Raw genomic sequence first — 49,766 nt, forward strand, 5'->3', positions numbered from 1 at the left:
GCCTGCTCGACCCGTCTCTCGGGGAATGCGCACGGATGCTCTCCGCTGCAATTCTGGACGCCTACCGGCCGGTAACAGGCCTTGCCCACCGGGCGCGTGACCTGATGCGTATGCCGCTTTCGGTGCTCAGAACCCTGCTGGAAAACTCCAGCGTCACGATCGCATACCACGACATCGAACTCCTCTTTTCGGTTGACAGGGAGACGGACGAAAGAGAGATGTTTGAAAAAGCGCTCTGGCTCGGGGAGCAGCTTGCGCATGCCACACAGACAAAATGCGTGCTGATGTTGGACGAGTTTCCCGCCATCATGGACCTGAAAACCGGAGGAAGCCGTATCGGGGAGCAGGTGCTCAAAACCATACGCACCATTCAGGAGCGGTGGGAACATACCGTTCTCTGCATCACCGGATCGGTGCGGAGCACGATGGATATGACCGTGCTCTCCGCCACGTCGCCGTTTTACCGGCAGCTGATCGTACGTGAGGTGGGTCCGCTCTCCAGGGAGGAGACCGCCGCGCTCCTCAGGAGGGACCTTCCCGTATCTGACGGCGACATCTCCCGGGTATTTGAATTTTCAGGCGGCATTCCCTTCTATATCCAGTTTATAGGCAGAATGATCGGCAGGTCGGGGCGGACCGAACGGGATAGTGTCGGGAAGGCGGAAGAGGCTTTTCTTCGCGAAGAAGGGGCGCTTCTATTCCGGGCCGAACTCACTGCGCTCGGACCGAAGGAGCGGGTGATCGTCGCGGGTATTGCAGCGGGGCAGACGACGCCGGGAGCGCTCGCAGCAGGCTGCGGGGAACGGATATCCAATATCAGCAGGTTCCTCGGGTACCTGCGCGAAAAAGGTGTGGTCGAACGAAAGTCACGGGGTGTGTACGCACTTGCCGACCCGGTGTTTGCCCGCTGGGTGCGGGAGCGGGACTGATACACTTTCACCCCCCCCACGGCAAACGCCCTTATGCCGTTTCCGCCGTGTAAACGTATATGCTGGAAACTTTCATACATCTCGCCGAACGTGCGGCCGAACACCCGCAGGTCATCCGCCGCCCCCAGCTCTGCAAGAGTGGCTTTATCGCAACCGCCGGCCCCGAACGCGCTCCCCCGGCACGGCGCTGGATCCGTGTGCCCGGCCCCCGTGTCCGTGTCCCCGCTCCCCGTGAGTGGTGATACCCGTCAGGCGCCCGTCGACATGAGCCAGGCATAGGTTCCGGGCCGATCGTGCACATGGGTGACGATGTAATTGAATATCAGGACCTGCCGGTTGTAGGAATCAATCGAAGGCTGCATTGTACCGATATCCTCGTTATATGCGGCCGCCTTTGAATTGTAAACCGGCACGAGGGCGTTGTACTCCTCATTCCGTCCGGCATGCCGGAGCGCCTCCATCCTCGCTGCCAGTGCCTCAAGATCCGCGAGAGAGCCGTCCATCTCCGCATCCATGGCGGCCACGTCTGCCTCATAAGCGACAATCGCCGCTTTGGCACGCATGCGTGCATCGTCGATAACCCGTGTTTCATCGCACCGGCCGTACCCGGCCGTACCGCTGCCGACCGGGATGATAACGGGCTCGGACGTGAGGACAACACCTCCTGTCAGCTCATCGGGGGGGATGCCAATATAGCTCACATTGGTCGCTTCGATGTAGGCATACCCTGAATTCCCGTAGCTGAAACCGGATGCGGTGACCCCTACGGCCATATGCTGCTCGGGTTCAAAATACAGGAGAGCCACCGCATACCCCTCGCGAGCGAGGAGCGCTGCGAGAAGGAGGCTTTTATCGTCGCAGTCTCCTTTCCCATCCGCAATAGTCTCGATTGCAAACTTCGGTGCGACAAGCATCGCATCGGTCTCGTACGGAATGGACTGCACAAACGTAGAGATCAGCTCGAGATATGCGTCGTTATCCAGCGATTTTGCCTTCCGGACAGCGTCGAAACGCTCCCCGAGCGCATCGTACAGGGGAAGCAGGTCAGGATCCGAAATAAAGGAAAGATAATATCCGGGAAGCCATTCCTCCTCGGAAAGATCGCCGTAAATATGGGCGCTCTTCTCCGCCTGCCGGGCACCCGCGAGAAGCGCGCTGTCCACGGGTACCGCGAAGGATATGGTTTGGTCCTGAAACGGGAAAACGTACACGGCATCAGGGAGAGGTGGGACGCCCGAAACAGGCGTGATTCCGGGATAGACAATCTCATTCGGGATCAGGCCGGCAAGGCAGCCCGCAGTGCCCGCTGCCATCAGGGCAAGCAGAGTTCCGGCGATCACTGCGAGAGTACGATCGTGTCTTTCCGCCATGTGCTGTACATGTATTCGACCGGGAATATGAAAAATACCCGGCATGGGGCATCACCGCTGCCTTCCGGTCACTTTCACCCCCCACGCCCGCCTCTTTACCTGCTGCGCCCTGAAAACCACGTGAACATAATGGCAGTGCAGCCTCTTTTCGAGAGCGCCGCGAACCGCTGGCGGCGGCAGATCGCGGATCGCCGGGAATACAGCATCGTACGGGACGGAAACGTTTTCGCAGCGGGCCTTGCCGCGACTCCGGTCTTTCGATCGGAGTATGAGACGAGCCTCCTGCTGCGTGACCGTCTTCTCGCCCGTTACCGGGGCTCGGAAATCGGGGATACCTTCTCCGGACACGAGGAAGAGACCGCCGCGGGCCCCTGCTTCGTGATAACAAGCACTGCCCCGGTCGAGGCCCCCGCACCGGACCCGGAGGCCGCGGCCCGATCGCTTTGTTCCGACCTCCGGCTCATCCCGGGCATCGGTCCCTGTACCGAGGCCGTGCTGCACAGCCGGGGGTATTATTCAATCGGCGACCTGTGCCGCCACCCTCGTTTTCACGGGCATGCACGCGATTTTTGTGCGATTCTAAACTCGCGCGACACGGGTGCGCTTCTCCGCCATATTGCCTGCCGCCATACAGCTTCTCATCCTCGTGCCCTCGCAACATCAGGTTTTTTCCGTAACGAAGAACTGGTCTTTCTCGACATCGAGACACTCGGCTTGTGCTCCCGGCCGGTCATCCTCGTCGGTATCGGGCGCCTCGGGACGCACGGGCTCTCCGTCAGCCAGTATCTCCTGCGGGACATCGGAGAGGAGGAGGCGGCACTCTGTGCAGTCTGTTCCCACTTCACGGACGGACAGCCCGCCCTTGTCACGTTCAACGGAAAATCGTTCGATATGCCGTACCTATCGGGACGTATCGCGTATTACGGGCATCCGCCCGTACCGACCCTCCCCCATTACGACGTGCTCCACTTCTCACGCCGCCGGTGGAAAGGCATGCTCCCGGACTTCCGTCTCGGAACGCTGGAGACCCGCTTTTGTTCGACCGTCCGCACGGACGATGTCCCGAGCGCCATGGTCCCGGAATTCTACGAGGCATACATGCGCACCGGCAATCCCGGGCCGCTCGTGCCTATCGTGGAGCACAACCGCCTTGACGTCATCTCGCTTGCCCGCCTGTTCCTGCTGCTCCGGGAGGACAATCATGCAGGTGTTTGAAAGCGGTTCGCACCCTCTCATCACCCACCATGAATGTATCCCGGGGCGTGACGGGTCCTACGGAAGGCTTGGAAAGCCGCTCCCGGATCTGCTCGAGGCATACCTCACGGCACGCGGCATCCGGCTCTATACCCACCAGTGCACCGCGATCGATGCTGTCAGGGAAGGACGGGACGTCATCCTCACCACACCGACTGCGTCAGGAAAAAGCCTCGCGTTTCTGCTTCCGATCTTTGAAAGCCTCTGTTCCGGTGAGCAGACAACCGCCCTCTGCCTGTACCCCGCGAAAGCACTTGCCCACGACCAGCTCTCGGGCTTTCGCGCACTCGAGGAATTCACCGGTTTTCCGGCAGGGAGTGCCGTGTACGACGGCGATACACCTGCACACCTCCGTCCCCGCATCCGTGAGAGATCGCGCATCGTGCTCTCAAATCCGCACGAAATCCACCATTTGCTGGCGTGGCACCCCAAATGGGCAGGGTTTTTCGAACAGCTCAGGTACGTGGTCATCGATGAGGCGCACAGGTACAGGGGTGTCTTCGGAACGCATGCGGCGTTCCTGCTCCGGAGGCTGCTCCGGATCGCCGAAAAGTACGGGAGCCGCCCTCAATTCATCCTCTCCACCGCCACAATCGCAAACCCCGGAGAATTTGCCGCGCTGCTGACCGGCAGGGCCTCGGTCGTCGTCGACGCCGACGGATCGCCCCGGGGGGTGCGGCACTTCCTGCTTGCGAATCCTGCCGCGATCCGGGGAGGGGGTGTCTCCCTCTCCCGGGCCGTGCATGATCTCCTGCTGGCATCTGTTGAAGACGGGTTGCAGACGCTCTGTTTCACACCCTCGCGCACAATGGCCGAAGCGATCACCCGGCATGCCCGGAGCACCCTCGTCCAAAACGGGGGGAGAGCGGAGTCCGTGGCCCCCTACCGGGCCGGATACCTCCCGGGAGAACGACGGGAAATCGAAAAAAAACTCAGAGATGGCAGTCTTTCCGCGGTGGTCTCCACAAATGCCCTCGAACTGGGAATCGACGTGGGCTCTCTCGATGCGGTGATAATGGCAGGATTCCCGGGGAGCATGATGGCTGCGTGGCAGCAGGCAGGACGGGCGGGACGAAGGAGTTACACATCGTGGTCGGTGCTCGTCGCATCCGACAACGCGCTGGACCAGTATTTCGCTCGCCATCCCGGTTCTTTCTTCGAAAAGCCCTGTGAACACGCCATTCTCGATCCTGCAAACCCGTACATCCTCGCAGGACACCTGCTCTGTGCTGCGGCGGAGGCGCCGCTCGCACCCGACGGTGAGGCGCGCTTCTTCGGTCCGGATGCCGGAGATGCGGTCAGGGCACTCGCCGATGCCGGAATCCTTGCCGGAACCCGGAAGGGGTGGGCCTATGCGGGACGCGGCCGTGCATCGGAGGCGTGCCCTCTCGGAACGGCCTCCGGTGAATCGTTCAGGGTCTCGTGCAGCGGACAGGTCCTCGAGACTATGGACAGGAACCAGGCATTTCGGGAGGCCCATCCGGGTGCGATCCACCTTCATCAGGGGGAGACTTATCTCGTTACCGGCTTCGACCTCGACGCCCGCTCGATCACCCTCCGCCCGGAAGAGACGGACTGCCACACGCGGGCCCTCAGGTCCGTGGAAATCTCGATCATCGGGACGCGAACCTCCCGCACAGGGGACGGGGGGACGCTCTGTTTCGGGGATGTGAGAATCACCGAGCAGTACCGGCAGTACCAGCTCCGCCGCTATGACACGCTCCTTGAAACCCACCCCCTTTCCCTCCCGCCGACCGTCTTCACCACCCGGGCGCTGTGGGTCACGCTCCCTGAAGCGGAGGTTGAACGCCTTTCCGAAGACGACATGGACCCTGCCGGGGCACTGCACGGCGCTGAGCACGAACTCATCGCGATGATGCCGGTCCACGTGCTCTGCGATCGCCGGGATATCGGCGGATTTTCAACTCCGTGGCATCCCGATACGGCTGCAGCGACGATCCTCATCTATGACGGATATGAAGGGGGGATCGGGCTTGCAGAAAAGGCGTATTCCCTCTTTCCCTCCCTTGCCGGGACCGCCCGCGACGTCGTCAGGGACTGTCCCTGCACCTCGGGATGCCCTTCATGCATCCATTCGCCGAAGTGCGGAAACGACAACCGACCGCTCGACAAGGCGGGAGCGGAGCGGATTCTCACCCTGCTGGCAGAAGGATGGCAAGCATTATCCCCTGACCGTGAGAGGATTCCCGTATGACGGAAATTGTTCATTTAGGTGTCTTTTCGGTTGCAAAGGTGAGTGCCGCAATCATGATGGTCATCGGGCTGATCCTGGGCATCATATTTCTCCTCCTGATGATTCTCGGCGGTGCAGTGGCCGGCTCGTTCGGTATCCCCGGCATGGCCGCGACGACGGCAGGCATCATCGCAATCTTCGCCGGAACGATCGGCGCCGCTGTCGGCGGGTTTGTCTATGGCGCGATAGCCGCCTTTCTCTTCAACGTCGCCACAGGGTGGTTCGGCGGTGTCGAAGTGGAATTCAGGGAATAATCGGAGATTCCGATGCGCCCTGCCGCACTCCTGATCACTGGGCCGCCGGGCTCGGGCAAAACGACCGCAGTCCTGCGCATCATCGAATCTCTCCGTGACGCCCGGCCGGCCGGTTTTTACACTGCCGAGGTCCGCGAGCGGGGAGTGCGCACCGGGTTTGACCTCGTCTCCCTGTCGGGGCGGCGGCAGATACTCGCCCGGACGGGCATGAAAGGCCCGCGAGTCGGGAAATACGGCGTCGATGTGGCGGGGCTCGAGGCATTTCTCGGGGATCCCGAAGCGCTGCCTGAGGGGGCAGGCGTCATAATAGTGGACGAAATCGGGAAGATGGAATGCCTCTCACCGCGTTTCAGGACATATCTCATGCATATCCTCGACAGCGGGGTGTTCGTCATCGCCACCATTGCACTGCGGGGAGACACGTTTATCGAAAGCATCAAAAAACGCCCCGGCATCGTGCTCCGAACCCTCACACGGGAGAACCGTGATCTGCTGGTACCGGAGCTTGTCCTTGAGTCGCGGCGGCTCGCGGGAGCGGGGGATCTCCGGAGGATATCATAAAAAAGGGCGTTGCGGTTCCCCTTTCACTTATTCTTCCCGTTTGAGCAGGTAAAAGACGTACCCGGAGATGTCAGCATAGCGCTCAAAGAACGCGATTTTTCAGCCCCCTTTCCTGTCACGAAAAAGGGCTGCCGTCCGGAGGTGCGCAACACGCCCGGAGCGGGGTATCCCAGTCGTCCCGCCATGCCGGGGCGGAAAGAGCATGCCTCACCGCTCCCGTGACGGAAGAAAAAGGGAGAGCTTAGTATGCTTCGTACAGGAGTTCCGCAATCCGCCCGAGGTCGTTTCCCACCGCGATGGCATCAGGGATGCCGGTAATGCGGACATCATTGACAAAGACTGCAAAGACGAGTTCACGACCGCTCTTCGCCGTCAAGTACCCGGCCATCGCCCTTGCGTTTAAAAAAATCCCGCTCATGTCTCCGGAGACCACCGTTCCGGTCTTCGCCTGCACCATTCCCCGTGCAGGGCTCCCGGGAGGAACGGACTCCGCAAGTGTCCCGTCCACACCCAGGACGGGCAGGGCGTCCCGGTAGTAGTGGGTATATGGTCGGTGTGCCATAAACCGGAGAAGCGCGGTCATCGCTTCCGGGCTGATCCGGTTTCCCCCGGAACCCTCTCCGTCGATGAGAGTCAGCGATGCGGGATCGATTTCTGCCAGGGCAAGCAGGCTCCATTCCTGGGCAAGGCCTTCCTGCACGGTCCGGTAACCGCGCTGCGCCGCCATGATCCCGAGCAGTGTGTTGGCGTGCAGGTTCTGGCTCACCTTGAGAATCAGCTTTGCGTTTTCCGAAAACGGCGGAGAAACCAGTTCTGCGACACGTTCCATATCGGAGGCCGCGGGTTTTGGGAGGAGGAAAGCGGGATTTACGCCGTCCGGAGGTGCGTCGACGGCGACACCCGCCCGCTCCAGCGCCCCGATAAAGAGCGACCGGGCAAAGGAGGCGGCATCGGGCGGGCGGAACGTCCGCACTTCCGTCCCGCCATCCGCCGGAACGGTCCCCGCCACTGAAATCGTCCCGTCATCCCCGTAAATCACAATCCCCGGCTCTCCTCCGGGTGCTCCGGTGCCGACGTCCGCATCCAGCGTCCAGACCGTAGTTTCCGGTCGCATGGCAACCATAGCCGGCGATCCCTCCGCCGCCGGAGTGATGATGATATCGATGAGGTTGTCGTTGATGATGATGGGCGTAACGGGATTTTCATCGGCGAGCTGTGCCGTTTCAAAGAGCCGGTCGTCGATGACCACGTCTTTTACACGGGTAATCCCGACATTCCGGACCTGAAGCGCGAGATCGTCAAGGCCTGCGAGCGGATCGGTCGGGGTGAGGAGGGCGCCGCCGAGAGCATTCGCGTCACCATGATCCGCGTTGGTAAAGGCGATTGTCCCGTTCGCAAGGGTGCGCCCCCCCATCGTGGGATCGCCCGATGCGACAAGGATCAGGATGCCGTCGAGGACCCCGCCCGGAGCGATGGTGCCGCGAGCGAAGACCGGTGTTGTAAAACGGTATCCGGGGCCGAGCATCTCCAGTGCTGCCGCTACCGTGAAGCATTTCGTCGTCGATCCTGCCGTGAAGAGATTACCCGGGTTCTCGGCGTAGAGGACCTCCCCGGTGGCGGGATCGACCACGGAGATTCCCCATGTGGCGTACGCATACCGGGACTGGCCTGTAACATTTCCGAGCCAGGAAACCGGTGATGCCGGACCTCCCTCCGGGGGAGGCCCCGCTCCCGTACACCCGGCACTCCAGAGTATGCACACAGCGGCAAGGATCAGCAGTACCAGAAAAATACCGGGGATTTTCATACAGGAGTGAATCGGCGGGCATTTTGATAAACCATTCCCGACTGCTCTCCGGGAGAGATGGAATCAAGAAGGAGTATGGTAATACTGACTCGTGTACTCCTCCCTGCGTGCGTGGATCGATCTGACCCGGTTCCACTTCGCCTGGGCATGGCCGCTGCTCTTCTGTTCGGGGCTCGCGCTTGCATACCGGGAATACGGCGGATTTGCATGGACGACGACCGTGACGGTGGCGCTCATCGGCCTGTTCGGCTTCGAGGGAGGCATGGTGCTCAACGACATCGTCGACCGGGAGCGCGATACCCGTGACATCGATCCCTCGATGACGCGGTACTGGCGGCTTTTCGGCACCCGCCCGCTGCCCCTCGGCCTGATCACTCCCGGCCGCGCTGCAGCCCTTGTTCTCGGGTTTCTGTTTGTCACGACGGCGCTGATCTTCACCCTTCCCCCGCCGCATTCGCAGCTCGTGTTCGTAATCATGGTGTTTGCATACTGCGCCGAGATATTCTACCAGCTGAAAAAAAGGCAGCAGGCATGGCCGATCGCACAGCTCGTCGGGCGCACCGACTTCGCCCTCTTTCCGGTCGCGGGGTACCTCGCCGCAGGCCAGCCCGACACAACCGCACTCCTCTACTTCCTCTTCTTCTACCCGTTTGCCGAGGCGCACCTTGCCGTGAACGATCTTGCCGATATCGCAAACGACCGGGCACGGGAGATGGCGTCGGTGACGGTGCTGCACGGCGAACACGGGACGGCGGTGTGGATCCTTCTCGCGACCATCATTCACGCCGGCTTCGCCCTACTCTTCGCCGCACGGCTCGGATGGATCGCCCGCGGGGGGTTCCTGCTCGGCCTGCTTCTTCTCACTATGGCAAATGTCCGAATTTTTCAGGTCGAAAGCCCAAAAACGGCGCTTGCGCAGCTCCCTTACTTCCACGTCGCGATGGCAGTCTATGCGGTTTCCATCATCGCGGATACCGTTCTCTGACAGGGCTGACGGCCCGGGCTCAGAAAAACCTATTTATCCTGCCGTGGTTATGGAACCACACGGGGACGAAAGGCAGGGCCCCCCGATCATGTACAGGAGGAACGCACGAATGGCCGAAGATGAATTCATCCGGGCAAAACTGCTTTATGATTCGGCGAAGATGCTTGAAGGTACCGGAACGGCGAATGATATCCTCGCCCTCCTCGACCAAGCGCTTCGCCTCGACCCGGAGATAACCGGGGCGTGGATTCTCCGGGGCGATATCTGTGCCTCGACCGGAATGATCCGGGAAGCGGTCCAGTGCTATCACCAAGCAATCCTGCTCGATCCCTCCTTAGCACGCGTTCTGAAGGACAAGGTCACGGGCGAATGCGACTACTTCGAGATCAGTGACGCCGAAGCGTGCTTTTCCCGGGCACTTGAAGCAGGCATCCGGTTCGGGCGTAAGGCGGAAGAAGCCGATGAGAAGGTGGCGGAGTCGGTTGTGAAGAACTATTCCGCTGATGAATAGGGGGGCGAAGAAAATCCGGGGGGTAGCCACGGAGAAGACGCTGTTCACCGTTTCGCTCACAGGGCACGTATGATTGAATGGATTCTCGTTATCGCCCTTATATTCGCTCTTTTCATCCTGTTCTGGAAATATGCGCAGCTCAAAGGGAAGAGTGGGCAATCCGCACGGACGATAGTTAACGAATGGAGGGCCGGGGAGCTGGACACCAGCGACCGGTAAAAGGAGAACGAACTTCAGGGCAGGGCGAAGAAATCGCGAAAAATGCCTTTCAGGAATGGAAACGAGCCGGGAAAAGGCACTGCATTCGGGACAAATGCGTATCCTATGAGATACTGCGGAGCGGGCAGAACAGATAACATCCCGTTCTTAGGGGCAAACGGCTGGTAAAATAACATTCAGACCCGAAAATCCGGATTTTGTCATTGTTACGACATGCGCCGGTGAGAGGAGCGGGGTGAACCGGCCGGTTCAACATATGAACCGCCCCCATTTTTTCCATATATATACTCCCGCTCCCGACAGTGTATTCAGCGGATACGGGGGCGAGACCCCCCCACCGCATAACCACCGGAAACGGAAGAGAGACTATGACTCACACCACAGACACATCCCGAATCACCGGACAGCACACGACCACCCCCCGCCGCGGAATCAGGGCGGCACTCGCCGGCCTCGCAGTCCTTGTCTGCGCCGCAGCAGTATTTGCGGTGCCGGTCGCCGCAGCCCCGTATCCTGACCCCTCACCTGCAGACGTCTGGAACGAATACGTCGGGCACATGGTCGAAAAGGCGCCGCTCGCACTCCAGCGCGGATATGCGATTATCAACCGCCTCGAATGCGAAGGCTACGACGTATCACTGCTCAAGTCGACGTACGCCCACGCAAAGCAGCACTTCATCGAGGGTAAGTTTGCGTTTGAAAACGGAATCACAACTCCCGCAGACAACCCGATCTTCCAGTGCAAGGCGGACTGCGTCTCCCTGACCGGCAGAATTGCCGACTGTGTCGGCGGCAGCCACGCTTATACAAAGGGCATGATCCGTGCCTGCCAGTACGTCTTCCCGTCGTACGCGGAATTCGCTGCAGGGCTCTGATACCTGCCTTTCCGGAACACCACCTTTTTTCCGCCTGTCCGAATCAGGGCGGGAGGCATCGTCCATCCCCTGTTCGGAGCGATCAGGCACCCGCCGGAGATGCATCAGGTTCAAGACTCCCCGGCCCCCATGTCCTTTATGGAGCTTCCTCCCTCACAGGCGGATCGTGCCGTCGAGCGGTTTCAGAGCGGATATAACTGCTCGCAGGCGGTATTCTCGGTTTTTGCGGAAGAATACGGGGTGTCACCCGGGGATGCAAGGGCGATCAGCCGCGGATTCGGGGGCGGCATCGGGCAGAGCGGGGCCGTCTGCGGCGCGGTGACAGGAGCTGTCATGGCGCTCGGCATTGCCACGGAACGGAGGACGGACAACCGGGAGGCGAAGAGAGTCGTGTACGGAAACGTGCGGGAGTTCCTCCGCAGGTTCGAGGAACAATGCGGAACCGTGGTATGCCGCGACCTCATCGGCGTGGACCTCTCGACGCCCGAGGGGAGCGTGGCGGCACGGGAGCGCGGCCTTTTCTCCTCGGTCTGCCCGGTGTTTGTGCGGGAAGCAGTGGATATCGTCCACGAAATCATTCGTAACGAAAAAGATACGGCCTGAATGCTGTGACGGAATCTCGGGAGGGTCACCGATGCCGAACACTGGCGATCAGGGCGCAAAACCCCGGAGAAACCTGTCCGGAAGAACCCTCCGGCGGAACCCATGCCATGTAGTTCTCACGCTGGCAGTGCTGCGTTTCAAATCCCCGGCTGATGATGGGGCAGATCTGTTTTGCCATACGGTAGAGTGGAAGAATCACCTGATAATGTAATCGACGGCGATCCCTGCTAATCATCCTCGTCCGGGAGAGTGCTGCAGCATCCCCGCCACAATCCGGCGGGGATAGATATTTCAAACCGGGCACCCGCCCCTTCCTCACCGGTCTCGCGGATCGACATATTATTGATCTGAAGAATCTGACGGGTCAGAAAAAGACCGAAACCGGAATTTGTACCGAAACCGCGTTGAAAAATCTTTGATTTCTGGTCAGGAGGAATCCCGACCCCGTTGTCTTCGAATGTCAGGATACCCGCTGCCGTTCCGGTAAACGAGGCTTTTATACTCGTTACGTTTTGACCGTGCAGGGAGGCATTGACGAGAATGTTCAGGATAACGCGCTCGATCATCGGATCCGCAAAGACCTCAACGGTGCCGGTATCGATGTGGTGCGTAATCGAGTTCAGCGGCACCGACCGGGCGGCACCTTCGATTACTTCATCAAGGCGCAGCCATACGGGCGGATGAATCCCGATCTCCTGGTATTCGCGGGTGAATGAGATCTGGTCCTGTATCGTCTTCGCAAGTTTCTCGATGGAATCGACAAACCGCTGCTGGTCACCGGGGGTGATATCCTGCAGCAGCGATATATAGCCGAGAATAGCCGTCACCTGATTGAGGATATCGTGGCGCGTGACATCGGAAAGCAGGATGAGTTTTCTGTTTGCCTCCTCCAGCTGATCCTGAAATTTCCGTTTCTCGGTCACGTCCTGAAGGATACCGGTGATCCTGAGAGGCCTTCCCTCGTGATCGCGGTCAGATATCCGCGCGACGCTGTAGACCCACTTCCTGCTGCCGTCCCGGCACCGCACCCAAAACTCCGCTTCAATCGAGGGGATTTTCCCTTCACAATGTTCTCTGGCAAGGAGTCTGAGACGGGGCAGATCTTCCGGATCGACGATCCTCTCCCACTGTTTCAGCGTGCTGAACCGTTCCTCCCCGACATATCCGGTCATCTCGTTAAACTTTCGGTTCGTAAACGTTTCATCCGTACGGAGATCGAGATCCCACACTCCGATACCCGCGACACCGGTGGCAAAGGAAAAACGCTCTTCGCTCTCCTGGAGGGCGGCCTCCTGTTCCGCAAGCCGGGTGCAGTGGGTGGCAATCTCTTCGGTATACTTCCTGAGCTGCTCTTCATTCCGTTTCCGCTTGAGGATCTGCCACATCCCCCCCATCAGCAGGGAGAGCTGGAGCACATCGGTGTCGTCATACGCCTGCACCTTGTTCCCGACTCCGGCCACCACAACAATCCGGTCACCATCGAAGACGGGTACATTCATGTGACGGATCAGGGCGACGTGTCCTCCGGGATACCCTTTCTTCAGCGGGTTGTCAGCCGAATAGTCATTGGTGACGATCGGACGGCGCTGGCGGACTGCCTCACCCCAGAGGCCGGTTTTCTCGAGCGGGAAGATCTTTGGTTTGTCCGCGATGCGACACTCCCGGAGCACCGAGGTTGACCACGCATACATCTCCAGTTCGGTTTCATCCTCGTTGACAAACGCAATATAGCCGATGCGGCTGCCCGTGAGGCGGATCCCCTCCTCAAGGACGTAATGCATCATAGCCGAGAGCGGTGCATCCGTCATCTGGTACAGCATGAAGAGCGCTTCGAGTCGCATCTCGTCAAGACGAAGTTCCTCGAGCGCCTTTCGCCGCTCGACCGACGTTTTTATCTTGTGGATAAGCTCCGCAAACTGTGCCTCCGGCGAGCCGCCCTTCTGCACGTAAAAATCGGCGCCGCTGTTGATCGCCTCGACCACAATCTCCTCGCGCCCCCGGCCTGTGAAGATGATAAAGGGGATGTCAGCCTTTTTTTGCCGGACTTCCCTGAGAAATGCGATCCCGTCCATGCCGGGCATCTCGTAATCGGCGACGACGGCATCGAAAAAAAGGAGATCCGGTCGGCGAAGAGCCGCCTCCGAAGATACTTCCGTCTCCACCGCCATATCCCCTGTTCGTTCGAGAAAACTCTTTCCCAGCTCAAGGAGGACGGGTTCGTCATCCACAAGAAGTACGGTTAACATGCTTCATCCGCGCCTTTCTGCAACAGACCGCACGGTCAGGAATACGGGCCCCCGCACATCCGCCTTCTTGTTGTTGTCGGTTATGTACCGCATCACGTAACCGGGAATTTTTAAGTTGATCTCGCTCGGGAGTTTCACCATCTTCACCTGCACTGTCGTACCGGTGCCGCAGCGGGCCGCTTCCTCGATCCGGGCAGCAGCAAGGTGTGCAGCAGCTTCGAGGTACGTTATGCCGGTCGGGGCGCCTTTTTCACGGACATCCCTGAACTTCTCCGAATCCGGAACGCCCAGCACCGATCCCCCGTATACGAAAATCTCGTTGAATGTCGCAGGACCGCAAAGCTTTGAACCGGTTTCCGGCTCTTCAACGAAGACATGCACGCCCGTTCCTTCAATCGTCCCTTCCCACGCCGCGAAGGAGCAGGGGCCGGGTTCGGTGGCGTGTGCAGCCGCGGTACCGGCGATGGCCGTTGCGCACCGACGCCCCTCCGGCGTGGCGGGTTCGTCACGGAGCGCGACGGCGGCGGCAATCTCGCGATCGGAGAGCTGCCGGGGAAAGAACTGGGGCATGGTGAGTTTCCGGATGTCATCGGCGCCATACCGGATCATCGCGAGGCGCTCCACTCCGAGGCCCAGATTCATCACCGGGACACCGATGCCGTACTCGCCAAGCGCGGAAGGCGAGTACATCCCGAACGTGGCGACTTCCACCCATTCATGTACCGGGTGGCGTGCGTATACCTCCGTCTGGGTGTCGGGAATATAGTATTTGGAGCGCTTCTCATCGGGCCGGAACTGGAAATCAATGAACCCGAAGGCGGAGAGGAGGGCTTCGGAAACCGCTTTTCCGTCCTCAACCGTCACATCCTCACCGGCAACGATGCACGATGCCGAATGGTAGGACATGAGCCGCGTCGGCCCCTCCTCCTGTTCGCGGCGAAAGCACCGGTCGACGGAGAAGAGGCGGAGGGGGAGGGGCACGTGCTCCCAGAGCGAGGCAAGGGAGATGAACCATCCGCTCGTCATGTGGCTCCGGAGTGTGGTGCGGGAGGATTCGGGCGTGAGGTTTTTGAATTCCGGGAACGTTTCATCGAGCAGGCGAACCACGAGACCGTCATCGCAGGACAGTACTCCCGCCAGCTCAGCGGTGAGCTCGTCCCCGTCGATCACCGATTTTTTGTATGCATGAAGCGTCTCGCGGAGCCCGTTTTCCTCATTCTCCGAGAGCGGGCGTCCGATAATCGCACCTATCGCGTCAAGCTCCGCCCGTGCAATCCCGACATTCGGTCGCGGGAGCCCTCCGAGGTAGAAGACACGATCGAGAACCGCACTCGCCTCCGGGCCGAACTGGCGGTACACATCCTGTTCCTCGATCATGAGAGGGACGCGTGCCTCATCAAATCCCAGTGCCAGGTAAACCTGCCGCAGCGCCTCGATCGTCTCCGCAATCGGGTGGGGGGAGGCACGCCGGCAGGCGTATCGCGGATAGGTGCCCCCGATTCCCGCCGGTGTGATAATGCCGGAACCCTCATGCCATGCCGCATCAAAATCCTTCCGTGCCTTCTGTTTCCATGCTTCGGGATCAAACCTCATATATCTCGCCGCTCCATACACACCACCCGGGATACCGGGCTTTCATCAATAATTTCATAGTCACAGTATTTAGCGATTGACTGTGCGAACAGGGCGACCTCCGTATGCTCGGGCATGCATGAACGCTCCAGGCGGCGGCAGCTGTATCCGAGGTGCATGTACCCCTTCACCTCGACAAAGCGTGTTCCCGAATCCTGGATCATGCGGGCATAGGCCTCGGGACTGAAATCATTCCAGCCCCTGACCAGTGTCACACGGATGGCGGAGCGGCGTGAGGAGAGAAGGGAGAGGCTCTCCTGCACCTGCTCCCAGTAGTCCCCCTTCGGGCGGCAGAGCCGCAGGTACGTCTCCTCGTCCGGCGCGTCGAGTGAGATGTAGAGCTGAAACGGGCGGCAGCGGTCAAGCACCCACGGGCGGGTGCCGTTCGAGACAAGGAATGTCGTATACTCCGTGGATAAGAGGTCGACAAGCTCCGGCAGGCGCGAGTAGCAGGTCGGCTCCCCGGAAAGCGAGATGGCGACCATGGTGGGGGACATCGCTTCCTCCCACGCCCCCGGTGTCACCAGCGGGGAGACCTTGTGGCCCGAAAGGCCCTTCTTCTGCAGTTTATGAAGCTTTTTCAGGATCAGGGCCGGCTCGATCTCTTCTTCGTTCGTGATCTCATGCTCCATCGAACGCCAGCAGAAGAGGCAGCGCTGGTTGCAGCGGAGCGTCGGCGTCATCTGGACGCACCGGTGACTTTCGATGCCGTAAAAACGGTTTTTATAGCATTTTTCCCCGCCCCGGAGTGCCCGCACGTTCCACATGCAGGGTTTGAGAGCAGCGGACGACGTAGCGGAAAAAAACTGGTAGCCCTGTTTTCTCAAAGACTTACATGCTTCCGAGTGCATCGATACCAAGTGTCTCCAGTGCTTCCTTCAGCGTATTTTGCGCGGCCCGCACGAGTGTTAAGCGACTGTTCCTCGTTTTCCCTTCGCTTTTCAACACCGGATCGTACCGGTAAAAAGTATTGAAGAGATCCGCCAGTTCCCGTGCGTAGACCGAGAGCAGGTGCGGACGCCGTTCGGTGACGACGAGCTCAATGACACGGGGGAACCGGGCAATCTGTTTTGCCAGGCGGATCTCGTGCTCGGTAGCGAACGAAAACGCCTCCTCGTAACTACCCGCTTTTTCCAGAATACTGCTCGCCCGGGCATGGGCATACTGGATATAGGGGGCGCTCTGCCGTTCGAAGTTCAGGGCCTCCTTCCAATCGAAGACAGTGCTCTTCTCCGGAGAGACCCTGATAATATCGTACCTGATTGCGCCGACGGCAACGGAACGGGCGATTTCACGCCGTTGTTCCTCGGGGAGTTCGGGACGCCGTACGGTCACCTCGTCAAATGCCCGCACCGTCACTTCATCGATCAGCTCGTCTGCCGAGACGAATGTACCTGCACGGGTGCTCATCGATCCTTCGGGGAGGGAGACGAACTCAAAGTGAACGATCTCTGGCGGCAGGACACCGAGCAGGCGGAGTGTCGCCTGAAGCTGGGCGCCAATCAGCTTGTGGTCCGCACCGAGGACATCGATGACCACGTCAAAATTGTGCGCCTTCCACTCATGGTAGGCAAGATCGCGGGCAGCGTATACCGACGTCCCGTCGCTCCTGCGGATCACGTACTCCTTCTCGAACCCGAACGCCGAGAGATCAAGCGAGAGCGTTCCTTCGTTCCGTGCTTCCGGCAGGAGTCTGAGGCGATTGATTACACCCAGCATATGGTGATTGCGGACAAAGTCGTTCTCCCGCACAAACCGGTCGTGGCTCACATTGAGGCGTGCGAGGGTTTCCCTGATGCCGCCCACACAGAGATCCACCGCCTTTCGAAACGCGACAACCGTCTCCGGGTCGCCCCTCTCGATGAGTGCCATCCGGCGTTCGATCTCCTCCTTGATCGATGGATCCGCTTCAATTGCCCGGTTTGCGGCGATATAGACGCGTGCAACGTAATGGTCCGCCTTCTCATTCTCCCGGCGGTCGAGACCGAGATGCGAAAAACCCCAGGAGACGATCGCGATCTGACGCCCCATGTCGTTGATATAATACTCCACTTCCAGCGGATACCCCGCTTTCCGAAACGCCCGTGCAAGGGAATCGCCGATAATGGAGTTCCTGATATGGCCCACGTGGAGCGGACCGTTCGGGTTTGCGCTCGTGTGCTCAATGCAGATGCGCTCTTTTTTTACCGGCATCGCTCCGAATCCGGGTAAGAGGGCTGCCTTTACCGCGCCCTGCACATAAGACATGCCGAACCGGAAATTGAGGTAGGGACCCGTCGCTTCGACGGCAATGTCCCGCGGTTCGAGGATCGGGCGAAGCTCCTCCGCAAGCTCCGCGGCAATACGGGCCGGCGCCATTTTCCGCACTTTTGCGAGGCGGAAAGCGACCGTTGAGGCAAGATCGGCGTGCTCCCCGCCGTCGGTCAGGTCAGCCTCCCCGCAACCCGTTTGTGCGGCCAGCGCCTCGCGTATCTCATTGTAGACCGTAAAATACATCACATTCCCGTCCTGTATCTCAGTATCGCGGCAATGCCGCCGAATGCGTTATAGAGCATCGATCCCTCCTCGAAATCATCCGAGATGATCTCGACGGCCGTATTGCTCTGATCCGCAAGATCCGTCAGTTCATCGATGATATCCGTCTCATCCTCAAGGAAGCGGGGAGCGCTGCATTTTTCACAGTTGCCGAACACCATATCCTTCGCGCTCTTCCCCGGCTCCATCTGGACCGTCTGCTCCTCTTCAGCCCCGCAGTTCTGGCACCTGATGCGCAGCCGCGACCTCCTGAGATTTCCGGAGAGAAGGAGGATATCGACCGCCCCGAGTTCGAGATTCTTGCGGATGCTCTCCTCCCCGTACGCGGCGAGGCCGTTTTCCTTCACGAGTTCCTTGAAGAAACGGTCCATCACGCGCTTTTCCTTCATCACCTCGACACCCCGGAGCGCCTCTTCCGCCGCATCAACGAGCTCTGCAAGCCCGCTTTCGTTTGTATAGCTCACATCAAAGAGGCCGATAACCCGTTTCTGGATTTCGTGATGCAGAAACGCACCATCATTAAACTCCTCCTTTGTCGGCGTCGGCCCTCCGATCAGCACGCCCTTGAACCGCTCGAAAAAGTCCTTTTCGGCGAGGAATGCCTCAGAAGCACGGTCGCCGACCTTCTTGTAGAACTCGTTGATTGCGATCAGCCTCAGGCGTTGAAACCGCATCGCGGACTGACCGCCTTTACGCTGTTTGCCGGGAACCGTCGAGGTGACGCCCGATACGGGCTCGATGCGGTTGCCGCGGAGAAACCCGATATACGCCTCGCGCCGGTCGATCACGATCAGGCCATAGACCTCCTTTTCATGGAGCATCTGCCGCAGGGGTTCGAGCTCGAAGTTCGAGCTGCACCGGTACATGTAGAGGCCGAGGGGTTCGGGAGGTTCGACAATGGTGCATTCCAGATCGGTACGGTCGCCGCCGAGCTTGATCGTGCCGCAGAATACAGCCATACCGTTTTCCGGCGGACGGTTATAGTATTTCAGGCGGGAAAGAACGGAAGAAATTGCGCTCTGGACATTCGTCCGTGTCTGTTTGCTTTTGATATTGGCGCACTGGCCGAACTCGTCGCGCAGCTGGCCGGTAACGTCGTGAATCTGCTTGTCGGGGGGGATGTAGATCGTGATGAGTTCGGTTCCGCTCCCCTCTTTTGCCGCGAGTTTCTCGAGCGTCTTTTTGAATTCGTACCGTTTCCGGGCATCATCCATCTCTGCTGTTCCTGCCATTCACCAGTGTCCCCATTATCCAAGAATTATATATTATTCGGGCCTCGTCAATTAAAAGGTGAGCACATCGGCCATAACCATCGCATCCACCTCGGCATTGATACCGTGCGTGCCGTTGAAGGCAACGAAGTCCTTCGGTTCACGGGCATGGTTAAAGAGCGCCATGCCGGAGGAATAAGGGATCACCGTGTCGTCCACGGCATGGTAGACGCGAACGGGCCGCGGCGTGATGTACCCGACTGCGATATCAGGGTCGATACTTGCGATAAACAGGCGCGAATCGCCTTCGAACTGCTCTGAAGCCCCGCCGTAGCCGGAGGTCGAGATCCCGTACCATCCGGCGAAGTCCCGATCCGCCGCAACCGCGAGCACGGTATAGCACCCGCCATTACTCGATCCCATGGCATATACGGGAACACCGTACCGCTCGCCGAGCATTTCCCGCGCAATGATACAATCGGTCACCACCCGGTAGACCTGCGGCCATTTTCCCTCCCTGTACAGCGCAAAGTCGCGCTGGAGGTCAAACGAATACCCCGGCGTTTCATCGCCGTTCCCGCGGGGGTCGATCACGCAGAACGCAATCCCCGACGCGGCATACGTCTCCGCCCGTTCGAGATGGGCGGCCGCCTTCACGCCCGCTCCCGGGACGAAAACAATTGCCGCCACCGGATCCTCCGGCGCCGCGAGGAGTGCGGAGACCGGTCCCCCCGGATTGGCGAAGATGATGCGGCTTACCGTGATACCGCCGCTCCGGTCCAGAGCCGTCTCCGTATACTCGGGAGGGACCGCTTTTATGATCAGGCGCCCGTCCTCACCGAGCAGGTAGGACGCCTGCGGCGCCCCGGGTGCCGAACACCCGGCCGCGGCGCAGAGGACGGCTATGCAGAAGAGAAGGGTGAAGAGTGTGCGCACTGCCCTCACCTCAGGCACCGGTATGCAAGGCAGATGGTCTTTGCATCGACGATGCTCCCGTCCTCGATCATGCTGTGCACCTCATCGCGTGACACGCGCACCACTTCGATCATCTCGTCCTCGTCAGGCATATGCGCATCCGAGGGACACAAGCCTGACGCTTCGAAGAGGTAGATCACCTCGTCGGTGTACCCGGGCGTCGTGTAAATGCTTCCTTTCGGTTCGATCACGGTGGCAGCCAGCCCCGTCTCTTCGATGAGCTCCCGACGGGCAGTCGCCTCGGGGGTCTCTCCCGCGTCCATCGTGCCTGCCGGCGCCTCATAGATCCACCGGCCTATCGCATGCCGGTACTGGCGGATCAGCACGCATTCATCCTCCTCGCACGGCAGGATGGCGACCGCCTTTCCCGGCCGGACCACGATTCGCTCCTTCGTCCTGCCGGACGGGAGGTACACGTTCGTTTTCTCTATCACCATTCGCCTGCCGCGATATATCTCCGCCACTGGAATCAGTCCCCGTACTCGATCGGGTCCGGTACTCCGGCTTCCCTGAACGCCTGCAGCCGGTAGTAGCAGGAGTCACACTTCCCGCACGCAGGCGCGTTGCTCCGGTAGCAGGACCAGGTATTCCCGTAGGGCACCCCGAGGGCAAGCCCGCGCCTGATAATAGCGGTCTTATTCATGTGCACGAACGGCGACATCAGCCGGATGCGGGTGTCGTCGGCCGTCCCGGTATCGATGACGCGCTGAAATGCCTCGACGAACTCGGGCCGGCAGTCCGGGTATCCCGCATAATCCGACGCCTGTACTCCGATGAAGATCGCCCCGGCGCCGGAGGCCTCGGCATAACTCGTTGCGATCGAGAGCAGGTTTGCATTCCGGAACGGCACGTACGTAGCGGGGATTCCTTCGGCGTTCCCGTCATGATCACCCACGGTGAGCGACCGGTCGGTCAGGCTGCTCTTCCCGAACCTGAGCAGATGCTCAAGCGTGATTTCCACGTAATCAACAGCGCCCAGTTTTTCTGCGATGATCCGGGCGCATTCGCGCTCCTTCGTCTCGGTCAGCTGTCCGTAGCTCACATGAAGGCCGCAGATAGCATATCCCATATCCCGTGCGACATAGGCGGCCGTCGTCGAATCCATCCCGCCCGAAAGGAGGCATACCGCCGTAGGCATCACTTCACCCCGATGCATTTGTGCAGCTGCAGCTGGAACCGGGCGGGGATATTATGGGTGATGAGAAACTCGGCAATGGCGCCGGCATCGCTCCCCTCAACGGGAGAGATAAATACCTCCCCCCGTACCGGAAACCGTGCCAGGATCTTCCGCGCATAGGCGCAGTCACGTTCATCGGCGACGACAAACTTAACGGAATCCTCGCTCCTGATAAATTCAAGCAGCGTCAGATTGCTCTTTTCTCCGGACGACGGGCATTTCACGTCCATGCAGATCGAGGCGAAACGCTGGAACGGGCGGAAGTCAATCGTGCCGTTCGTCTCGATTTCGACCGTCTTGGATGCCATATGGAGGCGGCGGATCAGCGAGAGCAGCTCCTCCCCCTGCAGTAGCGGTTCGCCGCCCGTGATGCAGAAATGATCCCCCGTCAGGCGCCAAGCATAATCGAGAATGGCATCGATTTCCGCCTCTTTTCCCTCTTCTTTCGCGTACGGCGTATCGCACCATGCGCAGTCGAGGTTGCAGCCCGCAAGCCGGATAAAGATGCAGGGACGTCCCTGGTTTCGTCCTTCGCCCTGAAGGCTCTTGAATATCTCACAGATCTTCATGACTAAACTCGGCATAGCAGCTCGTTGATTCCCAGACACGGATTTTACGTATGCGTGCAGGAGTACCCGCTCCCGCACACGCTTCCGTTATCTGCCCCGCAAGCAGGGCGGCGAGATGTTCGCTCGTCGGATCCCCGTCAGTGGTCACGACTTCCTGAAACTGCGAAAGGCACGCAGCCATCGGATCTTCGCGGTTGAGGATGACCTGGTGGTCATACCGGTGCACGACGTCCTTAATGAGATTATAATCCACGAGTATGCCGCTTTCGGAGTCCACGTCCCCGTCCATCCATACCTCAACCCGCCACTGGTGGCCGTGGAGCCGGTAGCATTTCCCCTTATAATGGAAAAGCCGGTGACTGGCCTCGAAAAATACCTCCTTGTAGATACGGGTCGTCATCGGTACAGCATTTGCATCCGCAGGCTTATAATCATCGGGGAGACCCGGCCCGGAGCCTGCGGGCACAGGCACCGCACACCGGTGCAGGGAGGAGGATCACGTCCGTCGCCACTTTCCCGGCACCGGATGAATTCATCGATGTACTCTGCGGGCGTGAAAGAGAAGAAAGACCTGCCGGATCACTCCAGAACGGGAGACGAGTATTTAATACGCCGGGACGCGAAGTATAATAGCCAGAAATCTGATATACGGTGGCCGCGGCGGAGAGGGATCCGGGGCGAATGCCCCCTGTTTCTGCCAGAAACCCGGAAAGTCCGGCAGATCCTGCGAACGGGCAGAATACTCTCAGCCACAATATATATATCAATTTCGCGCGTTAGTTAATAGCACAAAGAGGCTAGCCCATCACGCTATAAACCAACTTTGCGAGGGTATCCAATGGGAAATGGAAAATTTGCAGCCAGAAAATGTCAGCGCAACGCCAAAAATTCCAGGTGGCGCGACGTTAATTATTCACGCCGGGCGCTGGGACTCGACATAAAGTCCGATCCGCTCGAAGGAGCGCCACAGGCGCGTGGCATCGTCCTCGAGAAGGTCGGTGTCGAAGCGAAGCAGCCGAACTCGGCAATCCGGAAGTGCGTGCGCGTGCAGCTGATTAAAAACGGCCGCCAGGTGACGGCTTTCGCTGTCGGAGACGGTGCGATCAACTTCATTGACGAACACGATGAGGTCACCATCGAGGGGATCGGCGGACGTCTCGGCCGATCGAAGGGTGACATTCCCGGGGTCAGGTTCCAGGTGACCGAGGTTAATAACGTCTGCCTTCACGAAATGGTCATTGGCCGGAAAGAGAAACCGCGGAGGTAATTGGGAATGACAGATGCAGAAAGCGCTGCAGTCACTGCAGCAGAAGAAACCGGTGAAGCACGGGCAGCTCACCTGCTTTTCAACAAGTGGGACCTCTCCGAAGTGGAGATCAAAGATCCCGGCCTTATCCGGTATGTCAACATTCACTCCATGATCGTTCCCCATTCATGCGGGAAGCTTGCCGGCACCCAGTTTGCCAAAAGCGAGATGCTGATCGTGGAGCGGCTCATCAACAAACTGATGCAGACCGAACACAATACCGGGAAAAAAGAGCTTGTTATCCGGATTGTCAAGGATGCCTTTGAAATCATCAATAAAAAGACGAAGCGCAACCCCGTCGAGGTGCTCGTGGAGGCAATTTCAAACACAGGGCCCCGCGAAGAGAGCGTCCGGCTCAAGTACGGTGGCATAAACGTACCGAAATCGGTTGACACGGCACCCCAGCGGCGTGTAGACTCCGCACTTACCTTCATCGCCCGTGGCGTGCGCAACGCGTCGCACAAGAAGAAGAAACCGGTGGCAGCAGTCCTTGCCGATGAACTCATCGCGGCGGCAGGCGGAGATTCGCGCTGCTTCTCGGTCAGCAAGAAGGAAGAGCGCGAGCGTGTGGCAAAATCCGCCCGATAATCCTTTTTTTTGGTGTTTCACATGACCAGACGGAAAAAGATGGTAGAACGGGTCACGACACTGATGGACAAGCCTGAGCACATCAGGAACATCGGAATCGTCGCCCACATCGATCACGGAAAAACCACGCTCTCCGACAACCTGCTCGCCGGAGCGGGCATGATTTCCGAGGAGCTGGCGGGCAGACAGCCCTTTATGGACTCGGACGAGGAGGAACAGGCCCGCGGTATCACGATTGACTCGAGCAATGTCTCGATGGTGCACGAATATGGCGGCGAGGAGTACCTCATCAACATGATTGACACTCCCGGTCACGTCGACTTCGGTGGAGATGTCACCCGTGCAATGCGTGCCGTGGACGGCGCCGTTGTTCTCGTGGATGCAGTCGAGGGCACGATGCCCCAGACCGAGACCGTTCTCCGGCAGGCGCTGAAAGAGGGGGTCCGCCCCGTTCTCTTCATCAATAAGGTTGATCGTCTCATCAATGAGCTCAGGGTCGATGAGACCGAAATGCAGATTCGCCTTGGAAAGGTCATCGACAAAGTGAACAAGCTCATCAGAGGCATGAACGAGGAGCGGTACAAGGCCGGCTGGAAGCTCGATGCCGCAAACGGCACCGTCGCCTTCGGGTCCGCGCTCTATAACTGGGCGGTCTCCGCCCCGTACATGCAGAAGAGCGGGGTATCGTTCAAGGACGTGTATGAGAAGTGCACGTCGGGCGATATGAAGTGGCTCGCAAAGAACAGCCCCCTCTCCGATGTCGTCCTCGATATGGTCGTCCGCCAGCTCCCGAATCCGCTCGACGCCCAGAAACGCCGCGTCAACATTATCTGGCACGGGGACAAGACGACGAAGGAAGGGACTGCGATGCTCAACTGCGATCCGGAAGGACCTGTTCAGCTGATGGTCACCGACATCTCTTTCGATCCGCACGCCGGCGAAGTCGCCACCGGGCGTCTCTTCTCGGGCACGCTCCGTCGCGGGACGGAAACCTACGTGATGGGGACCGCGATGCGCGCCAACCGTCTTGCCAGTGTCGGCATCTTCATGGGCGCCGAGAGGATCGAAGTTGATGCGCTGCCTGCGGGTAATATTGCCGCCGTAACGGGGCTGAAGGATGCCATCGTCGGGTCGACGGTGAGCTCGCTCATGGAGGTGACGCCGTTTGAGTCGCTGAAGCACTACAGCGAGCCTGTCATGACAGTCGCCGTGGAAGCGAAGAACATGAAGGATCTCCCCAAGCTCGTCACCGTTCTCCGTCAGGTCGCCAAGGAAGACCCGACGGTGCAGGTCACCATCAACGAGGAGACCGGCGAGCACCTGATCTCGGGCATGGGCGAACTGCACCTCGAGATCATCACGGGCCGTATCAAGCGTGACAAGGGTGTTGAGATCATCACCTCGCCGCCGATTGTGGTGTACCGCGAGACCGTCACCAGGACGGCAGGTCCCGTCGAAGGAAAGTCGCCGAACCGCCACAACCGGTTCTACATCGAGCTCGAGCCGCTGGACCCCGCGATCGTAAAGCTGATCAAGGACGGCGAAATTTCAATGAACCTGCCTGCCCTCGAACGCAGGGACGCGCTGGTCGCCGCCGGCATGAACAAGGACGAAGCGAAGAATGTCAAGGCGATCCAGGACACCAACATGTTCATCGACATGACGAAGGGTATCCAGTACCTGAATGAAACGATGGAACTGGTATTCGAAGGCTGGCGCGAAGCACTCGCCGGCGGCCCGCTCGCCGACGAACAGGTCCAGAACCTGAAAATCCGCCTTGTCGATGTGAAGCTCCACGAGGACGCAATCCACCGCGGCCCCGCCCAGGTCATCCCTGCGGTACGCGCGGCAGTCAAGGCCGGCATCCTTCTGGCGGGGGACACCCTGCTCGAGCCGATCCAGCACATCCAGATCACCGTCCCGCAGGACCACATGGGCAGTGCGACAGGCCAGATCCAGGGACGCCGCGGCCAGGTGCTGGACATGCAGTCGGAGGGCGACACCATCACGGTTATCGGCAATGCTCCGGTGGCAGAGCTCTTCGGGTTTGCAGGCGATGTCCGTTCCGCAACCGAGGGACGTGCCATGTGGAGTACCGAATTCGTCGGGTTCGAGACGGTGCCCGCCGGTATGCTCAACGATGTGGTGCGGGAAATCCGTAAACGCAAGGGCTTAAAAGACCAGATCCCAAAGCCGGAAGATTATCTGGCGTAGATACCCCCCAATTTTCAGAATATTTTTTTACGCCTCCGCCACCAGAGAGCGGACTCCAGAATCCCTGACCTTCAGGGTGCGCGGCACCGGGGACCTGATGCTGTCCGCCGGAAAAAATGCGGAAAAACCAACCGCTCCTCACCGGTACAGGTTCCCTGAATCAGACTTCAAATGGTAATTCCGGGCATTATTACATAGAAAAGAGCCAATCCTGGGGATAATGATAATCTGATAAATATATCCTCTATGATAAATCGCTTAAATAACCGTAAATGATAATCACAAGAGAATCATTTTTATACGTAGACGCTGTTGAATTAATTATGGTCGCGGACCATAAGGATTACTCAGCAATACTGGACGTTTTACGGGCAAATCCACGAGGCATGTCGGTCACGCAGATCGCCGAGGCGATTGGTATGAACCGCATTTCCGTGGCGAGATATCTTGACGTGCTCCGCACGTCGGGGCAGGTGGACATGGAGCCGTACGGACAGGCGAAGGTCTATTACCTCTCCCAGAGGGTGCCCATCTCGGCGATGCTCAATTTTTCTTCAGATATGGTTGTCGTTCTCTCAAAAGAGCAGAGAATCGTGGATGTAAATACGAACTTTGTGCGCCTCTTCAATACGACCCGGGAAAAGATGCTCGATAAACCCATCCATAACATTCTTCACCCCGTCTCCCCGGATCTCAGCATCCAGAAGAGGATAGACAGCGCCCTTGAGGGTGAGGAGGTTATCGAGGAGATCCGCATCCTGAAAGAGGACGAGGAGCTTTTTTTCCGGATGAAGATTGTCCCGACGGCATTTACGGACGGATCGCCCGGCATTACCATTCTCCTTGAGGACATCACCGAACAGAAGCGATCGATGGATGCCCTGATCGAGAGCGAGAAGAAATTCCGGATGCTCTTCAACAATGCAAACGACTCGATCATCCTCCATGCCATTACGGACGACGGACATACGGCAGGGTTTATTGAAGTCAACGATGTTGCATGCGAAAAACTCGGCTATACGCGGGAAGCACTGCTTCAGATGACTCTCGAAGGGATTACCGCAGCCGAAAGCCTTGAGCTCTACCCGGAAATTCTGGACAGGATCTTCCGCGTCGGGCATGCCACGTTCGAAGAGATACAGCTCAGGAAGGACGGCACCCACATCCCTGTCGAGACGAGTACGCACCTCTTCGAACTGAATCAGAGGCTGGTAATGATCGCCATCTCGCGCGACATCACCGAGCGGAAGGAGATGCAACGGCTTGAACGCGAGGCGTTCAAGCAGATCGAGAAGAATCTTGCACAGTTTGCCACGCTCACGAACCATATCAGAAATCCGCTGTCGGTCATCGTCGCATACGAGGACATGCTCCCCGGTGAGGCCAGTGAAAAAATCCTCGAGCAGGCACGCATCATCAATGACATCCTCACCCAGCTCGACTGCGGATGGCTCGACTCCATGGAAATGCGCGACTTCCTGAAACGTCGCTATCAATTGTTTGAAGAATTCACCGAATCCTGAGAGCGGGCGGAAATACCCGCACCCGGGCTTTTTCTTTTTATTTGAATAGTTATATATTTGTATAAATATTATGGTGACTGTATAACGGGTGATACGTGTGGATCTGTTTGAAGAGAAAATGCGAGCCATGAAGGAGATGGCACCCGAAAACCGGATGGAGATGGTGAAAAACCTTAAAAACCGGTGTCCCTGCCCGACCTGCCCGAGCTACAACAACTGCGCGAAAGAGGCCGGTGAAACACTCTTCTGTTCGACCGGAAAGAGTTTTATGTGCATCTCCGAGGAGAAGGGCTGCATCTGCCCGACCTGTCCGATCACAAAGGAGATGGGACTGAAGTACCAGTCCTTCTGCACCCGCGGGGCTGAAAAAGCACAGCGGTATGAACACACCCTCTGGGGCACTAAAATGATCTGATCCCTTATTTTTCACTATCCGGTTGCAGTGATAAGTGCGGATGCGATCTCCTCCGCACGATCCGGGGTGAGGATATTCGGGTAGGCAAGGATGTGTGCCCGCAGTTCGTCCCCATAGACAATATCGACGGTCGTGTCCTCAAAGATCGATTTCATCGAAGTATTAACGAAGACAACCACCGCATACACCCATTCCCCGAGGTGCCGCTCCGTGAGAAACTCATTGAGCACGGAGGCGTTGTACTTCGCCTGTTTGCTCGGGCTTCTCCCGAGAGGAATCCAGTCATCCCTGACCTTCCGGTACCACGCATCGCCCCGGCAGGCCACAAAACCACGGTAATTCTTCGTTTCGATAACAAAGATCCCCTTCGGCCCTACCAGTACGTGATCGATATCACCATCGGCGCCGGGGAGCCGCACACCGTTGAAAAGGGTGTAGCGGTCATCAAATCCCTCCAGAATGACTGCAACCGCATCCTCACCCCGTATACCGGCGCGATACGCCCTGTATTTTCCGGCGAGATAGGTGAGGGAGACGGGAATGCCGATGAGAAAAAGCGGGTGCACCACCCATCCGAGCAGAATAAGGAACACGGTGGAGAGAACGGCGAGAAACGCCAGTTCACGGAGACGATGCTTCAGATAACTATTTTTTCCGCCCGCTACGCGCACCATGCGGATCTACGTTTACCCACAGGCATCCATGAGCCTATCGATCGTAACCACCGGTGAAAACGCTTCACCCTGCACGAAGCTCCGGAAAGCACGCCTCACCGGTGCCGATGCAGCCGCGTATACGCGCTCATCACCAGTAGACCGGCACATACCGCCCATGCAGCCCCTCCCGCCCGTGTTGCCGATGGGAGCGGACTCGGCGTCATCGGGAGGACGGCGGCCGGTTCGGTTACTGCAGGCGTCGCGATCTCCGCTTTCGTTGCAGGCCGGGAGAGCAGGGTGAATGTGGTGGTTTCGACGACATCGGTTTCAAGCACCTCCGCCGTAACGAGGTAGTCACCGGGAGGATACGACGCAGTATCCACCGTCATGTACCACCGGTTCACGCCTCCTCCGCCCTTTTCCACGGTCACCTGACCCGATGTGCCGCCGATTCCGGGGGGGGCGGATTTGTTGGTCGGTCCGAACGCAAGAAGCTCGATCGTCACGAGAATCCGGTTCCCGGGTGAAAAGGCCGTTGTGCCGTTGAGGCTGATCACATCACCCACGTATTTGTCGGCTTCGGGTGTGATCATGACTGCCGCTGATCCGGACGCGATAAGAAGCAGTAGTCCCGTCACAACGGCGCCTGCCACTATTCTGCTCGTCATTATCATTCCTCCTCCCTTCACCGACCAATAGCCGGCTGACATAATGAATACTTTTATGCGGAGAATAAACATTTGTGCAGGTATGAAACAGATTGACCAGATGTCGGGAGTGCCGGGAATGCTTCGGCCGTTCAAGAAATTTATCATGGAAGCAGGTCTTGGTTCCGGCGACCAGATCGTGTATTATGGCTGCCCCGGGACATGCACGCCGTTTATCGAATTGCTCGCGTTTGCGATACGGGATCTCCCCGTACAACAGGTGTATGTTCCGTATTTCGAGGAATCAAATGCAAAGCAGCTTGCACTTCGGGAGGGTGTCGGGATGCAGGTGACGGAAGGGGCGGTCAGCCTCTCACCGGCCGTCATCGTGGTGATGGGTGGCCTCTCAATGCCGGGCGTCCCCGTTACCGTTGAAAAGGCATCGGAGACGGTCGCTCAGTACAGCGCCCGAAAGATCGGTGTCTGCTTTATGGATATGTTTCAAAAAACCGGGTGGCTCGATTCGATTGCGTTCGATCTCCTTATCGACGCAACCATCGATCCGGTGCGTATCTATTCGGGACAGGACTGATTCGTGGGGAAATACCGGTGCGTACATCAGGGCTCATCAACGGCACCGAAATGTTTCAGTGCGCTGGACGCCTGGTGCAGGTACGTTTCGATAACGTACTGGTCTTTGAGCTCGGATCCCTTCGGAAGCAGGAAGAATGTCCCACCAAGGAGCGAGGATCCGGCCGTGAGTCCCATCATGTAGATGCCGCCCAGATCCAGTTCCTTTTTAATTTTCTTCGCTTGTGAGCGGGTGGCAATTCCATCAAGGAGAAACTCCATCTCGCCGTTCAGTTTGATAAGTTCGCCCTGTAAAAGACCGTTCCATCCTTTCCCGGCAAGCTCCGCTACCATCTTTTCCGGTGCGCACCCGGCAATACCGGCAAAATGCTCCGGGATCGGACCCCCTCCATCAAATCGTATGGTGATGTCCGAATCTTCGTTGTGACAGGCAAAAACAACGATATAGAGTGCTTCCGGCACAAGGATCTGCAGATGTTTGCCGATATTTCTGAAGATGTCGGTGCCGGGAGGCATGTCGATGAAATTCATCGCAGTCTGGGCAAGGAATTCCATGTACTTGTAGTACCGCTTGACCATGCCTTCGCGCTCTTTCTCGCGGGTGATATCGCGCCCGACAATCTGGTACTCGCGCGAGTCATCGGCAGGGTTGGGCGTAATGAGCCGCGTCGTCCACATGTGCCAGAAAATATCCTTCGAGCTTCGCCACTCCCGTCCCTCCTGAGGGAGAATGACGCGGTACTCCGATACGCATACGGGCTTTTCACCCGTAAGCCCGGAAATCTCAGCCTTTACTATGTCCCTGTCATCCTCGAGGATATAGGAATAAATGGTTGTGCCGAGGATTTCCTCACAGGGCAGGGCAAAATACCGGCAGAACGCGCTGTTGGCAAATGTTAGCGTTCCGTCCGGAAGAAACCGGCAGATCAGGTCCGTCTGATCCTCAACGATTGTCCGGTACCTCTCCTCGCTCTTTTTAAGAGCCTCTTCGGTCTCCTTGAGGCTGGTGACATCCTCCATAATTGCGATGACACCCTTGTTTCCGCCTTCGAAGACCGTAGGGATAAACTTCAGCCTGAAATAGCAGGTCCTGTCGTTTCCATCATACTCAACCTCGCGGGTCGTCCCCGTTCCCGCATTGCACTCTTCGATCATTTCCGCAATTCCGGGAGTGGTGAGCAGGGGCAGATCCGCTTCCGTCACCTTCCTGCCGATCAAATCCGATTCCTCACGGCCTGTGAAGGTGAGGTAGCCCTTATTGACGTGGATGACCCGTGCATCCTCGTCAAGCACGACAATTAAATCCGAAGAACAGGAGAGCATCGAGCTGATCGGGATGCGATCGGAGATCGTGTAGACCTTGGCGTTGCCCAGCACCTGAACCTCGACCTGACCGGAGATTAAAAGAATATGCAGATATTTTGCTATCGAATTGCGGTTAATATTCAGCTGGCGGGAGATATCAGTTATCGTCATCCCTTTCGGCCGGAACTTAAGGGAGTTGAGAATCCGTGCAACCGTCTCCTCGTCGCCCTGCATGAGTAGATATCAGGAATAGTGGTTAATAAAGATTTACGGAAACCGGACGGAACCATTAAAACGAAATTCTTCGGCTTTTTACACAATCCGGACCAGCACATACGGCCACGGGAAAATAAAGAAAAATTTAGAGGTAGGGATTCCTGAGCGCCTTGCCGGATCCGTCGGCTTTCACGCCGAAGGATGCGCGGGCTTCCACGGTCTTCTGGTTCTTCGTGATCTTGTCTGTTGCCAGCTTGGTCACGAGTTCCAGACCGGGTTTGACCTCCTCGATTGGCTTGGTCTCGAAGCACCCGGCATCGACTGCCCGTGCCCATACGCCGTCCCCGACCTTGGTCCGCACAAAGACCGTGCTCCACCCGTCGGGCGTGCCCACGGATCCCGTGGAAACATCGGCGAGATTGGAGACGTAGTCGAGACAGACGTGGCAGCCGGGCTGCTCGTACTTGTGGGTCAGCTTTAAGGGAATCTGGGACAGGCCACCGCGCTCGGTGTACACCGAGAACTTGCCCTTGCCGATATCCATCTTGACGGCCGACTCCATCTTCACGGTGCAGTGGTCTTCCACCATGGTCTCGAGACCCTGGTACGGGAAGTTTTCCATGCAGAAGATGCCGATTGCGAGTGCAATCTTGTCGGGCACGTCGCGCATGCCGATCGGGTAGAGCTGTGCCTTCCGGAGACCCTGCATCTGGCAGGGCGTGCCGACGATACCGACCTTGTCAAGACCGTAGGACCGCGTCGCCTCCTTGATCAGCGCCATGTTCGGGCTGATCGTATAGCGGGTGCCGCGAGCTGCGAGCAGTTCCGCCTTCGTGGTGGCGACGACGGGTTCGGGCATCCAGGGTTCGGCACCGGGTCCGGCGACGATGGCGCCGTCGATGATGCCCTCATCAAGCGCGAACGCAAAGAGCTGGGTTACAATTCCGCCATCCTGGGACGCGGAAAGGATTCCCTTGTCCGTCGAACGGGCCGCAACTGCAGACTTGTAGTTACCGAGAACCATTTCTCACTCACCTCCCTGACCCATTGCAGCACCAATCAGTTCGGTGATGCTCTCGAATTCGTTGATCACATCGAAGTTGAAGAAGCTCCGCGGGCATTGTGCGTAGCATGCACCGCATTTGATGCACAAGTCGCGATCGACCTGCGGTTTGCCGTATACCATCGTGATTGCACGGACGGGACACGTTGCCGCACAGGTACCGCAGCCCATACAGAGGCCCTGGTTGATGACATCGTACATGAGATCGCAGCCGCAGGCTTCAGTCCCGCGCTTTGCGAGATTCATCAGCGGTGTCAGGTACGCAGCCGCGAGCGCCTTCTGCTCGTCGGTTCCCTGCAGGAGCAGGTATGCCATCACGCAGACGTTCCTGATAGACTGGGGGCCCGGCGGGCATCCCGGCAGGGTAACGTCCACATCGATGATATCCCCGATGGGCAGGTACGACTCGTGCTGCGGCTGGTTCCACTGACCGCCACGGCAGAAGCGCGTGATGTTGCCGTACGATGCACATGCACCGAGGGCGACAACGACCTTCGCCTTCCTCCTTGTTTCCTTAATCTCTTCAACGGCCATCTCGTCCTGGATACAGACGGAGCCCTCTACCAGAGCCACATCCATCTCGGGAACATGCCGTACATCTACGAGGGTTAATGCGTAGACGAGATCGGCATAATCATCGAGAATCTTAAAGAGCCCTTCGTAGTTGTCAGCAAGGGACACGAGACATCCGGTACATCCGCTCATGTGCACGTGCCCGACTGTAATTTTGTTTGCCACAGGCTTTTCCTCCTGAATTACTCCTTCCAGCTTTTGTTCAATTTTCACATCACCGGGTTTTGATGCAGGTTTTGCGACCGGTATCGCCTTTTCAGCCGGCATTTCCGCCGGTTTCTCAGGCGCCGTCCGCTTCTCCTGCGGCTCCCCCATGATGAGTTTTTTGAGAGCTGATAGTATGCCCATAATCCACTCCTATTTCGTCAAGTACTAAACGTACTGCCTTAGGAATGGCCTTTTTCACCGTATCAGTGACCCAGAATTCGTAACTTTCGTCTTCGTTCGAAATCCGGGAGAGTTCAATACACTCTGGCTGGCATCCGATGATGACAATCTCCATGCGTTCCGCAAGAACCCTCAGGGGTTCCCGCAGTCCCCACGAATGGTCGTCGGTATAGCTCCCCGGTGAAAGATAATCGGGCGTAACCTTCGTGATCTGCCCGGGTTCTCCTCCGAAATCAAGGATGTCAACGATGACCATCTTCCGGACAGGCGCGTCTGACTGCGCCATCAGCGTGAAGAGATAATGGGGGCCCGCAAGGCCGGCGTCAAGCACCTTCACGTTTTCGGGAAGGGCGATTTTCTTGAGCTCCGAAACCACAGCAGGTCCGAACCCGTCGTCGGTCTGGAGCGGATTGCCGCATCCGACCACCATATTCTCAGAATACCAGTCCAACATGCACGAACGCTCACTGAATGAGTTTCTGGGCCACTACCTTCTTCTCTTCATCGACCACGAGCATGTGAGTCGCACAGGAAACACACGGGTCGTATGCACGGACAATGACTTCAGCAAGCTGCCAGGGTGCACCTTCAAGCGCACGGCTGCACGTCGGGAAGTTCCAGGTCGTCGGCACGAGCAGTGAGTACCACTGCACCTTGTTGTCCTTCACCTTCGCGAGGTGGACATCGCATCCGCGGGGCGCTTCGTTCGCACACCAGCCAAGCGATCCATCACCGCTGGGGATCTCGTCGGCAAGTACACTGCCGGATGTATCGAGTGCGTCGACCGCTTCCATCATGGCGTACAGCGTGTCGGGGAATTCCATCTGGCGGGCAATCTGCAGTCCCATCGCTCCCTTCCGGTCGTAATCGCGGTATTTTGCGAGACGGGCACGGGGACCGACTTCGACGGGTGCTCCGTCGTAGAGCGGGACGCCGGTGCATGCCTCCATCTGGGGCCATGCCTTTGCGCCTGCCTTTGTTGTACCGCCGAACGGGTAACTGGGATCCTCGAGGTCAATCTCCATTTCACCCATATACCAGTCCCAGGGGCGGACTTCGGTCCAGCGCTCGGGACTCCACTGGGGATCGAGATCAAGGCTGGAGCTCGCGTAAAGCGGGGCTGCTGCCATGTATCCCTGATCGTGGAAGCCGAACTTCTCCGTCTTCTCAACTTCCACACCGCTTGCATTCGCTGCAGTCGGGCGCGCATCCCAGTTCTTGAAGATCGCAATCATCAGGTCCATATGGGCGTGCATGAGCGGTACTCCCTCCTTGGCAAGGTCGTAGATCTTGGCCTTTGCCCGGGGGGTGATATTCGTGTACATACCGCCGACACGGGGATTGCTCGGGTGAATGGCTTCGCCACCGACAATCTCGCCGATTGTCTGCGCGATCTCGCGGAGGCGCTGAATCCGGAGTGCAACTGTGCGCACGGGCTCCTCAGGAGTGAACGGGTTGATTTTCACGTCGGTGCCGGGAAGATACATATCCGGCAACGAGAGGATGTTGTGCAGCGCATGGCTGTGGAGCCTGTTTGCACATTGCAGGATCAAACGCAGAAGATATGCATCCTCGGGGATTTCACAGCCGATGGAGGCCTCCATTGCCTCGCAACCGGCGAGTGTGTGTGCAATCGGACAGATACCGCAGACACGTGAGGAGATCTTCGGCACCTGGTGCATCGACTTTCCAATGGCGAGTTTTTCAATACCCCGTACAGGTGTCAGGCTGAGCCAGTCACCACGCTCGATGATGCCTTCATCATTGACTTTCAAAACGAGCTTGGTGTGTCCCTCATGCCTGGTGGTTGGGGAAATCTCTACAACTTTCGACAATAATATCGCCTCATTTTGTATTTTTTGTTCACAGGGCTATACAAGTGTAAATACACATGCTTTCAGCAACACACGTACTCATGAGTACGTTATCTTTTAATTATTGCTTCGTTAAAAATATCTTTCGTTGTGATTTTCCAGATTTTAAAAGAAAAAACCGGAGGAAAACGTGTTTTCCACACATAATAACCGGGAATTAAAAGAGAAACTTGATAAAATCTGCTCTGTTTCCGAATATTACTGGATTTCCCCCAATTCCGCACGGAGTTCAGCGAGAGTTGCCTTGCGCTCGGCATAGGCGTCGTGCTGGTGGATGCTCTCCTCATTCGTCTGCTTAATGGTAATTAAGGTATCTCCCGGCAGGCCGGAGAACTGTTTAATCACCCTTTTTGCCATCTCCCGAACGCAATCCTCAACAAATCGGGCATTTTTATGCGCACTGTAGACAACGTGACTTTCGTCTCCGCGTTTCAGAAGCTCATAGATCTGCGCGCTCATCGATTCTTTGAGAATATTGATTATCGATTCGAGTTCCACGTGCTGATCGTCGTCCGTTTCGATGGAGAGGAAACCCTTGCCACGCTGGTTGTGGGTCGCCATCGGGACCTCGTCCAGAAATGCGTCAATCTTGTTTTGATCGATATCGAGATCCTGAAGCACGTACATAGCCCGTTCTTTCATGATATTCTGCGCACAGGGGCACGCGGTCATACCGGTGACTTCGGCACCGATGCTCTTCCGGACAAGCGGCGTTGTGCCGGTACGCTGGGCGACGGCGCTGGCGACGACCTTCACGACTTCATGGCACTCGGTCTTGGAGACGGGGGTCTCCCGCTTGACCATGAAGAGGCTTTTCATGTCCACCTCGGTCCGGTCCGCGTACTCATGGTGATCGAGAAGCTTTCGCGCCACCGCATTGCAGACCTCCTCGATCCCCTTCACTTCGCCCTCAATCGCCTGCTGGAGCACTTCGTCGATCACTTCGAAGTTGCGGGAGAGATTCGCTCCCTTCAGGCTGCTCGGCAGGTCGACAAAGACATTGAAATTCGAGATGAAAATAACGGGGCGTTTTCCCGGGCGTCCGACTTCGACGAGTTTTTTGACGTTCTTCACGCCAACCCGTGTCAGATTGATGCGAACGTCGGGCAACGTAGATTGTGTATCCGGAAGTTCCATTACATTGACCTCATCTGATGGAGAATTTTTTCCCCCACTCAGGAAAAGAATCTGAAGTACGTTTTTTATCCAGTCATATAATATTTATGAAAGCAGACCCAATTATGCTTGGCGAAGACAATGCTCAAAAAATACTACGAATCGGACGCAGATTTGAGTATCCTTGATAAAAGCACCATAGCCGTGATTGGCTATGGATCCCAGGGCAGAGGGCAGGCACTCAACCTGCGCGACAGCGGCCTCAACGTCATCATCGGACTCCGGCCCGGAAAAAGCTGGCAGAAAGCCTCCGAGGACGGATTTGAGGTCTATGTAGTCTCAGAAGCAACACAGAAGGCAGATGTTGTGATGATCCTCCTCCCCGATGAAAATCAGGCGGCGGTCTACCGCGCCGAAATCTTCCCGCATCTCGTGGAAAACAACTGCCTTCTGTTCTCACATGGATTCAATATTCACTATGGCCAGATCATGCCTCCGCCAAACGTCGACGTCGCAATGGTCGCCCCCAAAGGCCCCGGGCACATGGTCAGGAGGATGTACGAGGACGGCAAGGGCGTCCCCGCACTCATCGCGGTGCATCAGAATTACTCAGGCGGAGCGCACGGCATTGCACTCGCCTATGCGATGGGAATAGGCGCAACCCGGGCCGTGGTGCTCGAGACATCCTTTGCCGAGGAGACCGAGACGGATCTCTTCGGTGAACAGGCCGTCCTCTGCGGCGGTATTACCTCACTCATCAAGGCGGGATTCGAGACGCTCGTTGAGGCGGGCTATGCTCCCGAGATGGCATATCTCGAGGTGCTCCACGAGACGAAGCTGATCGTCGATCTCATCTATGAGGGTGGATTTACTAAGATGCGAGACTCGATCTCGAATACCGCCCAGTACGGCGACCTGACCCGCGGACCCCGGATTATCGGGCCCGAGGCATATCTTGCGATGCAGCAGGTGCTGGAGGAGATCCAGAGCGGGGAATTTGCAAAAGAGTGGATGCTCGAGAACATGGTGAACCGGCCTGTCTTCAACGCCCTGACACGGGCAGACGAAAATCACCTCATCGAAACGGTTGGAAAGGAAGTACGCGGCCTCATGCCCCAGTTCAGACAGAAATAAAATTCTTTTTTTCTTTTTTACGCCGCACATTCTCCCATTGAATCGGAAAAAACAGGGTATATGCCGCTGAAACGCCGGCACGGGGCTTCCCCCGATCCGATGTGGCTCCCTTAGTAGCGCATCAGCCGCGTGGTGGTCCCGAGTGCATGGGTGATGTCCCCGCGCGGGAGTTCGAATACACCGCCCGCATAACGGATGCGGAGCGCATCCCCGCCGGTTTCGCCGATGATACGGTGGGGAATGCCGGCGAGCACCGCTTCGTCACGGCACGCGACAAGGAACCGGCCTTCCGTTTCGGCGAAGAGCTCCCGGAGAGGGTTGCCGTCGAGGCGGACCGACGCGGCCGGAGAACATCGTGCGAGAGCAGCGAGGAGGCCGCCTTTGGAGAGATCGGTGACGGTATCGATCCGGCCACCGGCAACGAGGTGCCGTACCGGCGCGAGAAGTCCCGGATCCGCCATCGCAGGGGCATGTCCGCCGCACCCGGTCACCGCGTCAAGGACCGAACCGCCGAATGCGTCCGTGGTTTCGCCGAGAAGGGCAAGGAGGGCGCCGTCACCGGGCGTTCCGGGCGTGAGAACCGGCCCCTTCCCGGCCATGCCAATCGAGGGCGTGGGTTTTATCTGGGTCTCAAATTCGTCGCTCTCATTGTAGAGGGAGACGTTTCCGCCCACGACGGGTGTGTTGAGCCGCCGGGCCATATCGCCCATCCCGAGAACCGACTGCTCGATCTGCCAGAATATTTCTGGGTGGACAGGACTCGCGAAGTTCAGGCAGTTGACAATGCAGAGCGGTTCGGCGCCTGCGCACGCGAGGTTTGCGGCGTTTTCATAGACGGCGTTCGCGGTCCCGGCGTAGGGCGCAAGGTAAATCTGGCGCGGATTGCAGCCGCACGACAGTACGAGGGCATCGTTCCCGAGGCGGAGGACGCCCGCATCGCCGCCGACGGAGAGCGTCCGGATCTGCACGTGATGGTCATACTGCCGTGCCACCCAGTCTTTACGGGCGACGTCCGGGTGGGAAAGCACCGCGCACGCAAGATCAGGGAGACTCGCAGATGGCGGCGTGAACGGTTTTTCCGCATTATACGGCGTCTTCGGCCACGCTTCGCACGGCGCACCTCCGACGAGCAGGTCGATGGGGAGATCGCAGACCGTACGGCCCCCGAACGTGATCACGTACCGCCGCTCCTCCGTCACCTCACCGATATCGCTCCACTGGAGGTCATACTTCTCCGCGATTTCACCGATGACCCGCACGTCCCCGGGTGCAACTTCGGCAAGCATCCGCTCCTGCGATTCGGCAAGCAGGATCTCGACCTCATTCATCCCCGTTTCACGGAGATGGACCCGGGAGGCATCGAGACGGGCGCCGAAGGTGCTGCTCATCTCGCTTGAGGCGCCTGCCAGCCCGGCAGCTCCGAGGTCACGGCAGGAGAGGATTTTTCCGGTCGCCGCCATCTCGAGGGTCGCCTCGATGAGGAGCTTTTCCGTATAGGGATCCCCGACCTGCACACAGGGGCGGTCCTCCGCCTCGGCGTCCTCGGAGAGGTCACGCGACGCAAATGACGCCCCTCCGAGCCCGTCTCTGCCCGTGGACGCACCGTAGAGCACGAGGCGGCTGCCGGGCTTCTTGACCCGTGCGGTGAGGAACGTGCCGGGGTTGACGACTCCCACGCAGACGATATTGACGAGAGGGTTTCCCGCGTAACTGTCGTCAAAGACCAGTTCTCCCCGGACGACGGGGACGCCGATGCAGTTTCCGTAGTCGCCGATCCCGGCGACCACGTGTTCGAAGAGATAGCGGTTCTTCTCCTGGGAAAGCGGCCCGAAATAGAGCGGATCCATGAGTGCGATCGGCCGCGCACCCATCGAGATGACGTCGCGGACGATGCCGCCCACACCGGTCGCCGCACCGTCATAGGGATCGACGTAACTCGGGTGGTTGTGGCTCTCCATCCCGATTGCCAGTGCGATATCATCGGAAAACCGCACGATCGCCGCATCGTCACCGGGGCCCAGGAGGACGTTTTCTCCCGTGGTGGGAAGGGTTTTGAGGAGAGCCCCCGTGGACCGGTAACTGCAGTGTTCACTCCAGAGGTTATCGAAGCAGGCGATTTCAAGGGGTGTCAGCTCGCGTTTCAGCTCATGTTCCAGATATGATCGGTCCCGGGCAGATACCATGATGAAGGAAGGGTTGATCACGGATCTACATTAATGATACCCGGCCACCCGCTTTGTGGGTTTCTGCCGCGTGCAGCAGGTGCCCCTGTTCACCGGCAGGCCAAAAGGCTCATCTGCGTTTCTTTCTCCCCGGCGTCGCCGCTGATATCCCGGAGTATGGTTCCGCATAATGCAGAGCGGCGGTTCACCGCTGCCGTTCTGCGGAGGTCGGGGGACATCGGGATTTCCGTCATCGAAGCACCGGCCTTTCCGCTGATTGCGAATTTAGGGCTAATCGCCGTTAATATTCAGACGGATTATCGCCACCGGAGATCATTGGCAGGGGCCGCCTCCCCGATGCGACGCCTGCCCGGACACGTGCGGAAAAAAAGGCATCCTCCGGGATACGGCACGGCACGTCGGGGCCCCGAAACTATAGTATTCTAGCACATCAATAGAGTACCCGCATGGTCGATCCGTACGAAAAACTGCTGAAGCAGGCATATAGCAATATCACCGAAATCTCCGGGGACGAGGGGCGCTTTACCGTCCCGGAGCCGAAGGTCTATATCGAGGGGAAAACCACCGTCTTCGAGAATTTTACTGAAATCGCAACGAAAGTTCGGCGCGACCAGGATCACCTGATGAAATTCCTCGTCGGCGAACTGGGAACGGCAGGAAAGATAGATGGGAACCGGGCGATATTCAACGGAAAATTCGAGCGGACGGTCATTGAATCGGCAATACGTAACTACATCGATGATTACGTTATCTGCTCCGAGTGCGGCAAACCCGACACCCGGCTGATTAAGGACGGGCGGGTGCTGACGCTCCGGTGCGATGCCTGCGGAGGCCACCGGCCGGTGAAGAAACGCCGGGCACGCACGGAACCCGTGGGCAGCAGGCTCGAGGAGGGTGCCATCATGGACGTGGATATCGAGTCCCTGTCGCGCCGCGGAGACGGTGTCGCACGAATCGGCAAATACACGATGTATGTTGCGGGAACGAAACCCGGTCAGACCGTCAAGGTCAAAATCACCCGTGTCGCAGGTTCAATCGTCTTTACCCAGAAAGTCTGAAAACGACCGTCCCTTTTTTCAGCCGCGGGAGCGGGTGACATCATTCCGGCCGCGGCTCCTGTCCCGCGCGCCAGAAAAATCCTGAAAAAGTATATCTTTGTCTACTGTGCCTTTGCCCGTATCTGGCCAAGCAGCTCGTCACAGTACCCTGCAAGGCGCGTGCAGGCGTCCATGATGGCATCGAGCGGCGTCCTCCCTTCGAGAGTTGTCACGACAATCTCGGGATCGGAAAAGTGGAATTCCTTGATGTACTGCGCGACATCCACGAGAGGATCCTGAAGAAGCTCGTTCGTGAGCGCATTCATGAATGTATGGCCCTGCCCGACAAAGAAAATTCTTGCACTGTTTTTTTCGAGTTCTATGATTTTGATTTCCATATGCACGAATGGGTGGTGGCGGAATCACCTTATACGTATGGGTCGGGTCAGAACCGGAACACATCCCCGTCACGTGCCGTATCTGAAAGATCCCACCCCATCAGGTGGCTCATGTGCACGCAGCGAAACGACGCCGCCCCGAGATCGGCGGCGAGAGAGCGGGCGTCTTCATAGTTCATGTGCTTACCGATGGCGATTCCGCCGGGAACGAGCGCATCCAGAAAGAGCAGATCGGCATCCCGCATCAGTTCACGGCTTCGTGCCGGTATCAGGACGTTCGTATCCCCCGAGATGACGATCTTTGCCCCGTCCGCCTTGATGACAATGCCGCAGGCATAGATAGGGGGGTGGTTTACTTCGATGAAGGTGCAAGACAACCCGAACAGATCGAAGGGAGTGTATGCCGGACGGGGGCAGCCTTCGAAGCGCAGGAAATGCAGCTGTTCGCGGATATAGGTGAGCACCGGCGGAGCCGCATATGCGGGCGGTAGCTTCTGGACCCGGTAAAACTCATTGTATCCGACAAAATGGTCGTAATGCCCGTGCGTCCAGAGCACCGCATCGATGCGGGGGGATCCGCGGGCAAGCAGCTGGGCCCGCAGGTCGGGTGACGTATCCACGAGCACACGGCGCTCCCCCGTCGTGATGAGAAACGAGGTGCGCAGCCGTTCGCGTCCGAAGCGTGCTGCGTCAGCGCAGACCGGGCAGGTGCACCCGATCTTCGGTGTACCGATCGCATCTCCGGTGCCGAGCAGTGTGATCTCCATATCAGGAGTGGCTGGTTTTTCTGATGAGATCGCGGTTCCTGACGATTTCCATTCCCCTTTCAATGTCTTCCGGCAGGATTTCCTCGCTCTCCCGGATGAGCGCAGAAAGCAGCGCCTCCTTGACCATGATGCGCAGATCCGATCCGGTGAACCCTTCCGTCTTCTCTGAAAGAGCGTCAAAATCGCAGCGGCAGTCAAGCGTCCGCGTAATTTTTTGGAGAATCTCCTTCCGCATCGCTTTGTCGGGCAGCGGGAACTCGACGACCTCGTCAAAACGCCGCCATGCCGCCTCGTCAAGCAGCCAGGGGTGGTTTGTTGCCCCGACGAGAAGAACGCCGTTCCTGATGAAACTCGTCGTATCGATGTTTTTCAGGAGCATATTCACCGCACGCTTCATCGCCGCGTTGTCATCCGTTATCCTGCTTTTTGCGACAAAGTCGAACTCATCGATGAAGAGGATGCAGGGGGCAAGTTCCCGCGCAAGTTCGAAGATCCGGTCGATATTCTTCGATGTCTCGCCTAAGTACTGTGAGGTGATCATCGCAAGCCGTACTTCGAGGATCGGCATGTGCACCGCATGCGACATGGCGAGGGCGAGCGATGTCTTTCCGGTGCCCGGCGGACCCACAAAGAGGAGTTTTCCGAATTCGTAGATGCGTTTCTCCCTGAGGAAGTCCCGGTTTTTCAGTGCGATGCCTATCTTCCTGAGGATCGCCTGCTGCTCTTCGGTGCAGACGAGCAGGTCAAGGGACTGTTCAATCTCCTCCGGTGCGCTGATGATGATCAGGTCGCGGGCAGTGCGCATCTCCTCATGATCGGCAAGGAGGCGGGAAAGCTTTGCCTCGATATATTCTTTTGTATCCTCGTACAGCGGGTTTTCGGCACGCGCGGCCGCATAGGACACGTCCGCAATCCCTGTCGTCTCAAAAAAATATGCAAGAGCGGGATTGCGTGCGGCACGGGCGGTGCCGCCTTTGGTGATGAACCACTGGGCAGCCGGTTCGAGAGACGTGAGAGCGAGGCGCCCGCCGAACTCCTCGTACTTTACAAAAGGATTGGCCTTCAGCGTCCCGTAGGCATTGTCCACGCCCATCCCGCGTTTCAGCTGGCTTTCGCTGACGAGAACCGGACGCTTGAGCGTGGTGGTTCCTCCGTTGACCCCTGTGATATCCCTGAGTCGGGGGGTAAGATCGTTCTTATCGAGGTGCGGATACCGGTTGATAATTTCAGCGGTGAGGAGAACCTCCATGATATCCAGTACCTCTGTTTCTGCATCAGAAGGCGGCGTCATCGTAACAGAGTATGTTAGAGCTCAGATTCCATAAGCCTTACTTTAGCGGCGGGTTGTCACCAGGCACCCGTCCTCCGTGACGATCACCGTATGCTCGGCCTGCGAGACAAGAGAACCCGGAATATCGTGCAGTACGGGGTATCCGTGAAGGATCTGTGCCCGCCGGAGAGTGGCGATGGCAAGATCCACCTTCGTGCCCGGGATCCACCGTCGGGAAAAAGGCAGGCCGCCACGGGGGCGGATTGCCTCAAGCAGTTTTTTTGCAGCCGGAAGCCGAACGGGCTTGACCGCGAGCTGGCTGAAGATCTCGACACGCTGGCTCTCGCTCACCCGCCCGCTTCCGGTGGTTGCGAAAGGCTCGATGGCAAAAGCCATCCCCTCTTTCAGCACCGTGCCGCCTGAAACGGCGATATTCGGGATTGTCGGCGAGCCGTGCAGGGAAAAATGGCCGAGGCCGTGCCCGGTAAGGTTGGCAACCGGGCGAAACCCGCGCCCTTCAATCTCCTCCTGAATGGCGGCACCGAGATCACCTGCGGTCACACCCGGACGGACGAGCGAGATCGCACGTTCAAGCGCCGCTGCGGACGCCTCGACAAGAGGGCCGTTTTTCCCGAGATCGACGGTGAGGGCGGTGTCGGCGATATACCCCTCGACATGCACGCCGAGGTCAACCTTGATGAGATCCCCCGCGGAGAAGAGACGCTCGTCCCCGGGCCCGGCAGTATCGTGCGCGGCGTTTTCGTTGGATGATATGTTGAGGGGAAAGGCGAGTGCTCCCCCTTCGTCACAGACCGCCGCCTCGATCGTTTCGACCAGGTCGAGAACCGGTTCGCCTGTCCTGACCATCCCTGCGGCACGTGTCAGTATCTTCGAGGCAATTGCGCCCGCTTCACAATAGTATTCGAGAATTTCTTCATTCATAAGCACAACTCCTTCGAAAAACGGGTAAACCGGTCAAAACCCTCCGCAGTCACGACTCCGATGTCCTCCAGCCTGACCCCCCCGATGCCGGGGAAATACAGGCCCGGTTCAACGGTTACGACATTGCCGGGCTTGAGCTCCCCGCCCGACGGCCCGAGTGCCGGAAGTTCATGGATGTCAAGGCCGACACCATGCCCGAGACTGTGCACAAATCCTTTCGCACCCGATTCGTACCCGCGATCGGAGAAAAAGTCGACAACTGCCTGGTGGACGTCTTTCCCGGTCACGCCGGCACGGATGTGCCCTGTTGCGAGTGCCTGCGCCTCAGAGACGGTATCGTACATCTCCCGGATTTCGGGCGTGGGCTCTCCCTTCACCACCGTTCTCGTCATGTCGGCATAATAGCCGGTCCGTTCATCCCGGGGGAAGATATCGATGACAACCGGCTGCCCTTCGGCAAGGGGGCCCTCACCGAGGCGATGCGGCATGGCCGTCTCTTCCCCGGAGGAGATGATCGTATCAGACGCCCGGCAGCCCTGCCGCAGGAGCAGGATATGCATCTCCTGCCTGATTGTTGCGGAGGTGAGCGCCGTTCCGTCCTTTTCGACGAGAATTCCGCCCCGAACACCGGCATCCCGGATACGGGCGACGGCATGCGCCATTGCCTGTTCGGCTGCACGCTGTGCTGTGCGTATCGCCTCGATCTCAGCGGGGTGCTTGACCGCCCGGATCTCCTCGACCGTGCCGGCGTCTATCTGCACGGCACCGTGGGCCTGGAGCGCCTGTCCGAGCGCGAACGGGCATGAGGGAGGGAGCAGAAAGCTCCCGCCGGCAACATTCGCGATCATCTGCGCGAGTGCCCGCCACCGGTCCGGTTCTTCTTTCACGATCTCGAAATACCCTGCTTCGGCACGGCTCATGACCGCACACGAGGATTCCGCGGCGGCCCGTGCATATTCCATTTGCGGGACGATGAGGAGTCCCCGTTCCTCCGGCTTTTTAATATACACAACCGGATCGTTTATGGAGAATCCCGTGAGATAGCGCAGGTTTGCATCCTGTGATGACGCATACATGACAAATGCCGATGCGCCCGTGCTTTCCAGTGCGGTGTCGAGTGCGTCCATCCATTACAACTGGGAAGGTCAAACCACAAGTACTTTTATCACGGAAATGAAGAATGAGTGATGGATCCGGCGACCTCTCAGGTGTTCAAAGTAAAATTCATCAAGCTGACGATGCTGCTCAATGTCATCATGCTTCTCTATGCGGGGGCGGTGGTCGCCTATTTCCTGCTGGGTGCGGACCTGAACCTGCCCGTGGCTATCGTTCTCGGAGGGGCGGCCGTCCTCTTATCCCTCTACTTCAGGAAGGCATATGCGAGAGAGAAGGCATGGCTGCACGCGCAGAATTAACGAGGGAAGTGTTAGGGTATGCTCGAGAAACTCAGACCTGAGATCGAACTGATCGGCAGGCACATGGAGGTGGTCCGTGCGGTCGTCGAAGACGAGCCCATCGGCATTATGAAACTCGCAGAGGTGCTCGGCCTCCCGTACCACCGCGTGCGGTATTCCCTTCGCGTCCTCGAACAGCAGGGATACATCCAGGCGACACCCGCGGGCGCCCGCGCAACGCCGGAGGCGATTGCGCTGCTGGCAGGGCTCGACGGAGAGATCGATGACCTCATCGCCCTCCTCACCGCCATGAAGACCGGCGAAGCCGGCGAAACGGAGGGCGGGGCGGCCGGAAAATAATCCCGAATCAATAATCTTTAATATGCACAGAACCGATATTTGTAGGCAATCCGACTGCCTCCATAACTCAGTTGGTAGAGTGTCTGGCTGTTAACCAGAATGTCACAGGTTCGAGTCCTGTTGGGGGCGTTTCGTCTTTTCTGTTATTCTTTAACGCGTTAAAAATGGTGTTACCTCCGGATACGGAACGCACCCGCGACCAGTGCTGCAGTTACGACGATGCCAACCGGAAGCGGGGACTGTGGCGTTGCACCGGAGGCCGGATTTTCACCAGGTACGGTATCTGTCCCTGCAGCTTCGAGGCCGCAGGCGCCGCTGCTGCAGGCAGGTTCCGAGAAATCCAGGTCCATCAAAGCGCTCACCTCCACTTCGCTCCCGTCATCCCGAACGCAGACCGCACAGGTGTCCAGCCCGAACACCCTGCAGGCATCGCCGTGCACAATTTTCTGGACATATCCCTGCCGGGCACAGTACCCGTACTCCGCCGCCTCCTCGCCGAGCAGGAAGTCCCACGCGTCGACGGCGGCACCGCCGGGCATGGTACAGATACCTGTTTCCCCGTTCTCACCGGATAGAGTCGAATACTCGTATCCCATCGCCTCGCAGTAGACGGCCGAGGGATTGCGCATCGCCGACACGCCGCCCGGAATGAGCGACAGACAGATGATTGCGCACAAAGCAACGCAGAGCACCCGGCGGGTGCTCCCGTGGTACTCCTTATTCATCATAATAGACACCTCCCATCCATGCTACCGATACCGTCCAGTTGCTTTCATCAAACGGAACGGTCGCATAGCCATGGTCACCCCAGCCGGATCCCCAGCTGTTTTTGATGATCCACGTATCGCCGTCGTACCCGGCGATGACCACGCAGTGGCCGTTTCCGCAGGCCAGCAGCGGCCCGCGGCACGCCACTGCGCGTTTGCGTTCGTCGATGTCATTGACGACCCCCCGGATCTGGCTGATCCGCCACAGGTAGCTGTCGGTGCACTTGTCGTCGCACGTCATCCCACCCACGTACGGGAGACAGGTCTCGTTCACGATGCCGTGATCGCGGATATAGTCGGAGGCGTCCCACGGCGATCCGCCGTCGCAGCTCCCTGCCCCACTGCACAGGATCAGGTCCGCCTCGGCAAGGTTCAGCTGCATATTCATCGCATGAATGCGCTGTTCCTTGCTGTACACGCCCTCCATCGCGCCCACCGATGCAAACGCCCAGCAGGCGCCGCAGGATCCCTGGTCCCGGACCCATGTCATATAATTGAAATCCCGCCAGTCGAACCGTTCCGGGAGCGGGGTTGCAGGGTCGCAGAGGCTGCAGGGATAGCAGTAGTCCCCGCCGCAGTCGACCCCGGTCTCCTGCCCGTTCCGCTTCCCGTCGAGACAGAGGTTCCAATTATAGGTATGGTAGTTGAATTCCTCGCTCTCGCGAACAAGATCCCCGGGATCGTTGTGAATGACCACGCGGTTTTTATTCGCATCGGGGGTCCAGTTTTTCAGGGAAATCGTCACCGACTCGCCCGGGGCGAGGGGAGGAACCGGAGCCGTGTCAAATACGACATCATTGATGGAGACCGATGACTCGGTGGCATTGGAGGCGGCCGTGCCCCGGTTGATGATGCCGTAGGAGATAACGAGCACGGTAGGGTCCTCAAAGTAGTAGGCGCCGTGCCATTCCTTGTAGGGGGCATAGGATGTTGCCCCAACCACGATATACAGGTCGGGAAGGCCCGCCGGAGTGGGTGTGGCATCCAGCATCACCGGCGTCGCCGTGGGAAGACCTGTTACCGCCGTCGGCGTGGGGAGCGGATTGTCGCTGCCGGTGTCGCTTACCGTCACCGCGTCGGTTCTCGTCGTGCAATTCACCCACGACGCATTGACGTTTCCGGAGGTATCGACGGTCCTGGTTCCGATGGTGTATGATGAGAGGGAGCGCAGGTTCCGGGCCACGTAGGTTTCGGTGCCTTTCGTTATGTTGCCCTTAAATGCTCCGTTCACATACACCTTCACCGTCGCGAAGTCGGCATCCGGCGGATCACTCCACACCCACGCGATCGACGAGCCTCCTGCCGCCGCGGCATGCAACGCCGAGACCGACTGCGGCGGGTCGGGATCGAACGGGCTCGTCCGGGCGGTTGCGTTCACCCACGACGCATTGACGTTGCCGCTGGCATCCACCGTCCGGGTGCCGATCGCGTGCAGCGTATCCGGCGTAAGGCCGGGCGCCGTAAAGGACTGCACGCCTGCCGTTACGTTCGCGGAAAACGCGCCGTCGAGGTAGACCATCACCCGGGCAAAGTCGCCGTCCCCCGGATCGGTCCACGTCCACGTAATTAAGGAGGGAAGATAGGTCGTGTTGGCAAGGCCGGTGATGCCGGCGGGCGGGGTGAGGTCGGCTGCCGCCGTCGTCGCGGTATCGTTGACCCAGGTTGCGTTCACGTTTTCGTGGGTGTCGACCGTCCGGGTCGAGAGGGTATACGCCGTCGATGCAGAGAGGCTTGATGCCGTAAAGGCCTGCGTCCCGGCGGTGACATTGGCACGGAAGGCGTTGTCGAGGTACACCATCACCTTCGCAAAGTCCCCGTCACCGGGATCGGTCCAAGTCCACGTGATCGACGTCGGCAGGTACGTCGTGTTGGCAAGGCCGGTGACGTATCCCGGCGGCGTGCTGTCCGGCGGCGGCGTGCCGAGGGTGTAGGACGCCCACCCCTCGATCAGCGGGTAGAGGTCGGAGTTTGCAGAGGGGAGGGAGAATGCAGCCTCCCCAACGCCGTCGCCGTTGGTGTCCGCGCCGCCGTAGCTGTCCCAGTAATTGCCGAGGAAGCTGGTGTACGGTGCGCCGTGGTAGGTATACGCAAGCTGGGAGGGGCTGTTCCACGACGTGGTTGACGCGGATATGTCGACGTCGGCATGGATGTGGTTGAGGAACGAATTGAGGTACACCACGTTGGCCGTGGTTCCGCCGGATCCGTCCAGATACAGGTTGTCATAGTTTCCGTCGATGGTATTCTGCCTTAAGGTGGTGTTCTGGGCGGAGTCGAGCCAGATACCCATCCCGGAAGAGCCGATACCGTTTGCCCGGATGGTGTTCTGGGAAAACACGTTGTCCGCTGAAGAAGCGACCAGTATCCCAACACGGTTGTCCAGCACCGTATTGCCCGTGATGGTGTTGCCATCGGACATTAGCAGATAGATGGCGTACCCACTCACGTTGTTGCTGCTAACGTTATTGCCGGAGATGAGGTTGTTGTCGGAATTCTGGATATACAACCCCTCCCCCAGATTATGGGTGACCTCATTGCCGGAGATTGTTGCACCGGAGGCGCTGTCAAGGTAGATGCCGTATGCATCGTTTGTAATCCGGTTGTTGACGATCTCCGCGTTTGCAGCAGCCACGTGGATCCCGGAGAAGCCGTTCGAGTTCCTGACATCGAATCCTTCGAAATGCACATTAGCGGCGGAAATAGAAACGACGTGATGCATGCCGAGCCCGGTCTCGTCGATAACCGGCCAGCCGCTGCCGCTCATCGTCAGCGTCTTGTCGACGGTAAAATATTCGCTATATGTGCCGCTGTTCACAACGATGGTATCACCGGCACTCGCGCCATCGATTGCCGCCTGGATACTGTCGCCGGGATTGACGGTGACGGTTGCCGCCGCTGCACTACAGGGCACGAGGAGAATGCAAAAAAAAATTAATAAACTACAGGCTATCTTCACAATTATCACACCTCTGGATCACATCACACAGGCGGCAGAATCCGGTTTGTGAGGGGAGGGATCCGTATGCCCTGCATGTGAAATGCATTGGATGATTAAAAGACGAAAAAACATTCCTTT

At 58.4% G+C, this 49,766-nt stretch carries 48 protein-coding genes, 1 tRNA gene and 1 pseudogene; 22 read left to right on the forward strand and 28 right to left on the reverse strand.

Features of this window, described 5'->3' with window-relative positions; translation table 11 throughout:
* Together APR53_10095 and APR53_10100 are read left to right on the forward strand one after the other, a co-directional pair.
* Positions 1-929: pseudogene (locus tag APR53_10095) on the forward strand.
* Positions 930-988: 59 nt separating this feature from the next.
* Positions 989-1,171 (forward strand): hypothetical protein, encoded by a 183-nt coding sequence (locus APR53_10100; GenBank protein ID KQC04518.1) that lies wholly within the window; start codon positions 989-991, stop codon positions 1,169-1,171.
* 6 nt (positions 1,172-1,177) lie between these two features.
* On the opposite strand, the gene APR53_10105 is transcribed toward APR53_10100, so the two are convergent.
* Positions 1,178-2,344, reverse strand: coding sequence for a hypothetical protein (locus tag APR53_10105; GenBank protein KQC04519.1), 1,167 nt, complete (start codon positions 2,342-2,344; stop codon positions 1,178-1,180).
* Between the two features lie 84 nt (positions 2,345-2,428).
* Here APR53_10105 and APR53_10110 point away from each other — a divergent pair, with 84 nt between their 5' ends.
* From APR53_10110 to APR53_10130, 5 genes are read left to right on the forward strand one after another with little or no spacing between them, the layout of a single operon-like run.
* The gene (locus APR53_10110; GenBank protein ID KQC04520.1) at positions 2,429-3,514 is read left to right on the forward strand and encodes a hypothetical protein; all 1,086 of its coding nucleotides are present in this window, start codon (positions 2,429-2,431) and stop codon (positions 3,512-3,514) included.
* Positions 3,501-5,768: a hypothetical protein gene (locus APR53_10115; GenBank protein ID KQC04521.1), complete on the forward strand. Its 2,268-nt coding sequence runs from the start codon at positions 3,501-3,503 to the stop codon at positions 5,766-5,768. The genes APR53_10110 and APR53_10115 overlap by 14 nt, the downstream gene beginning before the upstream one ends.
* A complete protein-coding gene (locus tag APR53_10120; GenBank protein KQC04522.1) occupies positions 5,765-6,061 on the forward strand; it encodes a hypothetical protein in 297 nt (98 codons plus the stop codon). Before APR53_10115 ends, APR53_10120 begins: the two co-directional genes overlap by 4 nt.
* A 12-nt stretch (positions 6,062-6,073) precedes the next feature.
* A complete protein-coding gene (locus APR53_10125) occupies positions 6,074-6,622 on the forward strand; it encodes a hypothetical protein (protein ID KQC04523.1) in 549 nt (182 codons plus the stop codon).
* 9 nt (positions 6,623-6,631) lie between these two features.
* The gene (locus APR53_10130; GenBank protein KQC04524.1) at positions 6,632-6,844 is read left to right on the forward strand and encodes a hypothetical protein; all 213 of its coding nucleotides are present in this window, start codon (positions 6,632-6,634) and stop codon (positions 6,842-6,844) included.
* Between the two features lie 19 nt (positions 6,845-6,863).
* Here the strand turns inward: APR53_10130 and APR53_10135 are convergent, their stop codons facing one another.
* Positions 6,864-8,429: a hypothetical protein gene (locus APR53_10135; protein KQC04525.1), complete on the reverse strand. Its 1,566-nt coding sequence runs from the start codon at positions 8,427-8,429 to the stop codon at positions 6,864-6,866.
* Between the two features lie 91 nt (positions 8,430-8,520).
* On the opposite strand from APR53_10135, the gene ubiA reads away from it, so the two are divergent.
* The 4 genes from ubiA (at position 8,521) to APR53_10155 (ending at position 11,622) form a co-directional block, all read left to right on the forward strand.
* Entirely contained in the window at positions 8,521-9,414 is an 894-nt protein-coding gene (gene ubiA / locus APR53_10140) for a prenyltransferase (GenBank protein KQC04526.1), read from the forward strand.
* Positions 9,415-9,523: 109 nt separating this feature from the next.
* Positions 9,524-9,925 carry a hypothetical protein gene (locus tag APR53_10145; protein KQC04527.1) on the forward strand — a complete coding sequence of 134 codons (402 nt, stop codon included), beginning with the start codon at positions 9,524-9,526 and terminating at the stop codon, positions 9,923-9,925.
* Between the two features lie 587 nt (positions 9,926-10,512).
* On the forward strand, positions 10,513-11,019 hold the full coding sequence (locus APR53_10150; protein ID KQC04528.1) for a hypothetical protein: 507 nt from the start codon (positions 10,513-10,515) through the stop codon (positions 11,017-11,019).
* Positions 11,020-11,148: 129 nt separating this feature from the next.
* Entirely contained in the window at positions 11,149-11,622 is a 474-nt protein-coding gene (locus tag APR53_10155) for a hypothetical protein (protein KQC04529.1), read from the forward strand.
* 227 nt (positions 11,623-11,849) lie between these two features.
* Here APR53_10155 and APR53_10160 read toward each other — a convergent pair whose 3' ends face one another.
* From APR53_10160 to APR53_10205, 10 genes are read right to left on the reverse strand one after another with little or no spacing between them, the layout of a single operon-like run.
* Positions 11,850-13,868 (reverse strand): hypothetical protein, encoded by a 2,019-nt coding sequence (locus APR53_10160; GenBank protein ID KQC04530.1) that lies wholly within the window; start codon positions 13,866-13,868, stop codon positions 11,850-11,852.
* 3 nt (positions 13,869-13,871) lie between these two features.
* Positions 13,872-15,461: a serine--tRNA ligase gene (locus APR53_10165; protein ID KQC04531.1), complete on the reverse strand. Its 1,590-nt coding sequence runs from the start codon at positions 15,459-15,461 to the stop codon at positions 13,872-13,874.
* Positions 15,458-16,351, reverse strand: a complete 894-nt coding sequence (locus APR53_10170) for a wyosine biosynthesis protein TYW1 (protein ID KQC04532.1) — start codon at positions 16,349-16,351, stop codon at positions 15,458-15,460. The genes APR53_10165 and APR53_10170 overlap by 4 nt, the downstream gene beginning before the upstream one ends.
* Entirely contained in the window at positions 16,332-17,996 is a 1,665-nt protein-coding gene (locus APR53_10175; protein ID KQC04533.1) for an arginine--tRNA ligase, read from the reverse strand. Before APR53_10175 ends, APR53_10170 begins: the two co-directional genes overlap by 20 nt.
* The gene (locus APR53_10180; GenBank protein ID KQC04534.1) at positions 17,996-19,267 is read right to left on the reverse strand and encodes a peptide chain release factor 1; all 1,272 of its coding nucleotides are present in this window, start codon (positions 19,265-19,267) and stop codon (positions 17,996-17,998) included. Before APR53_10180 ends, APR53_10175 begins: the two co-directional genes overlap by 1 nt.
* Positions 19,268-19,318: 51 nt before the next feature.
* Positions 19,319-20,191, reverse strand: a complete 873-nt coding sequence (locus APR53_10185; protein KQC04535.1) for a hypothetical protein — start codon at positions 20,189-20,191, stop codon at positions 19,319-19,321.
* Entirely contained in the window at positions 20,188-20,658 is a 471-nt protein-coding gene (locus tag APR53_10190; GenBank protein KQC04536.1) for an NUDIX hydrolase, read from the reverse strand. Before APR53_10190 ends, APR53_10185 begins: the two co-directional genes overlap by 4 nt.
* Positions 20,659-20,690: 32 nt before the next feature.
* Positions 20,691-21,359, reverse strand: coding sequence for a 7-cyano-7-deazaguanine synthase (locus APR53_10195; GenBank protein ID KQC04560.1), 669 nt, complete (start codon positions 21,357-21,359; stop codon positions 20,691-20,693).
* Positions 21,359-21,967, reverse strand: coding sequence for a 7-carboxy-7-deazaguanine synthase (locus APR53_10200; GenBank protein ID KQC04537.1), 609 nt, complete (start codon positions 21,965-21,967; stop codon positions 21,359-21,361). Before APR53_10200 ends, APR53_10195 begins: the two co-directional genes overlap by 1 nt.
* Positions 21,954-22,367 carry a 6-pyruvoyl tetrahydropterin synthase gene (locus tag APR53_10205; GenBank protein ID KQC04561.1) on the reverse strand — a complete coding sequence of 138 codons (414 nt, stop codon included), beginning with the start codon at positions 22,365-22,367 and terminating at the stop codon, positions 21,954-21,956. The genes APR53_10200 and APR53_10205 overlap by 14 nt, the downstream gene beginning before the upstream one ends.
* A gap of 438 nt (positions 22,368-22,805) precedes the next feature.
* Here APR53_10205 and APR53_10210 point away from each other — a divergent pair, with 438 nt between their 5' ends.
* The 5 genes from APR53_10210 (at position 22,806) to APR53_10230 (ending at position 28,013) form a co-directional block, all read left to right on the forward strand.
* The gene (locus APR53_10210; protein KQC04538.1) at positions 22,806-23,234 is read left to right on the forward strand and encodes a 30S ribosomal protein S12; all 429 of its coding nucleotides are present in this window, start codon (positions 22,806-22,808) and stop codon (positions 23,232-23,234) included.
* 72 nt (positions 23,235-23,306) lie between these two features.
* Positions 23,307-23,861 carry a 30S ribosomal protein S7 gene (locus tag APR53_10215; GenBank protein KQC04562.1) on the forward strand — a complete coding sequence of 185 codons (555 nt, stop codon included), beginning with the start codon at positions 23,307-23,309 and terminating at the stop codon, positions 23,859-23,861.
* A gap of 21 nt (positions 23,862-23,882) precedes the next feature.
* Positions 23,883-26,075 carry an elongation factor EF-2 gene (fusA, locus tag APR53_10220; protein ID KQC04539.1) on the forward strand — a complete coding sequence of 731 codons (2,193 nt, stop codon included), beginning with the start codon at positions 23,883-23,885 and terminating at the stop codon, positions 26,073-26,075.
* Between the two features lie 386 nt (positions 26,076-26,461).
* A complete protein-coding gene (locus APR53_10225) occupies positions 26,462-27,598 on the forward strand; it encodes a hypothetical protein (GenBank protein ID KQC04540.1) in 1,137 nt (378 codons plus the stop codon).
* Positions 27,599-27,695: 97 nt separating this feature from the next.
* On the forward strand, positions 27,696-28,013 hold the full coding sequence (locus APR53_10230; protein ID KQC04563.1) for a hypothetical protein: 318 nt from the start codon (positions 27,696-27,698) through the stop codon (positions 28,011-28,013).
* A gap of 14 nt (positions 28,014-28,027) precedes the next feature.
* Here APR53_10230 and APR53_10235 read toward each other — a convergent pair whose 3' ends face one another.
* Together APR53_10235 and APR53_10240 are read right to left on the reverse strand one after the other, a co-directional pair.
* Positions 28,028-28,687 (reverse strand): hypothetical protein, encoded by a 660-nt coding sequence (locus APR53_10235; GenBank protein KQC04541.1) that lies wholly within the window; start codon positions 28,685-28,687, stop codon positions 28,028-28,030.
* Positions 28,688-28,782: 95 nt separating this feature from the next.
* Positions 28,783-29,409: a hypothetical protein gene (locus APR53_10240; GenBank protein KQC04542.1), complete on the reverse strand. Its 627-nt coding sequence runs from the start codon at positions 29,407-29,409 to the stop codon at positions 28,783-28,785.
* Positions 29,410-29,419: 10 nt separating this feature from the next.
* Here APR53_10240 and APR53_10245 point away from each other — a divergent pair, with 10 nt between their 5' ends.
* Positions 29,420-29,908, forward strand: coding sequence for a hypothetical protein (locus tag APR53_10245; GenBank protein KQC04543.1), 489 nt, complete (start codon positions 29,420-29,422; stop codon positions 29,906-29,908).
* A gap of 26 nt (positions 29,909-29,934) precedes the next feature.
* On the opposite strand, the gene APR53_10250 is transcribed toward APR53_10245, so the two are convergent.
* The 6 genes from APR53_10250 to APR53_10275 all read right to left on the reverse strand — a co-directional run bounded on the left by APR53_10250 (position 29,935) and on the right by APR53_10275 (position 36,462).
* Entirely contained in the window at positions 29,935-31,446 is a 1,512-nt protein-coding gene (locus APR53_10250; protein KQC04544.1) for a hypothetical protein, read from the reverse strand.
* A 127-nt stretch (positions 31,447-31,573) separates the two neighbouring features.
* Positions 31,574-32,452 (reverse strand): coenzyme F420 hydrogenase subunit beta, encoded by an 879-nt coding sequence (locus tag APR53_10255; GenBank protein ID KQC04545.1) that lies wholly within the window; start codon positions 32,450-32,452, stop codon positions 31,574-31,576.
* Positions 32,453-32,455: 3 nt separating this feature from the next.
* Positions 32,456-33,331 carry a coenzyme F420 hydrogenase subunit gamma gene (locus tag APR53_10260; protein ID KQC04564.1) on the reverse strand — a complete coding sequence of 292 codons (876 nt, stop codon included), beginning with the start codon at positions 33,329-33,331 and terminating at the stop codon, positions 32,456-32,458.
* A gap of 13 nt (positions 33,332-33,344) precedes the next feature.
* Entirely contained in the window at positions 33,345-33,905 is a 561-nt protein-coding gene (locus APR53_10265) for a coenzyme F420 hydrogenase (GenBank protein ID KQC04546.1), read from the reverse strand.
* Between the two features lie 10 nt (positions 33,906-33,915).
* Positions 33,916-35,286 (reverse strand): coenzyme F420 hydrogenase subunit alpha, encoded by a 1,371-nt coding sequence (locus APR53_10270; protein KQC04547.1) that lies wholly within the window; start codon positions 35,284-35,286, stop codon positions 33,916-33,918.
* Positions 35,287-35,523: 237 nt separating this feature from the next.
* Complete coding sequence (locus APR53_10275) at positions 35,524-36,462, reverse strand: GTP cyclohydrolase (protein ID KQC04548.1); 939 nt, start codon at positions 36,460-36,462, stop codon at positions 35,524-35,526.
* A 120-nt stretch (positions 36,463-36,582) separates the two neighbouring features.
* On the opposite strand from APR53_10275, the gene APR53_10280 reads away from it, so the two are divergent.
* Positions 36,583-37,575, forward strand: coding sequence for a ketol-acid reductoisomerase (locus tag APR53_10280; GenBank protein KQC04549.1), 993 nt, complete (start codon positions 36,583-36,585; stop codon positions 37,573-37,575).
* A gap of 110 nt (positions 37,576-37,685) precedes the next feature.
* Here APR53_10280 and APR53_10285 read toward each other — a convergent pair whose 3' ends face one another.
* A complete protein-coding gene (locus APR53_10285; protein ID KQC04565.1) occupies positions 37,686-39,758 on the reverse strand; it encodes a phosphoribosylformylglycinamidine synthase in 2,073 nt (690 codons plus the stop codon).
* A gap of 446 nt (positions 39,759-40,204) precedes the next feature.
* On the opposite strand from APR53_10285, the gene APR53_10290 reads away from it, so the two are divergent.
* Complete coding sequence (locus APR53_10290; GenBank protein ID KQC04550.1) at positions 40,205-40,816, forward strand: translation initiation factor IF-2 subunit beta; 612 nt, start codon at positions 40,205-40,207, stop codon at positions 40,814-40,816.
* A 101-nt stretch (positions 40,817-40,917) separates the two neighbouring features.
* Here APR53_10290 and APR53_10295 read toward each other — a convergent pair whose 3' ends face one another.
* From APR53_10295 to APR53_10315, 5 genes are read right to left on the reverse strand one after another with little or no spacing between them, the layout of a single operon-like run.
* Positions 40,918-41,193, reverse strand: coding sequence for an RNA polymerase subunit sigma (locus APR53_10295; protein KQC04551.1), 276 nt, complete (start codon positions 41,191-41,193; stop codon positions 40,918-40,920).
* Between the two features lie 47 nt (positions 41,194-41,240).
* Positions 41,241-41,960 (reverse strand): MBL fold metallo-hydrolase, encoded by a 720-nt coding sequence (locus APR53_10300; GenBank protein ID KQC04552.1) that lies wholly within the window; start codon positions 41,958-41,960, stop codon positions 41,241-41,243.
* A 1-nt stretch (position 41,961) separates the two neighbouring features.
* Positions 41,962-43,251, reverse strand: a complete 1,290-nt coding sequence (locus APR53_10305; protein ID KQC04553.1) for an AAA family ATPase — start codon at positions 43,249-43,251, stop codon at positions 41,962-41,964.
* Between the two features lie 42 nt (positions 43,252-43,293).
* Entirely contained in the window at positions 43,294-44,172 is an 879-nt protein-coding gene (locus tag APR53_10310; protein KQC04554.1) for a methionine aminopeptidase, read from the reverse strand.
* Positions 44,169-45,299, reverse strand: a complete 1,131-nt coding sequence (locus tag APR53_10315) for a peptidase M24 (GenBank protein ID KQC04555.1) — start codon at positions 45,297-45,299, stop codon at positions 44,169-44,171. Before APR53_10315 ends, APR53_10310 begins: the two co-directional genes overlap by 4 nt.
* A 60-nt stretch (positions 45,300-45,359) precedes the next feature.
* Here APR53_10315 and APR53_10320 point away from each other — a divergent pair, with 60 nt between their 5' ends.
* The 3 genes from APR53_10320 to APR53_10330 all read left to right on the forward strand — a co-directional run bounded on the left by APR53_10320 (position 45,360) and on the right by APR53_10330 (position 46,055).
* Positions 45,360-45,587, forward strand: coding sequence for a hypothetical protein (locus APR53_10320; protein ID KQC04556.1), 228 nt, complete (start codon positions 45,360-45,362; stop codon positions 45,585-45,587).
* Between the two features lie 18 nt (positions 45,588-45,605).
* Positions 45,606-45,926, forward strand: a complete 321-nt coding sequence (locus APR53_10325; protein ID KQC04557.1) for a hypothetical protein — start codon at positions 45,606-45,608, stop codon at positions 45,924-45,926.
* 56 nt (positions 45,927-45,982) lie between these two features.
* A tRNA-Asn gene (locus tag APR53_10330) sits at positions 45,983-46,055 on the forward strand.
* Between the two features lie 41 nt (positions 46,056-46,096).
* Here the strand turns inward: APR53_10330 and APR53_10335 are convergent.
* The gene (locus tag APR53_10335) at positions 46,097-46,654 is read right to left on the reverse strand and encodes a hypothetical protein (protein KQC04558.1); all 558 of its coding nucleotides are present in this window, start codon (positions 46,652-46,654) and stop codon (positions 46,097-46,099) included.
* Entirely contained in the window at positions 46,644-49,601 is a 2,958-nt protein-coding gene (locus tag APR53_10340; protein ID KQC04559.1) for a hypothetical protein, read from the reverse strand. Before APR53_10340 ends, APR53_10335 begins: the two co-directional genes overlap by 11 nt.
* Positions 49,602-49,766: the final 165 nt, after the last annotated feature.

This window comes from Methanoculleus sp. SDB (assembly GCA_001412355.1).
Taxonomy (GTDB): domain Archaea; phylum Halobacteriota; class Methanomicrobia; order Methanomicrobiales; family Methanomicrobiaceae; genus LKUD01.

Excerpts from the sequence above, each read along its gene's own strand:
- APR53_10100 (KQC04518.1), top strand. The coding sequence starts at position 989 with ATGCTGGAAACTTTCATACATCTCGCCGAACGTGCGGCCGAACACCCG.
- APR53_10105 (KQC04519.1), bottom strand. The coding sequence starts at position 2,344 with ATGCCGGGTATTTTTCATATTCCCGGTCGAATACATGTACAGCACATG.
- APR53_10110 (KQC04520.1), top strand. The coding sequence starts at position 2,429 with ATGGCAGTGCAGCCTCTTTTCGAGAGCGCCGCGAACCGCTGGCGGCGG.
- APR53_10115 (KQC04521.1), top strand. The coding sequence starts at position 3,501 with ATGCAGGTGTTTGAAAGCGGTTCGCACCCTCTCATCACCCACCATGAA.
- APR53_10120 (KQC04522.1), top strand. The coding sequence starts at position 5,765 with ATGACGGAAATTGTTCATTTAGGTGTCTTTTCGGTTGCAAAGGTGAGT.
- APR53_10125 (KQC04523.1), top strand. The coding sequence starts at position 6,074 with ATGCGCCCTGCCGCACTCCTGATCACTGGGCCGCCGGGCTCGGGCAAA.
- APR53_10135 (KQC04525.1), bottom strand. The coding sequence starts at position 8,429 with ATGAAAATCCCCGGTATTTTTCTGGTACTGCTGATCCTTGCCGCTGTG.
- APR53_10145 (KQC04527.1), top strand. The coding sequence starts at position 9,524 with ATGGCCGAAGATGAATTCATCCGGGCAAAACTGCTTTATGATTCGGCG.
- APR53_10150 (KQC04528.1), top strand. The coding sequence starts at position 10,513 with ATGACTCACACCACAGACACATCCCGAATCACCGGACAGCACACGACC.
- APR53_10155 (KQC04529.1), top strand. The coding sequence starts at position 11,149 with ATGTCCTTTATGGAGCTTCCTCCCTCACAGGCGGATCGTGCCGTCGAG.
- APR53_10160 (KQC04530.1), bottom strand. The coding sequence starts at position 13,868 with ATGTTAACCGTACTTCTTGTGGATGACGAACCCGTCCTCCTTGAGCTG.
- APR53_10165 (KQC04531.1), bottom strand. The coding sequence starts at position 15,461 with ATGAGGTTTGATCCCGAAGCATGGAAACAGAAGGCACGGAAGGATTTT.
- APR53_10170 (KQC04532.1), bottom strand. The coding sequence starts at position 16,351 with ATGCACTCGGAAGCATGTAAGTCTTTGAGAAAACAGGGCTACCAGTTT.
- APR53_10175 (KQC04533.1), bottom strand. The coding sequence starts at position 17,996 with ATGTATTTTACGGTCTACAATGAGATACGCGAGGCGCTGGCCGCACAA.
- APR53_10180 (KQC04534.1), bottom strand. The coding sequence starts at position 19,267 with ATGGCAGGAACAGCAGAGATGGATGATGCCCGGAAACGGTACGAATTC.
- APR53_10190 (KQC04536.1), bottom strand. The coding sequence starts at position 20,658 with ATGGTGATAGAGAAAACGAACGTGTACCTCCCGTCCGGCAGGACGAAG.
- APR53_10195 (KQC04560.1), bottom strand. The coding sequence starts at position 21,359 with ATGCCTACGGCGGTATGCCTCCTTTCGGGCGGGATGGATTCGACGACG.
- APR53_10200 (KQC04537.1), bottom strand. The coding sequence starts at position 21,967 with ATGAAGATCTGTGAGATATTCAAGAGCCTTCAGGGCGAAGGACGAAAC.
- APR53_10205 (KQC04561.1), bottom strand. The coding sequence starts at position 22,367 with ATGACGACCCGTATCTACAAGGAGGTATTTTTCGAGGCCAGTCACCGG.
- APR53_10210 (KQC04538.1), top strand. The coding sequence starts at position 22,806 with ATGGGAAATGGAAAATTTGCAGCCAGAAAATGTCAGCGCAACGCCAAA.
- fusA (KQC04539.1), top strand. The coding sequence starts at position 23,883 with ATGACCAGACGGAAAAAGATGGTAGAACGGGTCACGACACTGATGGAC.
- APR53_10225 (KQC04540.1), top strand. The coding sequence starts at position 26,462 with ATGTCGGTCACGCAGATCGCCGAGGCGATTGGTATGAACCGCATTTCC.
- APR53_10235 (KQC04541.1), bottom strand. The coding sequence starts at position 28,687 with ATGGTGCGCGTAGCGGGCGGAAAAAATAGTTATCTGAAGCATCGTCTC.
- APR53_10240 (KQC04542.1), bottom strand. The coding sequence starts at position 29,409 with ATGTTTATTCTCCGCATAAAAGTATTCATTATGTCAGCCGGCTATTGG.
- APR53_10245 (KQC04543.1), top strand. The coding sequence starts at position 29,420 with ATGAAACAGATTGACCAGATGTCGGGAGTGCCGGGAATGCTTCGGCCG.
- APR53_10250 (KQC04544.1), bottom strand. The coding sequence starts at position 31,446 with ATGCAGGGCGACGAGGAGACGGTTGCACGGATTCTCAACTCCCTTAAG.
- APR53_10255 (KQC04545.1), bottom strand. The coding sequence starts at position 32,452 with ATGGTTCTCGGTAACTACAAGTCTGCAGTTGCGGCCCGTTCGACGGAC.
- APR53_10260 (KQC04564.1), bottom strand. The coding sequence starts at position 33,331 with ATGCCGGCTGAAAAGGCGATACCGGTCGCAAAACCTGCATCAAAACCC.
- APR53_10265 (KQC04546.1), bottom strand. The coding sequence starts at position 33,905 with ATGTTGGACTGGTATTCTGAGAATATGGTGGTCGGATGCGGCAATCCG.
- APR53_10275 (KQC04548.1), bottom strand. The coding sequence starts at position 36,462 with ATGGAACTTCCGGATACACAATCTACGTTGCCCGACGTTCGCATCAAT.
- APR53_10280 (KQC04549.1), top strand. The coding sequence starts at position 36,583 with ATGCTCAAAAAATACTACGAATCGGACGCAGATTTGAGTATCCTTGAT.
- APR53_10285 (KQC04565.1), bottom strand. The coding sequence starts at position 39,758 with ATGGTATCTGCCCGGGACCGATCATATCTGGAACATGAGCTGAAACGC.
- APR53_10290 (KQC04550.1), top strand. The coding sequence starts at position 40,205 with ATGGTCGATCCGTACGAAAAACTGCTGAAGCAGGCATATAGCAATATC.
- APR53_10295 (KQC04551.1), bottom strand. The coding sequence starts at position 41,193 with ATGGAAATCAAAATCATAGAACTCGAAAAAAACAGTGCAAGAATTTTC.
- APR53_10300 (KQC04552.1), bottom strand. The coding sequence starts at position 41,960 with ATGGAGATCACACTGCTCGGCACCGGAGATGCGATCGGTACACCGAAG.
- APR53_10305 (KQC04553.1), bottom strand. The coding sequence starts at position 43,251 with ATGACGCCGCCTTCTGATGCAGAAACAGAGGTACTGGATATCATGGAG.
- APR53_10310 (KQC04554.1), bottom strand. The coding sequence starts at position 44,172 with ATGAATGAAGAAATTCTCGAATACTATTGTGAAGCGGGCGCAATTGCC.
- APR53_10315 (KQC04555.1), bottom strand. The coding sequence starts at position 45,299 with ATGGACGCACTCGACACCGCACTGGAAAGCACGGGCGCATCGGCATTT.
- APR53_10320 (KQC04556.1), top strand. The coding sequence starts at position 45,360 with ATGGATCCGGCGACCTCTCAGGTGTTCAAAGTAAAATTCATCAAGCTG.
- APR53_10325 (KQC04557.1), top strand. The coding sequence starts at position 45,606 with ATGCTCGAGAAACTCAGACCTGAGATCGAACTGATCGGCAGGCACATG.
- APR53_10335 (KQC04558.1), bottom strand. The coding sequence starts at position 46,654 with ATGATGAATAAGGAGTACCACGGGAGCACCCGCCGGGTGCTCTGCGTT.